This window comes from Providencia sp. PROV268, from assembly GCF_028477805.1.
In the GTDB taxonomy this organism is placed as follows: domain Bacteria; phylum Pseudomonadota; class Gammaproteobacteria; order Enterobacterales; family Enterobacteriaceae; genus Providencia; species Providencia stuartii.
The window spans coordinates 115,343-163,337 of record NZ_JAMPLW010000018.1; the positions used below are offsets into that span (position 1 = coordinate 115,343).

Annotated in this window: 38 protein-coding genes, 2 pseudogenes and 1 riboswitch; of the genes and pseudogenes, 27 read left to right on the forward strand and 13 right to left on the reverse strand. The window is 41.7% G+C overall.

Annotated elements, in window-relative coordinates:
• Window positions 1-289: 289 nt before the first annotated feature.
• Together PR699_RS14105 and PR699_RS14110 are read left to right on the forward strand one after the other, a co-directional pair.
• Window positions 290-2,494 (forward strand): TonB-dependent siderophore receptor, encoded by a 2,205-nt coding sequence (locus PR699_RS14105; protein WP_014657622.1) that lies wholly within the window; start codon window positions 290-292, stop codon window positions 2,492-2,494.
• A gap of 62 nt (window positions 2,495-2,556) precedes the next feature.
• On the forward strand, window positions 2,557-3,657 hold the full coding sequence (locus tag PR699_RS14110; protein ID WP_014657623.1) for an ABC transporter substrate-binding protein: 1,101 nt from the start codon (window positions 2,557-2,559) through the stop codon (window positions 3,655-3,657).
• Window positions 3,658-3,814: 157 nt separating this feature from the next.
• Here PR699_RS14110 and PR699_RS14115 read toward each other — a convergent pair whose 3' ends face one another.
• Entirely contained in the window at window positions 3,815-4,708 is an 894-nt protein-coding gene (locus PR699_RS14115; RefSeq protein ID WP_014657624.1) for a LysR family transcriptional regulator, read from the reverse strand.
• Window positions 4,709-4,806: 98 nt separating this feature from the next.
• On the opposite strand from PR699_RS14115, the gene PR699_RS14120 reads away from it, so the two are divergent.
• From PR699_RS14120 to PR699_RS14150, 7 genes are all read left to right on the forward strand, one after another.
• The gene (locus PR699_RS14120) at window positions 4,807-6,138 is read left to right on the forward strand and encodes an MFS transporter (RefSeq protein WP_014657625.1); all 1,332 of its coding nucleotides are present in this window, start codon (window positions 4,807-4,809) and stop codon (window positions 6,136-6,138) included.
• Window positions 6,139-6,141: 3 nt separating this feature from the next.
• Window positions 6,142-6,534, forward strand: coding sequence for a hypothetical protein (locus tag PR699_RS14125; RefSeq protein WP_181710236.1), 393 nt, complete (start codon window positions 6,142-6,144; stop codon window positions 6,532-6,534).
• 536 nt (window positions 6,535-7,070) lie between these two features.
• On the forward strand, window positions 7,071-7,931 hold the full coding sequence (locus PR699_RS14130) for a YafY family protein (protein ID WP_014657626.1): 861 nt from the start codon (window positions 7,071-7,073) through the stop codon (window positions 7,929-7,931).
• A gap of 37 nt (window positions 7,932-7,968) precedes the next feature.
• Complete coding sequence (locus tag PR699_RS14135) at window positions 7,969-9,045, forward strand: hypothetical protein (RefSeq protein ID WP_004925206.1); 1,077 nt, start codon at window positions 7,969-7,971, stop codon at window positions 9,043-9,045.
• A 55-nt stretch (window positions 9,046-9,100) separates the two neighbouring features.
• Window positions 9,101-10,672, forward strand: a complete 1,572-nt coding sequence (locus PR699_RS14140; RefSeq protein WP_014657627.1) for an ATP--cob(I)alamin adenosyltransferase — start codon at window positions 9,101-9,103, stop codon at window positions 10,670-10,672.
• A complete protein-coding gene (locus PR699_RS14145; protein WP_004925202.1) occupies window positions 10,669-10,941 on the forward strand; it encodes a YkgJ family cysteine cluster protein in 273 nt (90 codons plus the stop codon). Before PR699_RS14140 ends, PR699_RS14145 begins: the two co-directional genes overlap by 4 nt.
• 254 nt (window positions 10,942-11,195) lie before the next feature.
• A complete protein-coding gene (locus PR699_RS14150) occupies window positions 11,196-12,659 on the forward strand; it encodes an MFS transporter (RefSeq protein WP_014657628.1) in 1,464 nt (487 codons plus the stop codon).
• Between the two features lie 56 nt (window positions 12,660-12,715).
• On the opposite strand, the gene rpoD is transcribed toward PR699_RS14150, so the two are convergent.
• From rpoD to rpsU, 3 genes are all read right to left on the reverse strand, one after another.
• Complete coding sequence (gene rpoD / locus PR699_RS14155; RefSeq protein WP_120752680.1) at window positions 12,716-14,623, reverse strand: RNA polymerase sigma factor RpoD; 1,908 nt, start codon at window positions 14,621-14,623, stop codon at window positions 12,716-12,718.
• Between the two features lie 117 nt (window positions 14,624-14,740).
• Complete coding sequence (gene dnaG / locus PR699_RS14160) at window positions 14,741-16,486, reverse strand: DNA primase (protein WP_004925191.1); 1,746 nt, start codon at window positions 16,484-16,486, stop codon at window positions 14,741-14,743.
• 115 nt (window positions 16,487-16,601) lie between these two features.
• Window positions 16,602-16,817, reverse strand: coding sequence for a 30S ribosomal protein S21 (gene rpsU, locus PR699_RS14165; protein WP_001144069.1), 216 nt, complete (start codon window positions 16,815-16,817; stop codon window positions 16,602-16,604).
• A 326-nt stretch (window positions 16,818-17,143) separates the two neighbouring features.
• Between rpsU and tsaD the strand changes: the two genes are divergently transcribed.
• The gene (gene tsaD / locus PR699_RS14170; RefSeq protein ID WP_004925183.1) at window positions 17,144-18,172 is read left to right on the forward strand and encodes a tRNA (adenosine(37)-N6)-threonylcarbamoyltransferase complex transferase subunit TsaD; all 1,029 of its coding nucleotides are present in this window, start codon (window positions 17,144-17,146) and stop codon (window positions 18,170-18,172) included.
• 107 nt (window positions 18,173-18,279) lie between these two features.
• On the opposite strand, the gene PR699_RS14175 is transcribed toward tsaD, so the two are convergent.
• Together PR699_RS14175 and plsY are read right to left on the reverse strand one after the other, a co-directional pair.
• Window positions 18,280-19,812, reverse strand: coding sequence for a PAS domain-containing methyl-accepting chemotaxis protein (locus PR699_RS14175; RefSeq protein WP_014657629.1), 1,533 nt, complete (start codon window positions 19,810-19,812; stop codon window positions 18,280-18,282).
• Between the two features lie 199 nt (window positions 19,813-20,011).
• Window positions 20,012-20,668, reverse strand: coding sequence for a glycerol-3-phosphate 1-O-acyltransferase PlsY (gene plsY, locus PR699_RS14180; RefSeq protein WP_014657630.1), 657 nt, complete (start codon window positions 20,666-20,668; stop codon window positions 20,012-20,014).
• Window positions 20,669-20,782: 114 nt separating this feature from the next.
• Between plsY and folB the strand changes: the two genes are divergently transcribed.
• A complete protein-coding gene (gene folB / locus PR699_RS14185) occupies window positions 20,783-21,142 on the forward strand; it encodes a bifunctional dihydroneopterin aldolase/7,8-dihydroneopterin epimerase (protein ID WP_004925173.1) in 360 nt (119 codons plus the stop codon).
• A gap of 44 nt (window positions 21,143-21,186) precedes the next feature.
• Here the strand turns inward: folB and PR699_RS14190 are convergent, their stop codons facing one another.
• On the reverse strand, window positions 21,187-22,431 hold the full coding sequence (locus PR699_RS14190) for a multifunctional CCA addition/repair protein (protein ID WP_014657631.1): 1,245 nt from the start codon (window positions 22,429-22,431) through the stop codon (window positions 21,187-21,189).
• Window positions 22,432-22,440: 9 nt separating this feature from the next.
• Window positions 22,441-23,058: a TIGR04211 family SH3 domain-containing protein gene (locus tag PR699_RS14195; protein ID WP_014657632.1), complete on the reverse strand. Its 618-nt coding sequence runs from the start codon at window positions 23,056-23,058 to the stop codon at window positions 22,441-22,443.
• Window positions 23,059-23,449: 391 nt separating this feature from the next.
• On the opposite strand from PR699_RS14195, the gene PR699_RS14200 reads away from it, so the two are divergent.
• The 3 genes from PR699_RS14200 (at window position 23,450) to hldE (ending at window position 28,785) form a co-directional block, all read left to right on the forward strand.
• Window positions 23,450-24,412 (forward strand): inorganic triphosphatase, encoded by a 963-nt coding sequence (locus PR699_RS14200; RefSeq protein ID WP_272577854.1) that lies wholly within the window; start codon window positions 23,450-23,452, stop codon window positions 24,410-24,412.
• 9 nt (window positions 24,413-24,421) lie between these two features.
• A complete protein-coding gene (gene glnE / locus PR699_RS14205; protein WP_014657633.1) occupies window positions 24,422-27,283 on the forward strand; it encodes a bifunctional [glutamate--ammonia ligase]-adenylyl-L-tyrosine phosphorylase/[glutamate--ammonia-ligase] adenylyltransferase in 2,862 nt (953 codons plus the stop codon).
• Between the two features lie 71 nt (window positions 27,284-27,354).
• On the forward strand, window positions 27,355-28,785 hold the full coding sequence (gene hldE / locus PR699_RS14210) for a bifunctional D-glycero-beta-D-manno-heptose-7-phosphate kinase/D-glycero-beta-D-manno-heptose 1-phosphate adenylyltransferase HldE (RefSeq protein WP_004925155.1): 1,431 nt from the start codon (window positions 27,355-27,357) through the stop codon (window positions 28,783-28,785).
• A 94-nt stretch (window positions 28,786-28,879) separates the two neighbouring features.
• Here the strand turns inward: hldE and PR699_RS14215 are convergent, their stop codons facing one another.
• Window positions 28,880-29,164 (reverse strand): accessory factor UbiK family protein, encoded by a 285-nt coding sequence (locus PR699_RS14215; RefSeq protein WP_004925153.1) that lies wholly within the window; start codon window positions 29,162-29,164, stop codon window positions 28,880-28,882.
• 282 nt (window positions 29,165-29,446) lie between these two features.
• Window positions 29,447-29,597: riboswitch (FMN riboswitch) on the forward strand.
• A gap of 156 nt (window positions 29,598-29,753) precedes the next feature.
• Between PR699_RS14215 and ribB the strand changes: the two genes are divergently transcribed.
• Window positions 29,754-30,407, forward strand: a complete 654-nt coding sequence (gene ribB / locus PR699_RS14220) for a 3,4-dihydroxy-2-butanone-4-phosphate synthase (protein ID WP_004925150.1) — start codon at window positions 29,754-29,756, stop codon at window positions 30,405-30,407.
• A 165-nt stretch (window positions 30,408-30,572) separates the two neighbouring features.
• Window positions 30,573-31,361, forward strand: a complete 789-nt coding sequence (ygiD, locus tag PR699_RS14225) for a 4,5-DOPA dioxygenase extradiol (protein WP_014657634.1) — start codon at window positions 30,573-30,575, stop codon at window positions 31,359-31,361.
• 106 nt (window positions 31,362-31,467) lie between these two features.
• Here the strand turns inward: ygiD and PR699_RS14230 are convergent, their stop codons facing one another.
• From PR699_RS14230 to tolC, 4 genes are all read right to left on the reverse strand, one after another.
• Window positions 31,468-32,628 carry a glutathionylspermidine synthase family protein gene (locus PR699_RS14230; RefSeq protein WP_004925143.1) on the reverse strand — a complete coding sequence of 387 codons (1,161 nt, stop codon included), beginning with the start codon at window positions 32,626-32,628 and terminating at the stop codon, window positions 31,468-31,470.
• A 6-nt stretch (window positions 32,629-32,634) separates the two neighbouring features.
• Window positions 32,635-33,333 (reverse strand): DUF1190 family protein, encoded by a 699-nt coding sequence (locus PR699_RS14235; RefSeq protein ID WP_004925139.1) that lies wholly within the window; start codon window positions 33,331-33,333, stop codon window positions 32,635-32,637.
• A gap of 489 nt (window positions 33,334-33,822) precedes the next feature.
• Window positions 33,823-34,026: a hypothetical protein gene (locus PR699_RS14240; RefSeq protein ID WP_127891330.1), complete on the reverse strand. Its 204-nt coding sequence runs from the start codon at window positions 34,024-34,026 to the stop codon at window positions 33,823-33,825.
• 319 nt (window positions 34,027-34,345) lie between these two features.
• On the reverse strand, window positions 34,346-35,722 hold the full coding sequence (gene tolC / locus PR699_RS14245; RefSeq protein ID WP_004925132.1) for an outer membrane channel protein TolC: 1,377 nt from the start codon (window positions 35,720-35,722) through the stop codon (window positions 34,346-34,348).
• A 343-nt stretch (window positions 35,723-36,065) separates the two neighbouring features.
• Here tolC and nudF point away from each other — a divergent pair, with 343 nt between their 5' ends.
• The 11 genes and pseudogenes from nudF to PR699_RS14300 all read left to right on the forward strand — a co-directional run.
• Window positions 36,066-36,704: an ADP-ribose diphosphatase gene (gene nudF, locus PR699_RS14250; protein ID WP_014657636.1), complete on the forward strand. Its 639-nt coding sequence runs from the start codon at window positions 36,066-36,068 to the stop codon at window positions 36,702-36,704.
• Between the two features lie 108 nt (window positions 36,705-36,812).
• Window positions 36,813-37,652: a 3',5'-cyclic-AMP phosphodiesterase gene (cpdA, locus tag PR699_RS14255; protein ID WP_014657637.1), complete on the forward strand. Its 840-nt coding sequence runs from the start codon at window positions 36,813-36,815 to the stop codon at window positions 37,650-37,652.
• The gene (gene yqiA / locus PR699_RS14260; protein WP_004925122.1) at window positions 37,652-38,233 is read left to right on the forward strand and encodes an esterase YqiA; all 582 of its coding nucleotides are present in this window, start codon (window positions 37,652-37,654) and stop codon (window positions 38,231-38,233) included. Before cpdA ends, yqiA begins: the two co-directional genes overlap by 1 nt.
• 96 nt (window positions 38,234-38,329) lie before the next feature.
• On the forward strand, window positions 38,330-40,225 hold the full coding sequence (gene parE / locus PR699_RS14265; protein WP_004925119.1) for a DNA topoisomerase IV subunit B: 1,896 nt from the start codon (window positions 38,330-38,332) through the stop codon (window positions 40,223-40,225).
• A 39-nt stretch (window positions 40,226-40,264) separates the two neighbouring features.
• Window positions 40,265-42,523 carry a DNA topoisomerase IV subunit A gene (gene parC / locus PR699_RS14270; protein WP_014657638.1) on the forward strand — a complete coding sequence of 753 codons (2,259 nt, stop codon included), beginning with the start codon at window positions 40,265-40,267 and terminating at the stop codon, window positions 42,521-42,523.
• Window positions 42,524-42,668: 145 nt separating this feature from the next.
• The gene (locus PR699_RS14275; RefSeq protein ID WP_014657639.1) at window positions 42,669-43,403 is read left to right on the forward strand and encodes a 1-acylglycerol-3-phosphate O-acyltransferase; all 735 of its coding nucleotides are present in this window, start codon (window positions 42,669-42,671) and stop codon (window positions 43,401-43,403) included.
• A gap of 337 nt (window positions 43,404-43,740) precedes the next feature.
• Complete coding sequence (gene ftsP, locus PR699_RS14280; protein WP_004925110.1) at window positions 43,741-45,153, forward strand: cell division protein FtsP; 1,413 nt, start codon at window positions 43,741-43,743, stop codon at window positions 45,151-45,153.
• Window positions 45,154-45,318: 165 nt separating this feature from the next.
• On the forward strand, window positions 45,319-45,438 hold the full coding sequence (locus tag PR699_RS14285) for a transposase (RefSeq protein ID WP_113742865.1): 120 nt from the start codon (window positions 45,319-45,321) through the stop codon (window positions 45,436-45,438).
• 457 nt (window positions 45,439-45,895) lie between these two features.
• Entirely contained in the window at window positions 45,896-46,837 is a 942-nt protein-coding gene (locus PR699_RS14290; RefSeq protein WP_072502821.1) for a hypothetical protein, read from the forward strand.
• 223 nt (window positions 46,838-47,060) lie between these two features.
• Window positions 47,061-47,159, forward strand: a pseudogene (locus PR699_RS14295) (PAAR domain-containing protein); the annotation flags it as partial.
• A gap of 236 nt (window positions 47,160-47,395) precedes the next feature.
• Window positions 47,396-47,995: pseudogene (locus PR699_RS14300) on the forward strand (hypothetical protein); the annotation flags it as partial.

Below are 47,995 nucleotides of genomic sequence, written 5' to 3' on the forward strand. Positions count from 1 at the left end.
GACATAGCGACTTAGTCATAACTTGTTATTGATGGTAGCTCAAAATCCGATAAACCTGCTTTTTGTCTGATCTCCTCCAGCATTTCTTTTTCTGATTTATAAATATTTTGCTTCTCCTATCTTCTTATCTGCCGAAAGTGTCTAAAAAAAGACATAATAATGATAATAGTTCTTAATAGTATGTTTGTTATCAGTTAAAATTAGCCGCTAATTTAGCCGGATAAAAAGCCGTAATGTTATCGGCCGCGGCTTTTAAAAAAACACGACAACCTATTAGGATCTTAGGCACATGAAAATTAAGCATCTTTGGATACTCTCTCCATGTTTTGCTTCATTTATTGCACCAGCAACATTCGCAGCAGAAAACAAACAAGATGAAATGACTGTCTCGGCAACGCGTTCTTATCGAAGTGTGTCGGAGATGGCCCAAACCACATGGGTTATTGATAATGTTGAAATTGAACAGCAAGCAGAAGGTGGAAAAGAGTTAAAAGATATTCTGTCACAATTGATCCCCGGTATGAGTGTTAGCGGTCAAGGACGTACTAATTACGGCATGAATATGCGTGGCCGCTCAATGATTGTGATGGTGGATGGCGTACGTTTAAATTCTTCGCGCAGTGACAGCCGCCAATTAGATTCTATCGACCCGTTTAATATTAACCATATTGAGGTGATTTCTGGCGCGACTTCTTTATATGGTGGCGGTAGTAGTGGTGGATTAATTAATATTGTCACCAAAAAAGGCCAAGAAGAAAAACAAGTTGACCTGCAAATTGGCGGAAAAACCGGTTTCAGTAATGGCAAAGATCATGATGAAAATGTTGCTGCGGCAATGAGTGGGGGTAATGAAAACGCCCATGGTCGTTTATCTGTTGCCTATCAACGTTATGGCGGTTGGTATGATGGCAAAGGTAAGGCAATTAATATTGATAATACACAAACAGGCCTACAATTTTCTGACCGCTTAGATGTAATGGGCGCTGGGGTTATTAATATTGATGATAATCAGCAGCTACAAGCCACGGTTCAATATTATAAAAGTGAGTCCGATGGCAAACATGGGCTTTATTTAGGCAAAGATTTTGCGGCGGTGAAAGGCCAAGGCGAAGCCTATAATAGCGGCAAATTAAACTCAGATCGTTTACCGGGTACTGAGCGCCATATGTTGAATTTACAATATTCAAATGGCGACCTTTGGGGGCAAGATTTTGTTGCTCAAGTTTATTATCGTGATGAATCACAAAAATTTTACCCATTCCCCGCTTTAAATAAAGCAAAGGATGTGACCAGCATTAGTGCTTCCGATCAAAAAACCAATTTCTATGGCACTAAGCTGACGTTTAATAGTGAGCCTGTCGATAATCTGACGCTGACTTATGGTGCTGACGCTGAGCACGAACAATTTCGTGCTAATCAAATGTTCTTTAATTTAGATAAAGCGAAAGAATCAGGTGGTATGGATTTGAAAAAAGCCTATCAAGTTGGGCGTTATCCAAGTTATACCACAACCAATATGGCCGCTTTCTTACAAAGCAGCTACGATATTAATCCAATATTCACTTTAAGCGGCGGTGTGCGCTATCAATATACCGAAAACAAAGTGGATGACTTTGTTGGGTATGCTCAACAGCAGCAAATTGCAGAAGGTAAGATAAAATCCGCCGATGCAGTACCTGGGGGGAACACTGATTATAACAATTTACTCTTTAATGCGGGTCTACTAATTAATTTAACGGAAGATCAGCAAACATGGTTTAATTTCTCTCAAGGCTTCGAAATTCCTGATATTGCAAAATATTATGGTACAGGGAAATATGCAGCAGCCCCTGATGCTAATGGGCATTTGGCATTAGAAAATAGTATTAATATTAATGATACTAAAGTTAAAGGCATTAAAGTTGACTCTTATGAGCTGGGCTGGCGTTATACCGGCGAGAACCTACGTACACAGATTGCAGCATATTATTCATTGTCAGACAGAAGTTATGACATTAATAATACGGATATGACGATTTATATGAAGTCAGATAAACGTCGTATTTATGGTGTGGAAGGAGCGATTGATTATTTCTTCGATAATAGTGATTGGAGTGTTGGTAGTAACTTTAACCTGCAAAAATCAGAAACCAAAGTAGATGGTAAATGGGAAAAATGGAGCGTTAAATTTGCTAGCCCATCAAAAGTCACTGCTTATGTGGGATGGGAGCCTAATGATTGGTCTCTACGTTTACAAAGCCAGCAAACCTTTAATGTTTCAGATGCGGATGGTAACAAGCTCGATGGCTATAATACCGTGGATTTCTTAAGCAGTTATTTATTGCCAGTTGGTAAAGTCAGTTTTGCGGTAGAAAATTTACTGGATGAAGATTACACCACCATTTGGGGACAGCGTGCGCCTAAATTATATAGCCCGAGTTATGGGGCAGCAGATCTGTATACCTATAAAGGTAGAGGAAGAACTTTTGCGTTGAATTATAGTGTGACGTTTTAAGTTGAATATTTTATGAGCCATCTTATTGATGGCTCATCTTTATGACTCAATGAGGTTATTGAATGAAATGGCTATTAACCGGATTATTATGCTTAGTCAGTGTAATTGCGTCAGCTAAAACGCCTACATTAATTACGGACTTACAAGGACGTGAAGTGAGTGTTGATCTTCCTGTCGAAAAATTATTTTTGATTGATGGAAGAGATATTTTGTCGGTCGATATTGCCGCGGGGCAAGACGCTTTTTCACGTATTGTTGGCTGGAGTGATTCGTTAGAACAGTACGCGCCTGATTTAAAGCAGGCTTATTTTTCTGCGGTTCCTGAGTTAGTCAAAATACCAACACTAAGAAAAACCCGTGAGACGGGCATTCAAATTGAGAAATTACTTGAGCTGGCGCCAGAAGTGGTATTAATGCATAAATCTAATTATGCAGCGATGCGCGATAGCCAATTTATGCCACAATTGGAAGCAGCAGGGATCAAGGTTATTTTTATTGATTTCCGTATGGATATCGCCAATAACACGCCAAAAAGTATTGTGTTATTAGGTGAATTATTAGGAACTCAGGAACGTGCAAACCGCTTTGCAAAATTGTATCAAGAAAAGCTAGCCGCCATTGAAGAGCAATTGAAAAAACCTTATCCATCGGTATTAGTTGAGGCTAATGCGGGTTTATTCACGGATAGTTGTTGTCAGCTCTACGGTCGGTCAGGTTTTGGGGTTTTAGCAAGCCTTGCGGGTGGTAAAAACTTAGTGGAAGACAAGTTTCCGGCTAAAGGTGCTGAAAGTTCAATTGAAAACATTATTACCCTAAACCCTGACTTTTATTTATTAACCGGTGCAGATTGGCAGAATTTTAATCGCCGTTCAACAGCCGTTAAACTGGGTTATTATGCAGATGCAACGGTTGCTAAAAAGCAATTGGCTAAGCTTGTCGATCGCCAAGGGATTTCATCGCTGACAGCGGTAAAAGATAAGCATGTCATGGCGGTTTACCATAATTTCTATAATAACCCAATGAATATTTTTGCTATTGAAGCCATGGCTAAGTTTATGCATCCGCAGACTTTTGCAACCTTAGAGCCAGAGCAAAATTTGCAGGAATTCTTACAGCAGTTTACGGCTATTAAAGCGAATGGGGTGTTTTGGATAGCCCTTTAATATACTCGTCATACTTTACGCTTTGCTGATGACGCTGACTCACACTCACACAAGTCTGTGCTCTAGCGCCTTAGTCATTTGTTGCCTAGCTGCACCCAGCGTTATTGACAGTCGCGATGCTATTTTAAGGCCGTGTTTCGATGAGACACGGCTTTTTTTATAGGCTAAATTTTTCAACTAAGTAATCAATAAAGACGCGTGTTTTCGCAGGTAGAGTGGTGCTATTGGGATAAAGTAGCTGAATATTCTGTGAAGGTAGATAAAATTCAGGTAATAAACGAATGAGACGCCCTGCATTAATATCATCATTGACTAGCCAATCAGGACAGATAGCGACCCCAAGAGAGGCCAGTACCATTTGCTGGATCACTGCCGCTGAATTCGATTCATATTGGCCTTTTATGATGGGAAGAGGGTATTTTTCCCCTAGAGTATTTTTTAGAACGTATTGTGTATCTTGCCAATTGAGTAATGAATGAGTTATCCAAGGAATTTGTGCTAAATCGTTAATACCTTTAACGGGATAGTGTTTTAATAGTTCAGGGGTCGCCACAATATAGATTTGGTATTCACCTATTTTGCGTATTTTTAGTGATGAGCTTTTTAAATTACCTAAACGTATCGCGAGATCTAATTTTTCGGTGACCAAATCATCTAATGATGAATTAAAGCTGTATTGCAGGCGTAACTTCGGGTAAAGGCGACAAAATTCAGGTAGTAAAGGCAAAATATAACGTTGGCCAAATTCATTCGTGGATGAAAAACGCAGTAAGCCTGTGACGTTTGTTGCTAAATTTTGGCTTCTTTCAAACGCTTCTTCTATCTCTAGTTGAATACGTTTAAAGTCATCATAAAAATGCTTACCCGCCTCGGTGAGGGCAATATTGCGCGTATTACGTATGAGCAGACTGACATTCAGCCGTATCTCTAACTGCTTGATATCAATACTGACCATAGACCGGCTCATGCCTAAAATATCAGCGGCTTTAGTAAAAGAGCCTGAGTCCACGACTTGCAGAAAAGTGGTTATTTGCTTAAGGTTTTTTTGCATAATCAGTCTGATTGTTTGTCATTATTAAACAATGAGTTTAATCCTCTTATATCGACAAAGAAAGGGGGAATACCTACTCTTGTGCGCCGGAGGTAGGTATGTCTTATCGATATAAAATCGCAACTGTTTTTTTAATCGGCTTCTTTATCGACTGTATTAATATTTTTATGTCAGCGATTGCATTGCCTGATATTGCTTCAGCATTTTCTACCAGCCAATCAATGGTGGCTTGGGTCGCTAATAGTTATATCTTAGGTTTAGTCCTGATCATGCCATTGAGTTTGTGGCTCGCTGGGCAATTAGGTAACCAGAAACTGCTCAGTATTTCTATGCTGTTATTCTCAGTCAGTGTTTTATTGTGTGGGCTGAGTCATTCAATTTATAGCTTGGTAGTTTGGCGTTTTATTCAAGGCGTTGCTGGTGGGCTATTGATCCCTGTGGGACAGGCTCTCGTTTTTGAGCTATTTCCAGGTAAAGAGCGCCATCGTATTTCAACTTTAATTATGGTTGTCGCTTTAACGGCCCCTGCATTTTCTCCAGCAGTAGGGGGAATGATTATTGATTCATTATCGTGGCGCTGGGTATTTTATGCTAATTTGCCTTTCTCATTATTTGCGGCAATCTTAGCATGGTGGTGGGTGAATAATGATGGGCGGCAACAAAGAGAAAAACCTGATGTGATAGGGTTGATTATGGTGAGCTTTAGCTTACTGTTCTTATTGTTATCCTTTTCATTTTATAACGACTATCATAGCCTTGTGCTGGCCGTAAGTAGCTTTCTATTTTCCGCTTTTATTCTGGTTTTATATCTTCAATACGCCAAAAAATGTTCGGCGCCCATTTTAAATTTTCAGTTACTCGTAAATAGCAATTTGCGTAATGCTTTTATTGTTTATTACGCAGTACCTGGTGTATTTACAGGTGTCAATTTACTCAATATTTTTAACTTACAAAGCAATTTGCATTTTAGTGCAGCTCAGGCGGGTATGTTTATGCTGCTATATGCCGCGGGGGCACTACTATCAATGCTAAGTGGTGGTTACCTCTATCACCAAGTTGGTAAGAAAACGCTATTTTTTGCAGGAATGACGACTCATAGCTTAGGAATAATGTTGCTGTTTTGGGTATCAAGTTATTCAGATTTGCCTCTACTCATTGCTGCTTATTTATTAATGGGGGCTGGTGGTGGGTTGTGTACTAATACCGCTCAGATCAGTGCATTAATTGATTTTTCAGGGAAGGATTTATTGCAAGGGAGTGTGCTATGGAATATTAATCGCCAAGTTTCGTTCAGTGTGGGAACGGTCGTGTTGGTATCTATTTTTAGTGTCGTCACCGTACAAAATGATTTATTACGCTATCAGTATACCTTCATGATAGCAGCGGTTGTCGGCCTACTATCATTAATCGCAGTATTAAAAGAGAGATAATTTATGAGTCACATGGAAAAAGCGTTGCAGAGTGTTATAGATCTACATATCTTGATTGAAAATGTATTTACTGGCAAAGATACGCATGCATTAACCCCTTTATTAGCTAGCTTTGATGATGCTTTTGCAATGGTGACAATTAAGGGAGAACGTATTGGTTTAGAGCAAGTGAATGAGTTGTTTAGCCAAAATATAGGCACAAGACCTTCACTTACAATTACATTATCAGATATTAAACCAATTTTTGAGCGAGGTGAGTATTGCTGGATACAGTATCAAGAGTTGCATGAAACCCCTGAATCAAGGCTGTTACGAACTGCTACGGTTTGTATTAAGGTACTTGGGGAACATTGTTTTTGGGTATATTTGCATGAAACTCCTATAAATAAAAACTAACTTACTTATTAAAGCGTTAGCGTATTTTGGAACAGTAGGCTAACGTTTTTTCATCTTCATTATCATTTTTAATCGAATTTTCGACATATTGGCTGGGGATAACTAGGATATTCCTTTATACATTAAAATGTTGCTCACATGTGCGAGCGACTATGCTGCCATCATTATCACTATTTCCAACCCAGTTAAAGTCATCACGCTACTTAATCATGGTATCGTTTTCCCTTTATTAAAAGACTAAGATAATAAGAATTAGATAATCACAGTTTGTTTTATGAGCATTTTTAACTTGTCGTTAGAATAAAAATCACCTATTAAGCGTAATTTTGTTATTAATGTTTTTTATTGGCTGTTTACTCTTAAATAGTCTGTGCAGAATTACAGTGGTTTTTAAATAAAAGGTAGCTGAAAAATTGCTATGATATAAAAATGAGAGTTATCTTATACGATAAAAAGTTTTGTACTGACGCTATTTGTCACTGAGTTTGATATTCTTTGTGTAATCAATATTAACCTAAATCATAGTTGGTGATAAAATGGATGACTATAAAAAAAATCAAGGAGTCAGATTAGCAACAATTATTCTCGAAGCATATCTTTATGGTGAAGTAGATAAGTATGAATTAGCCTCTCGTTTTAAAGTCAGCGAGCGGACGATTTATCGAGATTTGAATTCGCTAAACTTAATTTTAGAGCATAAAGGGAATTCAAAGTATGGTTTTTCGACAGTTGTCGAATATTATAAAATGATTTCTTTTTTTGGTATAGATAAGTATTTGCCTGATTTTAGTCAGTCTTTTTTGAAGAGTATTCCTGAGACTATTCAGAACAGAAGTGTTCTCATTAAATTTAATGGCATTGAGCATAAGATCAAGAGCTACTTAAAAACACATTATGAAAGAATTAGGTATGCAATTGATAATAAAAGAGAATGTCATATTTTGTATAAAAGCAAAAATCGGACAATATATCCATATAAGCTCATCTGTCACAATACGATTTGGTACTTGAATGCCATTGAAGAGGGGAAGCTTAAATCATTTTCACTAAATAGGATTGAATGGTTAGATGTCAGCAAAAAAACTTTTTTACCTGATAATAATATTGTCAATATGTTAATGGAGAGTAAAGACCCATGGACTAGCCATAATTATTTTCATGCTCGAGTATTGGTTTCAAAGTCGATAGCTGATTACTTCAAAAGAAGAGATGTTTTACCTAATCAGTGTATTGTTGATGAAAGTAGTGATTCTCTAACTATTTCATGCTCTGCGATGAGTGAAAAACAAATTTTACCTTTAATTCAATATTGGATCCCAAATATTAAAGTTTTAGAGCCGGAATGGTTAAAGATAAAGTTTGAACAAAACCTACGGTATTATATTAGTCAATTGTAACTAGTTATTTTCATTTTATTAAAACTGAGAGGATTGTATGGCAATACCATTTATTATTGCTGGTGCAGCTATTGCGGCCGCCGCGTTTGGTGGAAAGAAAGCTTATGACGGATACCAAACAAAATCAGAAGCTGACGATATTTTAGAGAGCTCTAAACGTCGTTATGATGAAAAAAAAGAAGTGCTAGAGTCAATAAATGTTAGCACGACAACGGAATTAGAAAAGTTAGGTACGCTTGAGTTAAAAATCGGTAAAAGTTTCAATAAATTTAACACTATCGCACAATCAATATTAAAGCAGCTTAATGAATCAGGACAGGATATTTCAATTTCGATTCCACGTCATGAAATCAATAAAATTGAAAACCTCGCTATTTCAGCGACAGAGTATCTTGGAACCTTAGTGGGAGCCGGTGCATCAAGTGCTGCTGCGGGGTTTGCTGTCTATGGTGGTGTTATGGCATTCGCGGCTGCATCTACAGGAACACCAATTGCAGCGCTTTCAGGTGCGGCTGCTTATAATGCGACAATGGCGGCTATCGGTGGCGGTTCTCTAGCTGCTGGTGGTTGGGGGATGGCAGGTGGAGCAATGGTGTTAGGTGGTGCTGTTGTTGCTCCTATCTTAGCGATTGCTGGTTGGGCTTATAATTCTCACGCTGAAAAAGCATTAGATAATGCCCAAAAAATTCGCTCTGAAGTTAATGGTGCCGTTGCAAAAATGACTTTGGCTTATGAAAATTTAACCAAAACCAAAGAGTACGTTGTCGCTATTTATCATGTTTTAGAAGCACAATTTACCGTGTTTAAACCATATCTATTAGCACTCATAGAAGCCGACAAAATGATTCAACGTAATAAAGCATTAGGTCAGGCTAACACCCATGGCATTACGGATGAGTTAAAGCTCACTATTAATAATGGTTATAAACTTGCAGCTATTATGACTAACCTAATTACGACACCATTATTTAAGCCGAAATTAAATCAAAATAATGAGGCTATTATTGTTGATGAGGTTATCGAGATTGAAACAGATAGCCATGGTCTGAAAATATTAAATCAGGAATGTTTAGATAAGCGATTAGATGAAACTAAGCGTTTTACGTTATCTTGATGGCATCATAAATCATAAGTAGCAGTACTTTCACTGCTACTTATAGGTAAGACATATGCAACAGACAAATTATAATTGGCAAAAAGAAGTGAATGATACGATTGTTCAAAGTTTAGTCACTTCCTTTGGTTTGGATTTTTTATTATTAAAAGATAAAAAAGGGGGGGATGTTGATACGGTGCATAATGTCAGAAATGATATTTGGGCAACCGAGGAAGAAAAAAATCGTTATCAGGATCGTGGTGAATATGATTCACATGCATACCACAGCCACGAGAATTACAAAGAGACAAACCGCAAAGGCAAACAAAAAAAGTTAGCGGGTGAGTTAACGGACTCCTATACAGGAGAAACGTTTAGCCAACATGATGTGACTAATCTTGATCATATTATTGCGGCTTATGAAGTGCATAATGACCCTGCACGTGTTCTTGCTGAAATTGACGGTGCGGATTTAGCTAACCGTGACTCAAATTTGACCTTTACGAATGAAACATTAAATAAGTCGAAAAAAGCCAAAAAAATGGCAGACTTTATTTCGAATCTAAAGTCACAGCAAACACTGCTTAAAGCAGAAATTAGTGCATTAGAAAGTAAAGGGCAACTAACCGATATTGAGTTAAAAAAACTCAAAACACTTAAGAATAAGCAGAAAGCCAATTTTGATGCCATGAAGGCTGTCGATGAAAAGGCCAGAAAACAGTATGATGCAGAAATTAGTAGCAAGTACTACAGTAGCAGTAAGTTTTTTGTGAATACGGCATCAGCGGCTATTAACACTGGGTTGAGAATGGGAGCAAGGCAAATGCTAGGGATTGTATTTGCAGAGCTTTGGTTTGAATTAAAAGATTCGATTCCTAAATTGATTGAACAGCATAAAACAAACTTTAAATTTAAACTTTTCTTGGAGGATTTGAAAGGTGTTGTTACGAATATTTGGGAAAGATTAAAAGCTCGTTTTAAAGATTTTTGGACTGAGTTTAATAATGGGTTGTTTGGTGGGTTATTAGCCAGTGTTACAACCACCATGTTGAATATTTTCCTAACATCGACAAAAATGATAGGGAAGTTAATCCGAGAGTCTGCAAATAGCCTATTTTCTGCTGTGAAGCTGCTCTTTTTTAATCCAGAAAATTTAGCATTAGGGGATTTACTAAAATCAGCCATTAAAATTATATCGACCAGTATTTCTGTTGTACTCGGTTCAATGATAACAACATACTTGAATGGAATATTATCATTCCCATTCGGTAATGATGTTGCGCTATTCATTGGGGCTTTAGTCTCTGGTTTATTGACATTGGCGATGTGCTATTATTTAGAGCACAGTAATTTAATGCAAAAGATTTGGCGTTTTTTAAATAAATTCCGCAATAAATATGAGCTAACATTAAAGTACTACCGAGATGTTAATGCTGCTTTAGATAAATACCTAACAGAACTTGCTCAGCTTGAATTTAATTTTAATGTTGCTGAAATGCAGACGTTTACCCATGCATTGCAGGCGACAAATACAGAATATGAGCGAAAAATTATTCTTAATCAGGAAATTAAACGGAGCAATATTGCATTACCCTATGATGTAGATAGTGATGATTCATTCAGTGATTGGCTGGATTCATTATGATTTTAGAAACCGAGCTATTTCCTTGTGATAAATGTGGGGCATGCTGCCGCCATGTTGATCGCGCTAATGAAACTCAATTTCTTGATAGAGGCGATGGTATCTGTAAACATTATAATGAAACTAGCATGTTATGCACTATTTACGAAGAGCGCCCAGATATCTGTCGTGTCGATAAACAGTATTTGCTTCATTATCACGATCAATATACATGGCATGAATTTGTTGAAGTGAACAGAATTGCCTGTGAAATAATACTGGGCAGTGAATAATTTTGACTTATGCTATATCCGTTTACTAAGACCATTACTAAACCTTTTAGTGATGGTCTTATTTTATGAATTGATAAAGTAGGCTTGGTTTATCAACATCCCCCTATAACTTAGTTAATGATCCCTTTTCATTAAACCCACAGGCGTGATCTTATTGATCCCTAACATTAAATGATATTCAATCTCATTTGTTATTGACCGTCGGTCGGTCGATAATTATGATAAAGGTATCATTTGATGGGAAGGTGAGAATAATGAAACGTCTTTTTTTGATCTCTGCCGTTTGTTTAGGCACGTTTATGGCGACATTAGATATCAGCATCGTCAATGTTGCATTACCTGCAATTCAACAGGATCTCAATGCTGATATGGGAATGCTCCAGTGGATCATTGATGCTTATGCGCTTTGTTTATCTGCATTGATTTTGTCTGTGGGGCCGATTAGTGATCGCTATGGGCGCAAAAAAGTGTGGCTAGCAGGGATCGCCATTTTTACATTTGGCTCTGCCCTTTGCGCGATAGCGACGACAACAAATATGCTGATTTGGGGAAGAGTGACCCAAGGCATTGCGGCAGCAGCACTGATCCCCGGAGCTTTATCTATTATTACCCAAGCATTTTTGAATGATATTGAGCGAGTGAAGATAATTGGGATCTGGTCTGCTGTGAGTGCATTGTCATTGATAATTGGTCCTATTTTAGGCGGGTTATTAGTTGAACTGTTTGATTGGCCAACGATCTTTTTAATTAATCTTCCTCTTGGAATAGTCACTTTGTTGTTGGGTTGGATAGGCATTGATGAAAGTGCAGATGCCGAGAAAGCCGCCTTTGATCCATTAGGCCAATGCTTGAGTATTGTTGCGCTTGCGGGTGTGACATATGGCTTAATTGAAGCAGGAGCGCAAGGGTGGGGAAGCGTTATGACGATAGGGGGATTAACTGTAGGTTTTCTCGCTTTGATCAGTTTTGTGATAGTCGAAATGAAAGTCGCAAAGCCTTTATTTCCCATCTTTTTGTTTAAAACTAATCAATACTTTTTTCAATATAACGTGGCCTCTTTTACGCTTGGTTTTGCGACCTACAGCAATGTATTTTTTATCGCCTTATTTCTACAAAAAGGGCAGGGCTGGGGAGCCTTTGAGGCTGGATTGCGTATGGCTCCTGAATTTGTTGCCATGGCACTATTTTCTTTCTCTTTCGGTCACTTGACTCGATTGACGAGTGTCAGAAATTTAATGATTTTAGGGTTTGTGCTTATTGCACTAACATCTACTGCGCTTGGTTTGGTGAATGCAGATACGGCTTATACGGTTATTGCTTTGCTTTTATTTGTGCTGGGGGCTGGGATGGGAATGGCGACACCGGCGATAGGAGCTTTGATTATGGGGAGTGTTGATAAAGCCTATTCAGGGGTTGCCTCCGCAGTGATGAATGCGTTACGGCAAACAGGCATGACATTGGGGATCGCACTATTAGGGACATTAATGACGCATCAAGCACTCAATCAATTACGGCATGATGAAATGTTAATGGCAACCGTACCTGCTCAAGAAGTCAGTTTACTTATTAATAATACTTCATCAGTTACCTTACCTTATGTTGCTCAAGCTGTTCGAGCGGCAATGACATCAGGGTTTAATGTGGCGATGATAGGTGGGGCGGGTGTTGTGGTTTTCACACTATGGTTGATTGTTAAACGTCGAAAAGTGAACATTTAGTGTATTAATTAGGCGAATAAAAAAACACCTGCCGAAGCAGGTGTTTAAAGACTGAATTATTCGTCAAGGAAGCTACGTAGAACTTCTGAGCGGCTTGGATGACGCAATTTACGCAGTGCTTTTGCTTCGATCTGACGGATACGCTCACGGGTAACATCGAACTGTTTACCCACTTCTTCTAGCGTGTGGTCAGTGTTCATATCGATACCAAAACGCATACGCAGTACTTTTGCTTCACGTGCAGTCAAGCCAGCTAATACTTCATGAGTTGCCGAACGTAGACTTTCTGAAGTTGCTGAGTCTAATGGCAGTTCTAAAGTATTATCTTCAATGAAATCGCCGAGATGTGAATCTTCATCATCACCAATTGGCGTCTCCATAGAGATAGGCTCTTTAGCTATTTTCAGTACCTTACGGATCTTATCTTCCGGCATCATCATGCGTTCCGCTAACTCTTCTGGTGAAGGTTCACGGCCCATTTCCTGTAGCATCTGACGAGAGATACGGTTCAATTTATTGATGGTTTCAATCATGTGAACAGGAATACGGATGGTACGAGCCTGATCCGCGATAGAACGCGTAATTGCCTGACGGATCCACCAAGTTGCATAGGTCGAGAATTTATAACCACGGCGATATTCAAACTTATCAACCGCTTTCATCAGACCGATATTCCCTTCTTGGATCAAGTCAAGGAACTGCAAACCACGGTTGGTATATTTTTTCGCGATCGAAATAACCAGACGCAAGTTCGCTTCAACCATCTCTTTTTTCGCACGGCGAGCTTTGGCTTCACCAATAGACATGCGACGGTTGATATCTTTCACCTGCTCAATAGTCAGGCCTGTTTCTTCTTCAATTTGACGTAATCTTTGCAGACAACGCAAAATCTCTTCTTCAACTTCAACCAGCTTTTCACACCAAGGCTTGTTCATCGCTTTGGCGGCTGTTAGCCAAGTTTCACTGGTTTCATTACCGCTAAATAGCGTGATGAAGTTTTTCTTAGGCATTTTGCACTGTTCAACACACAGTTTCATGATGGTACGCTCTTGAAGGCGAACGCGATCCATCATTTCACGCATGTTATTGACCAGATAGTCAAATTGTTTTGGCACTAAGCGGAACTGTTTGAAGACTTCAGAAAGCTCTTCAATCGCTTGTGCGGTTTGTGCATTGTTACGACCAAATTGCTTAATGTGCTGACGTGTTTTTTCGTATTGCGCGCGCAATTCGCTGAATTTTTCACGGGCTAGTTCAGGATCGATGCTGTTATCATCATCGCTATCGCTGTCATCGCCGTCTTCATCATCTTCGTCTTCATCGTCGTCTTTATCTAACTCTTCTTGTGGAAGTTCAGAGCCAACGTGTGTTGCAGTTGGTGCGAGATCTTCCTCAGCGTTAGGGTCGACGAAACCGGTGATCAGGTCGGATAAACGGCTTTCGCCTGCCTCGACGTGATCATACTGTTCAAGGAGATAAGTGATGGCTTCAGGGTACTCTGCAACAGAGCATTGAACTTGGTTTATGCCATCTTCAATACGTTTTGCGATGTCGATCTCACCCTCACGGGTTAAGAGTTCGACTGTTCCCATTTCACGCATATACATGCGCACAGGGTCTGTAGTACGACCAATTTCACTTTCAACACTGGATAGAACTTGTGCTGCAGCTTCTGCCGCATCTTCATCCGTGTCGGATGTGGTTTCAGCCAGTATCAAATCATCGGCGTCAGGTGCTTCTTCCATGACCTGGATGCCCATGTCATTAATCATCTGGATGATATCTTCAATCTGATCTGAATCGACGATATCTTCCGGCAGATGGTCGTTGACCTCAGCATAGGTTAAGTAACCTTGCTCTTTACCCTTGGTTACGAGTAGCTTAAGCTGCGACTGCGGGTTTTGCTCCATAAGACGGTATCCACACTTCTGAGTATTTAGATTGGTGTCGGTCGGCGAAACAATCGGCCAACAAGAACATTCAAAGGGGATTTTTATTATTACGCTACGCCCCTTTAAAATCGTAGCATTTTACAGGCATTTGCCTTTAGTAAATCGGCACTTAAGCCGTTTGGTATTCAGTTATGTCTTCACACGTGAAAGCGTGATTAGGCGGACTTCTGCGCGCTCTTCTGGGGTCAGCCCTTCAGTTCGTTCTTTGGCTATCAAGTAGTCAAAACGCTCGTCAAGCGCGCTATTAAATAGATGGTTTAAAGCATCTTTAAATGTCTTTTCCGCTATCTCCTCTATTTCTATATCGTTCCAAGTTGCCAGTTTTTCAAGTTGACTCGCGAATTTATTGTCACGATACAGCTCAAGCAACTGCCCAGTCGTCATACCAGGGGTGGAACGGCAAACATCAACCAATTCCTGAAATAGAGAAAGCCCCGGCATTTGGATATGGGCTATCCCCTCTAGCGAGGGAACGAATTCCGAAAAACTCGGATTCTGTACCAACAACGCGATTAAAATACGCATTGTGGTTGGTTTTAATTTCGGTGCTTGGTAATTTACCGGTTCTGCATTCTCTCTATCAATCATAGCAAGAACCTGAGAAATATCCGGTATACCAATAAAATTTCCTAGCTCTTGAGCCATATATAGGCGCAATGTTTCACCAGGTATTTGTTTTATCAAAGGGATGGCGAGCTTACTAAATTTTGCTCGTCCTTCCTGTGTTTTTAAGTCAACTTGTGGCACGAGTGAATCAAATAGAAATGACGATAATGTTTGTGCGTCATTCATTCGTAATTCAAATGCTTCTTTACCTTCTTTGCGAACTAAAGAATCAGGGTCTTCGCCATCAGGTAAAAACATAAACCGTAATTGACGACCGTCGGTCAAATAGGGCAATGCATTTTCAAGGGCTCGCCAAGCTGCCTCTCTCCCAGCACGGTCGCCGTCATAACAGCAAATAACCGTATCTGTTGAACGATAGAGCAACTGAATATGTTCAGAGGTTGTTGAGGTTCCAAGTGAGGCAACCGCATAACGGATACCGTATTGTGCCAATGCAACAACGTCCATATAGCCTTCAACAACCAGTAATTTATCAAGTTCACTGTTGTGTTGCGTTGCTTCATAGAGGCCAAATAGCTGCCGGCCTTTATGGAAAATATCGGTTTCCGGTGAGTTTAGGTATTTCGGTAATGCGTCACCTAAAACACGCCCACCAAAAGCGATAACACGCCCACGACGATCTCGAATGGGGAACATTACCCGTTCCCTGAAACGGTCATAGGTACGGCCACTATCATTCGTCACTAACATACCTGCATCATCAAGCTGTTTGCGACTTTCTGGGTTTACGGCAAATTTTTTGAGCAGGTTGTCCCATCCGACAGGGGCAAAACCTATCGAGAAATGCTCAATAACGTCAGCCGATAAACCACGTTGGCTTAAATAATCTTTGGCTTTACTTGCCGATGGATGATTTAAGGCAGCGTGGTAAAAATGGTTTATTTTCTCCATCAACTGATACAGATTTTGCCGTTGATGAAGTTCAATTTGGCTTGTGCCAGTTCCCGTTTCATAAGGAACATCAAGGCCATGTAAGGCGGATAATTCTTCGATGGCTTCAACAAAATCGAGTTTGTCGTAATTCATCAAGAAATCGATCGCATTACCATGTGCACCACAGCCAAAGCAGTAATAAAACTGCCTTTCACTGTTCACCGTGAAAGATGGTGTTTTTTCGTTATGGAACGGACAGCACGCGTGATGATTTTTACCCTGTTTCTTTAACGGGACTTTTGCATCGACTAAATCGATGATGTCGGTTCTCGCTAACAAATCATTGATAAATGAACGCGGGATTCGTCCAGCCATAAGCCTCTTTTCGCCTGTTGATGAACGATAATAAGCCGCGCTTCCCTCAGGAAAGCACGGCCTTTAACTGCTTACTAATACTGCCTGTGATGATTGCGGTGGTTACCGCGACCAATTAGTACAGGCGAGTACGGCGTGCGTTTTCGCGAGCCAGTTTCTTAGCGTGACGCTTAACAGCAGATGCTTTAGCGCGTTTACGCTCAGTCGTTGGTTTTTCATAGAATTCACGACGACGAACTTCAGCTAAGACTCCTGCTTTTTCGCAGGAACGTTTGAAACGACGTAATGCAACGTCGAATGGCTCGTTTTCACGTACTTTAATTACCGGCATGTGCCTCTCACCTCAATAGAAATCGGGTTGTTGCTGGCTTTATTCCACCAGCCGTCATTTAAAATGGTGCGGAATTTTACTTCAATGAGTACGGGTTTGTAAAGTGCCGTATAAAATTGAAACACACAAGATTACCATTTCGTTGTTTTTTTGATGAAAAAAACAGCGAGTTTAGGTAATAATGAAAATTAGCCACACGAAATTTATTACAGGGCACTGATTATAGACTATACAACAGGAAAAGTCAGCCTTTTGGCATCATAAATTATACGATAGCCTGAATTTAATGATAGACTTTGGCTCATGCAACAAACAAGGGTAGTGCAATGCGCGTTTTAGGTATCGAAACATCCTGCGATGAAACCGGGATCGCAATCTACGATGATAAGGCCGGTCTATTAGCTAATCAATTATATAGCCAAATAAAAGTTCATGCTGACTACGGTGGCGTGGTTCCTGAATTGGCCTCTCGCGATCATATTCGCAAAACGGTTCCACTCATTCAGGCCGCGCTTAAACAAGCCAATCTTACGAGTGCCGATATTGATGCGGTCGCTTATACAGCGGGGCCGGGGCTTGTAGGCGCTTTAATGGTTGGTGCCACCGTGGGACGTTCGCTAGCCTTTGCATGGGGCGTTCCTGCTGTTGCTGTTCATCATATGGAAGGGCACTTACTAGCACCGATGCTGGAGGAAAAAAGCCCTGAGTTTCCATTCGTTGCTTTATTAGTGTCAGGGGGGCATACCCAGCTAATTAGTGTGACTGGTATTGGTGAATATGAATTACTCGGTGAGTCTATTGATGATGCCGCGGGTGAAGCATTTGATAAAACAGCAAAACTACTCGGGTTAGATTATCCGGGGGGGCCAGTGTTATCGCGTATGGCACAACAAGGCACAGAAGGTCGTTTTGTTTTCCCTCGACCAATGACCGACCGACCAGGGCTTGATTTTAGCTTTTCAGGGCTGAAAACCTTTGCCGCTAATACCATTCGGGAAAATGCGGATGATGAGCAAACTCGTGCAGATATTGCACGCGCTTTCGAAGATGCCGTAGTGGATACATTAGCCATAAAATGCAAGCGTGCACTTGAACAAACCGGTTTTAAACGCCTAGTTATGGCGGGGGGAGTGAGTGCCAATCGTACACTACGCGCTAAAATGGAAGAGGTGCTAAAGCAGCGTGGGGGGGAGGTGTTTTATGCACGCCCAGAGTTCTGTACTGATAATGGTGCGATGATTGCATTAGCGGGGCTGATCCGCTTAAAAGGCGGCGCGACAACAGGCTTAGGCGTTACAGTGCGCCCGCGTTGGCCATTAGCGGAGCTTCCACCATTAGTCGAAACTCGCGAATAGTATCGAAAGTGTGATTAGCGCGGCGGCCCATTTATTGTCAATTGAGTCGCCGCTAATTTATTGTCTCCCGATATCTCGTTTTCTTTTTTAGATCCAGAAACGGTGATTTAGTGCAAAATAGTTATCGCATCATCCAATCTTATCGCATGTTTTTTGACGACCTCAGAGGCATTAGCACTTTGTTCGACTAACACGGTATTTTTCTGGGCGATGGATTCGAGTTCAAAGACGGCCTGTGTGATTTCAGTGAGTCCGGCTGCTTGTTCGGAAGTTGCGTTGCTGATATGGCTGATCAGTTGGGTGACATCCTGTACTTGCTTGACCACTTCTTGCAATGTATCTCCCGTGGTGTGTACGTGCAATTTGCCTGAATGTACTTTGTTTTCACAGTCATCAATAAGGTCACGAATATCGTTTACGGCGCTCGCACTTCGGCTGGCAAGGCTACGCACTTCATCTGCAACAACCGCAAAACCTTTTCCTTGCTCTCCTGCTCGAGCTGCTTCAACAGCGGCATTAAGGGCCAATATATTGGTTTGAAAAGCGATCGTTTTAATCACATCGGTAATAGCGTTGATTTTATTCGTACTGTGAACAATTTCATCCATGGTTTGGACAACATTTTTCATGGCTTCCGCGGCATGAATTGCGGTTTCACTTGTCTGACTAGAGAGTTTATCCGCCTGTATCGTATTATCTGCGTTCATTTGTACGGACACTGACATTTGATTCATCGCCGCTACCGTTTGTTGCACATAGCCCACTGTTTTTTGGGTATGCTGTTCTAGTTCATCACAATCGTTAACTAATAGTTCACTCTCGTTGTGCACATTACTGATTTGGTAAGACACGTCGTTGGTTAACCACCGGCACACTAATCCGAGTTGACCAATAGATCGTAATATCATCCCAATTTCATCAACACGATGAAGATGGCTGATACTGTGGCACTCGCCTCTTGCCACATCAAGGGCTTGTCTAGCAACATTTTCGATAGGCTTCGCCACCATACGTTCAAGTAAAACGTTGCTAGCGGATAAGGTGATTAAGGTGAGAACGGTTGCGTGAAGAAAAGACAAGCCTTGTAGGCCCGAGAGTGCAGCAACGCTTATCCAACCCGTAAATAACAGGATCATCAGTAATCGAATACGCCAACGTATCGACAGCGCAGGGTATTGTCCAAACCAGTGCTTTGCTAACACGAGGCCTTTATGTAATTTATGAGGGGGGCGCCCTTGGTTTAATGCCCGATAGAGCGGCTCAGCACTGGCGATTTCTTCTCGTGAGGCTTTTGTTCGAATCGACATATAACCCGTGATAACACCTTCTCTCATCATTGGGCAAATATTGGCTCTAACCCAATAGTGATCACCGTTTTTACGGCGATTTTTTACAATACCAGTCCATGGCTCCCCCTTTTTTAAGGTACTCCACATGTCCGCAAAGGCTGCTTTAGGCATATCAGGGTGGCGAATGATGTTATGAGGTCGGTTCATCAGTTCCAAGAGTGAATAACCACTTACTTTAATAAAGTCATCGTTTGCGTGAGTGATATTGCCATCTAAATCACTCGTGGTCATCAGTGTGGTATCGTCTTCTAATTGATATTCGTTTTGTGTAATAAAGGGAATGCTCGTCATAAATACACCATTATAATTGTTGAGTTTCTCAATGGTATATTTCGACTTATTTCAAATTATCATTAGGCATTATTTATAATAATTTGATGTTTATCTGATTTTTACCCGCAATATCACTTAAGTTTGGTACAGAGTTTGGATAGGAGTAGGTCAATTATGTTGAAAGCATAAAAAAGGCTGTTATGACAGCCTCTTAATATTAATCTTCTTGTTCTTGCTCTTTTGCTTCTTGAGCGATTTCTTTCGGGGTTTTTTGTTTCTTATTTTTGAGCTTTTGCCAAATACGGCTTTCTTGCCCGCGCCATAAACGTTGAATATTACCATGATGGCGGACTAAGACGAGGCAGGAGAGCATCGCCACAGGGAAGGTGAACTCGGGCTTAAACCACCAAACATAGAATGGGGCAAGTAGTGCACCGATAATGGCACCTAATGAAGAGTAGCCGCTAAGAAGTACCGTGAGTAACCAAGTGCCCGCAATTAAGCCAGAAAGATCCCAGCCGATAGCGGCGATAGAGCCAAATGCCGTTGCGACACCTTTCCCGCCTTTAAAACGGAAGAAAACGGGGTAAATATGTCCCAGACAAGCTGCAATCGCGACAAAGCCAAGATAGAATGGAGGAACTTTTAGATAATAAGCCAACCAAACCGGGATCATCCCCTTTAGGACGTCACAAATGAGCACTGCGGCTGCGGCTAATTTACCGCCGACGCGCAAGACGTTGGTTGCTCCAGGGTTACCTGAGCCGTGTTGACGAGGGTCGGGCAATCTTGCCAATCGGCAGATCAGTATAGCACTTGAAACTGAGCCACAAAGGTAGGCAAAGATTATCATGCCAAGCGCGGTTGCACTCATAGCAAACTCCAAAACAGTTGGGGTATATATACACAATTTATTTCACTCATTGGATAATACGCATATTTTCCATGAAGTGGTATCAATTCAGCACATAAACGAGAAAATGACGTGATGGATATCGTATTTATTGAACAATTATCAGTCATCACCACCATTGGTGTATATGACTGGGAACAAAAAATTGAGCAGAAACTCGTGCTCGATATCGAAATGGGATGGGATAACAAACGAGCATCAAGGAGCGATAATGTCACCGATTGTCTCGATTACGCGCAAATTAGCCAAGCCATTATGGATCATGTCAGTAAAAACAAATTTGGCTTAGTAGAACGTGTCGCGGAAGAAGTCGCTCAACTTCTATTAGGTCATTTTTGTTGCCCTTGGGTACGCATTAAAGTTGCTAAGCCAGGCGCAGTTGTGCGGGCGAAAAGTGTGGGTGTTATTATTGAAAGAGGCACTAGACCCGCTTAAAACTGAAAAGAAAGATAGGGCGGTGTATCGCCGCCAACTATCGGTTAGGCATTAATAGGTAACAGTGTTTGCTGTTGCCGCCACTGTTCAATCTGTTCAATGCGTTGGCGAGTCAGCTCTTCTCGGATTTTGGGACCTTGAAACCCTTGCTCAACAATAGGCTTAACGCTAACCGTTTGGGCAACATGAAAAGCTTGGCGAAAAAACTCCGCTTGTGGATACGCTTGCTGTTCAAAGCCAGCGCGACCACGCGCATCAGCTTCACTAATCACCCCCAATTGGGCTATTCGCTCAGGTTTACGCCAACTGTCTAATCCATCAAATAATTGAACCAGCTCTTGGGCTGTTAATCGATTTATGACATGAATTTTATCATGGAAACGAGCGGTTAGGCGTGCAAGCTCCCTCGCGCTATTAGGAATTTTTAAGCGATCACACAAGTTATCGATTAGGGCAACACCAGCTTCGCCATGATGAGGATGGCTAGGCCAGATAGTTTTGGGAGTGAGTGCCTTACCGACATCGTGGCACAGTGCAGAGAAGCGAATATCAACATCAGTGGAAAGTTGGGCGGCCATACGTAACACCATTAGGGTGTGTATCCCCGTATCAATTTCTGGGTGCCATTTGGCAGGAGCTGGCACGCCAAACAAATTATCGATTTCGGGAAATAGCACGGCAAGGGCCCCACATTGACGGAGTACCTCAAAGTAGACCTGCGGTGATTTGGACTTCAAGGCTTTTTCGGTTTCTGCCCAAACACGTTCAGCGGTTAGATGAGTAAGTTCACCAGATGCCGTCATGGTTTGCATTAACGATAGGGTTTCGGGGGCAATATGAAAACCTTGTTCAGCGTAACGAGCGGCAAAACGCGCTACGCGTAAAACGCGTAGTGGATCCTCAGCAAATGCCTCAGACACATGACGTAAGACTCTCGCCTTTAAGTCATCGACCCCATTATAGGGATCGGTCAACTGTCCTTGGTCATCTTTAGCGATGGCATTGATAGTGAGATCACGGCGTAGAAGATCATCTTCAATGGTCACGTCTGGGGCGGAATAGCAACTGAATCCAGTATACCCTGCGCCTGTTTTGCGCTCAGTTCTTGCTAGAGCGTACTCTTCATGGGTTTGAGGGTGAAGAAATACCGGGAAGTCTTTCCCCACTTGCTGGAAACCTTGGGCCAACATCGTTTCAGGTGTTGACCCTACCACCACATAGTCTCTATCTGAGACCGGAAGGCCAAGCAGTTCATCTCGTACCGCTCCACCGACCAGATATACTTTCATCATTAATTTTTAGCTCATCCAACGATCATTACGTTTTTTACGGCGCGGAATAATATGCGGCAGGATCAGACCAAAAATAAGCCCAGCCCCCGCAACGCCACCACCATACATAAACCATTGTAATATGAGTTCACGACGACGGTCATCAAGGTTAACTTCCGCAATTTCTAATTTCTTGCCAGACTTAATAAGCTCATTTTTCAATTTTTCATTTTCGGCTTTCAATTGGTTGACGATTTTATCGTTATCGGCAACGCGCTGTTGCATATCCGCCGTGCGTGTATTCCACGTATTATCAATATTTTCGAGTTGCTGACGTAATTTTTGATTTTCGGCTTCTAACTCAGGAATACGTATTTTCATACTCGGTGTGTCGCTGAGTTGGTTTTCTGGAAGCCATACTGTACGCCCACGTTCGTCTTTGACTTGAGCGAAATTACCATCCGTTGAGATAAGCTCAACACTTTCACCCGCATTGAGTGTGCCAACAATCCGATATTTTGTTCCTGGCCCACTATGCACATAAGTTGATAAGTCATCAGAAATATAACGTTTTTCAGCGGCAACGGTGCTGACTGATAGGCTTAGCCCCATGATTGAAAGGAGTAGTAATGGTATTTTTCGCATAGTATTTACTTTCTATTATTTATGGTGAATGAATGCGGCATATGTGTAGACATACTCTAGATCATTCGAGTTGCGGCTAGACGGTGAGTGAGCGAAATAGATAGCGATGCCATTCGCGCGGATGACTTAGTCAACAAAAACTCAGCGTGTTGCGACAACTTGAAGTACGACGAGTACAAATACTAAAGAGTTAAGTGTGCGTGTGCAAATGTAAAACCAGAATGGGAACTATCCTAACTCACTATATAGCGTATAATTCCTTGCATTTCTTGACATAAACACCTGAAATAAATTGAGAGCATAGAATTTTTGGTTTCTTTGCGCTTTGTTTTCTCACTCGGCGCTGATTGGGGTAATATAATTGCAGAGAAATTATCAATTAAGGAAATGTATGAGCCACCTAGAAGTTGAACTGAAATTGGCTGCTCAAACCACGGCAATTGAGCCAGTACGCCAATTTTTATCGACACTTTCCCACCAACATACTGAACCAAAGAAACTGACTAATATCTATTTCGACACTGAAACACGCCAACTGCGCCAATGGGATATGGGATTGCGTATTCGCGGTTGTGATGGTCGTTATGAAATGACCATTAAAACGGCAGGACAAGTGATTGGCGGATTGCATCAACGTCCTGAATATAATGTTGATATTGATGCACCAGAGCTCAATTTACCCGCTTTTCCCGTCGAAATTTGGCCAGAAGGCATCGATGTCCAGCAATTACAGTCACAATTACAGATCCTTTTTAGTACTAATTTTACCCGTGAAAAATGGCTAGTGACATTTGAAGACAGTGAAATCGAAATTGTTTTCGATCAGGGGGAAATTTCTGCTGGCTCCCGAGATCTTCCTATTCAAGAATTTGAATTAGAACTTAAAAAAGGTTTCGTTGCAGATGTACTGAATTTAGCGAAAAAGCTAGCCGACATTGATGGTTTGCGCCTCTCTTCCACCAGTAAAGCTGCGAGAGGCTATTCATTGATGCAAACAGAGCGCGCACCATTGCAACAGCCAGAAACGGTGTTTGATTATGAGCAACAGCCCATAGAACAAGCATTGATGCATATGCAGCAGCTAAGCCAACAGCATGAAGCCTATTGGCTAGCCGATGAGGCGGGTGCCCGTGAAGGGCTTGATGTCTTTTTACGCTTTGTCCAAGCGTTTTTGGTGCATTATCGCAACTCTGCCCCCCAGTTTGTGCAGGATATTCCTTTAGAGCAGCTTCGCGCGGATCTTGCCGATGATAAACTGAGTGCAGAAACCTTTTGCTACAGCAGCCGCTGGTTAAAATGTAAATTGGCCTTCACGCAGTGGTTAATTGCCTTGAAATATACTGATATTCATTAAGGTGTTGATATGCATCCTTTTCCTGAGTTGCTACACAGCCAACGAGAGCGGGTTATCGCACGTTTGGCCGATCATGGAAGTGAATTACTGCCTCTGAGTGATGAAGAAGCCATCGTACTAAGTTTTAGTGACTTTGTGTTAAAGCAGGTTTTAGCGCATTCACGTTTTTTGCAGCAGATCCGTGAGCAACGACCTAGCCCTAGCGAATGGCAATATTATGAGCAGTGGCTTGGAAAGGATTTGGAATCGGTGGTAGATGAAGATCATTTGATGCGAGTATTGCGGACATTTCGCCATCAAATGCTAGTCAGAGCCGCTTGGATGCAAGCCTTAAAGATCAGTTCGGAAAAAGAAACTTTACAGCAACTGAGTCATTTAGCGGAAACTGTGATCGTTGCCGCAAGAGATTGGTTATATCAGCAATATAGTCAATCGTGGGGAACGCCTTGTGATAGCGAAGGTAACCCACAGCCATTACTGGTTCTCGGAATGGGGAAACTGGGTGGTGGAGAGCTTAATTTTTCTTCTGATATCGATTTGATTTTTGCCTATCCCGAAAATGGCGTAACACGCGGTGGACGCAAAGAGCTAGATAACGCGCAATTTTTTACCCGTCTAGGACAAAAGTTGATCCGCGTCCTCGATCAAGTCACGGTTGAGGGCTTTGTGTATCGTGTCGATATGCGTTTACGCCCATTTGGTGACAGTGGACCTTTGGTGTTCAGTTTTTCTGCTTTAGAGGATTATTATCAAGAGCAAGGGCGTGATTGGGAACGCTATGCAATGGTTAAAGCACGTATTATGGGGCCAGATAGCCTACATTATGCAGATACATTGCGTCAGTTACTACGTCCCTTCGTCTATCGCCGTTATATCGATTTTAGTGTGATTCAATCGCTACGTAATATGAAAAATATGATTGAGCGAGAGGTTCGCCGTCGGGGGCTGGTCGATAATATTAAACTTGGGGCTGGTGGCATTCGAGAAATTGAATTTATCACTCAAGTTTTTCAGTTGATCCGTGGCGGCCGCGAACCGGCACTGCAATCACAATCATTACTGCTAGCCATGAAAGGTATTAGAGAGCTTGAACTGCTTCCTGCCGAGCAAGTCGAACTGCTACAAGAGAATTATCTCTTTTTACGGCGGGTGGAAAATTTATTGCAAAGTATTGATGACCAGCAAACCCAGACTCTACCGGATGATGCTCTCAATCAAGCCCGTTTAGCTTGGGGGATGGGCTTTGAACACTGGCAGGCTTTTTATCAAGAACTCATGCAGAAAATGGCGATGGTTCATCATATTTTTACTGAACAAATTGGTCAGGATGATGAAGAAGAGCGTCAAGATAGCTTCGATGAAATCTATATCACCTTGTGGCAAGGGGAGCTTACTAAAGAGGAGTTAGCCCCTTACTTGCCTTCTCAGGACGAGGAAGTTGCCCAGAAAATCATTCATGGCATTTTGATGTTTCGTCACGACCTCAATAAACGCACGATAGGGCCGCGTGGGCGAGATGTTCTTGATGAATTAATGCCTAAATTATTGGCAAAAGTGGGAGAGAGGGCGGATGCAGGGCAAGTTGTCGAACGTCTAACACCACTTTTATTAAGCATAGTTAGCCGAACAACCTATTTAGAGTTGATGCTTGAATTTGATGAAGTATTGACTCACGTTATTCGCTTATGTGCCGCATCCCCAATGATTGCGGAGCAGCTTGCCCGCCACCCATTATTGCTTGATGAGCTACTCGATCCGAAATCCCTTTACCAACCTCTACCTTTAACCGCATATCGTGATGAATTGCGTCAATATTTAATGCGAGTGCCTGAAGAAGATGAAGAGCAACAGCTAGAGGCATTAAGGCAATTTAAACAAGCACAATTATTGCGTATTGCTGCGGAAGATATTACGGGCGTCTTGCCAGTGATGAAAGTCAGTGATCATTTAACCTATTTGGCTGAAGCGATCATTGATGCTGTTGTTCATCAAGCATGGCAAAAAATGGTGAAACGCTACGGTGAGCCAGCACATCTTGCTCAATTAGATGAAAAACAATATGGTTTTGCGGTATTGGGATATGGGAAATTAGGCGGCTGGGAGCTTGGCTACAGTTCCGATTTGGATTTGGTGTTTCTATTCGATTGCCCTATCGGGGTTGTCACGAATGGTGAGCGTTCAATAGACGCAAGGCAATTTTATTTACGTGTTGCACAGCGTATTATTCATCTATTTAGTACCCGTACAGCCTCTGGGGTACTGTATGAAGTGGATGCCCGTTTAAGGCCATCAGGGGAGTCTGGTATGTTAGTCAGTACCATTGAAGCCTTTGATGATTATCAAAAAAATGAAGCATGGACATGGGAACATCAGGCATTGATCCGAGCTAGAATGGTATTTGGCGATGCTAGATTACAACAAGAGTTTAATCGTATTCGCCATGAAACCTTATGTACTCCACAAGATGCAGAAACATTACGTCAGCAAGTACGTGATATGCGGTTGAAAATGCATCAACACTTAGGGAGCCATCAAAGTAACCTATTTGATTTGAAAGCTGATCCGGGTGGCATTACCGATATTGAATTTATCGCACAATACCTTGTTTTACGCTACGCACCTGAAAACCCATCATTAACTCGTTGGTCTGATAATGTCCGTATCTTTGAACTTATGGCTCAACATGCGTTGATGCCTGAAAATGAAGCCAATGCTTTAACTCAGGCGTATGTGACTATGCGTGATGAATTACATCATCTTGCTTTGCAATCATTGCCAAGTAGAGTGAATATCAGCCAGTTTGTCGTTGAGCGTGAACAGGTTTTAGCGAGTTGGAAAAAATGGCTAGGGGCGGTCGAATCGCATCATTAACGCGGCCTATTGCTTTGTGATAATATCGCGTTAATTAATTACAGCTTCCTTTTGAAAACTGGAGTTTTGGGATGAAAGTAACACTCCCTGATTATAAACAAGCAGGTGTACTTGTTGTTGGTGATGTCATGTTAGACCGCTATTGGCATGGCCCAGCGAGTCGTATCTCACCAGAAGCACCGGTGCCGGTGGTTAAAGTCAATATGGTTGAAGAGCGTCCTGGTGGTGCTGCTAACGTAGCCATGAATATTGCTTCATTAGGCGCCAACTCTCGCCTTGTTGGCTTGACGGGAATTGACGATGCGGCAAAAGCACTCACTGAAAGTTTGAATGCTGTAAAAGTACGTTGTGACTTTGTGGCAATCCCAACTCATCCCACGATTACGAAATTACGGGTGTTGTCACGTAATCAACAACTGATCCGCCTTGATTTTGAAGAAGGCTTTGAAAATATTGATGTTCAACCTTTGCTAGAACGTATTGAACAAGCCTTGCCACATATTGGTGCATTGGTATTGTCAGATTATGCTAAAGGGGCATTATCGCAAGTACAAAAAATGATTGCCTTGGCAAACAAAGCCGGCGTGCCTGTTCTGATTGATCCGAAAGGGAGTGATTTTGAACGCTACCGTGGTGCGACGTTGCTGACACCAAATATGTCTGAGTTTGAAGCCATTGTCGGTCGTTGCCGTGATAACCAAGATGTTGAAGAGAAGGGGATGAATTTATTGAAATCCCTCGATTTAACAGCGTTATTGATCACACGATCTGAGCAAGGGATGAGCCTGATCCGCCGTGATGAGCCACCGCTACATTTACCGACAGAAGCGCAAGAAGTTTATGATGTAACAGGGGCGGGGGATACGGTTATTGGCGTATTGGCGGCCTCTATTGCTTCAGGTCGCCCTCTGCATGAGGCATGTGCGTTAGCTAATGCTGCGGCAGGTGTGGTCGTTGGAAAATTGGGGACTTCAACCGTTTCCCCTATCGAGTTAGAGAATGCGATCCGCGGCCGTGCCGATAACGGTTTTGGTGTGATGGATGAAAAGCAGCTAAAACAGGCTGTGGCAAACGCGAGGTTGCGTGGCGAACGTGTGGTGATGACAAATGGTTGTTTTGATATTCTGCATGCAGGCCATGTTTCGTACCTTGCTAATGCTCGTAAGCTAGGGGATAGGCTAATCGTCGCCGTAAATAGTGATGCTTCGACGCGCCGCCTTAAAGGGGAAACTCGCCCCGTCAATCCGCTGGAGCAGCGTATGATTGTGCTAGGAGCGTTGGAATCTGTCGATTGGGTCGTTCCTTTTGAAGAAGACACGCCACAACGTTTAATTAGTGAAGTGCTACCTGATGTTCTGGTGAAAGGGGGAGATTATCGCCCTGAAGAGATAGCTGGGAGCGAGGAAGTTTGGGCTGCGGGTGGTGAGGTTAAAGTACTGAACTTTGAAGATGGTATTTCAACGACGAATATCATTAAAAATATTATGAAAACCAGCAAATAAGCTACAAACATACCGTTGATAAGGCCTGTGATAGATGTGGCACAGGTCTTATCAAAATTCGTCGTATAGCGCTACCGCCTAGGGGAGCAAGAAATTATTCTTGTTCAGATGGCTTCTCTTCAAGCGCTTTTGGTTCACCAAAACGCTCTTCTAATGCTTTCACTCGTTGTTCCATTTGCGCTAACTTTTCGCGTGTACGCAATAACACTTGGGTTTGAATATCAAACTCTTCGCGGCTTACAAGGTCAAGTTTACTGAGTTGTGACTGAAGCAGTGAACGTAGTTTCTTATCAAAATCTTCACCCAAATCACGGACGCCTTTTGGTAAAGCACCTTGAATTTGGCGGGCTACTTGTTCAATTTTTTTCGGATCGAGCATTCGCGGGTCCTTAAGTTTTAAAAGATCAATTTGCCGATAGTGTAATACTAGAATGCTTTGTAATAAAGCCCATATGCACCTTGTGCAGCAAGTTGAGGTAAAGGTGTGCAAGATAGGCCTGTCTTCCTCAATTGCTGATCCTCACTTAAGCGTATCTAATGTGTGACTTGAATGAATAACGCTTCGTTTTTTTATTGATTTTTTTTGACAGAAAATGTGAGTTAGCCGTTAATTTTGGGTTTGCCCGTTGCACGTTGTAATTATTGGCGTTATATTGAATGCGCTTATCTCAGGGCGGGGTGGAAGTCCCCACCGGCGGTAACATGCCTAGGCATGAAGCCCGCGAGCGCTTTATCATTTGTTAGGGTAAAGGTCAGCAGATCCAGTGTGAATCTGGAGCCGACGGTTATAGTCCGGATGGGAGAGAATAACGGTATTAGCATCATTGTGCTATCGAAGCACTGTATTGCTTTTCATATCTGAATTGGCAGAGCGCACACTCGTGGCTGTTTTGTTTATTCAGTTCTCATACTCCTAAGACTGCCCTGATTCTGGTAACTAATAAATTATTACTTAAGAGGTTTTTACCATGAATCAGACGCTACTTTCCGAATTCGGTAATCCAATCGAACGTGTTGAACGTGCCATTGCAGCATTGCGCCAAGGCCAAGGTGTGCTTGTGCTCGATGATGAAGATCGTGAAAATGAAGGCGACCTTGTTTTTGCCGCAGAAACAATGACGCCAGAACAAATGGCTATGACGATCCGCTATAGTAGCGGGATTGTGTGCCTGTGCATTACGGAAGAACGCCGTAAACAGCTTGAATTGCCTATGATGGTGCAAAATAATACCAGCCAAAACAATACTGCTTTTACGGTAACGATTGAGGCAGCTAAAGGGGTAACGACGGGCGTTTCAGCAGCAGACCGCATCACAACAATCCGTGCTGCCATTGCTGATAATGCAACGCCGGCAGATCTACATCATCCAGGGCATGTGTTCCCGCTGCGTGGTCGTGATGGCGGGGTTCTGACTCGTCGTGGTCATACAGAGGCGAGCATTGATTTAGCGACACTAGCTGGGTTTAAACCCGCGGGAGTGTTGTGCGAATTGACTAACGATGATGGCACAATGGCTCGCGCACCGGACGTCGTTGCTTTTGCTAAAGAACATGGTATGACCGTTTTAACAATTGAAGATCTGGTTGCATACCGTTTGCAGATGGAAAAGAAAGCGAGCTAAGCAAACAGAGAGTTAGACATTTAGCATCGAATTTTAAGCCACAAAGTTGCACACCTTTGTGGCTTATTCAATTTATTTGACGAAGATGCTCAGCACCATCTACTGTGATTTATTATTAAACTGCGTATGCTGAGATAATAATGTGTAAGATGGAGCATGAAACTCATGTCAGCGAACAAAATGCCAGCGGTTTTTATTGGCCATGGCAGCCCAATGAATGCGATATCAGATAACCAATATACTCAGGCATGGGCAGCTCTTGGGCAGTCGCTGCCTAAACCCAAAGCTATCTTGATGATCTCGGCACATTGGTATACTCGAGGAACCGCGGTCACCGCGATGGCTCAGCCAAGAACCATTCATGATTTTGGCGGCTTTCCTGAACCTTTGTATCAAATGCAATATCCAGCATCAGGCTCCCCTGAACTAGCTCAGCAAGTCGCCGATTTATTAGCGCCATTACCAGTCTATTTAGATAAAAGTGAATGGGGGCTAGATCACGGTGCATGGGAGATCCTCGTTCGTATGTATCCTCAAGCAGATATTCCAGTCGTTCAATTGAGTATTGATGGAACAAAACCTGCGGCTTGGCACTTAGAAGTGGGGCGTAAGCTGGCCTCATTAAGAGAGCAGGGAGTGATGATTATGGCTAGTGGGAATGTGGTGCATAATCTGAGGGAAATGAATTGGCAAAATGCGAATGTTGAGGCGTACCCTTGGGCGCGTTCGTTTGAGCAATTTGTGATTGAGCACCTAACAAGCAAGCAGTTACCTCACCCTTTGACAGAGGCTCTTATACGGGAAGATGGGAGGCGTTCTAACCCTTCACCGGAGCATTTTTTACCTTTGTTGTATGTGATTGGTAGCTGGGATGGTAAAGAAGCAATATCTACCCCGACAGAAGGGATTGTATCAGGCTCTTTGAGCATGCTATCGGTGCAAGTAGGTGAATAACAGGCTAGGAAAGGTAAACAAAAATGACTTTCCCGCGTTGAAGGTAAATTTACTGCCTTGTGTTTTTAGTGGAAGAAAACGGCATGGTTAGCATGCCGTTTGTCTATCAGTCAATAATGACATGAGGATAGAAGCGAGAGAGGTCTTGAGTGATAAGCTCTTTGTCTTCGCGAATACAGATACCCGCAGGTTGATCATTCACTAACCAACTTCCTACTAATGTATAGTTACCTTCAAATTGAGGTAGCGGATGGAACTGCTGGATGATCATGCCTTCTTCGCCATATGGACCATCTGCTGAGGCAATCTCTTGGCCTTTTTCAATCACACGAATATTCGCCCCTTCGCGAGAAAATAGTGGTTTGATCACATAACTTTCAAGCTCTGGTTTTTCGCCATCAGCAAAGTAAGCTGGCAACAAATTAGGATGATTTGGGAACATTTCCCATAACATTGGTAGCAGTGCTTTATTCGAAATAATGCTCTTCCAAGCTGGCTCTAACCAACGTACACCGGCATCTTCCAATTTGGTAGAAAAAATTTCTCTGAGCATAAATTCCCACGGATACAGTTTAAACAGATTACTAATGATCTGATCTTGTGTATCTGTGAATTCACCTCTTTCACCTAAGCCAATTTCATCCATATAAAGGAATTCAGTTGCGACACCTGCTTCATGAGCACAATCTTGTAGGTACTGAACAGTGCCACGATCTTCATCGGTATCACGGCAGCACGCCATATGCAGCAGACGGAAACCATGTTGATCTTTAAGCTGAGTGAAACGTTCGATCAACTGCTCTTGAATACTGTTAAATTGATCGGCGTTTTCTGGTAGTTTCCCTGCATTGATCTGATCTTCCAACCAAATCCACTGGAAAAAGGCTGACTCATAGAGCGATGTCGGTGTATCAGCATTATTCTCTAGTAGCTTAGGAGGGTTAACTCCATCGTAGGCCAGATCAAGGCGTGAATAGAGCGAAGGTTGGCTCGTCTTCCACGATTGGCGTACAAACTCCCAACAGTGTTTTGGGATTTGAAAGCGCGCAAGTAACTCATCACTTTCAACAACCCGTTCAACCACTTTTAAACACATTTGGTGTAATTCAGCAGTGGCATCTTCAATTTCTTCAATTTGCGCCATTGAGAATTGATAGTAAGCGTCTTCAGACCAGTATGGCTCGCCATACATGGTATGAAAACCGAAGCCAAATTCAGCTGCTTTTTCGCGCCAATCAGGGCGCTCAATAATTGGTACTCGTTTCATTACTTATCAACCACCCATTGAACGGGAAGATGAAGAAGATTTAGACGAGGAAGATTTCTGTGCCATCGCTTGCTTATTCACCGTGTCGCCAAAGCCACCACGAGTGATGGTGGAAGTGGTTGGTGGCTTAGGTGCCATTGCTGTTTTTGGTACGCTGATTGAACGTCCACCTGCAACAGCGGGACCATAGCTTTTACCTGTAGCATCGACAAATTTGCCATTAGCTGGGCTAGCTGGGTTTTTAGAGCTAAAAAGTGGTTGTGAAGGTGCACTACCGCCCATCATTCGACCCATCATGTAACCCATCATCAATGGCATCCACATGCTACCAGAGCTACTTTGTGCTTGAGCAGTTTGTTCACCATTACCTGCGGTACTTGAGAAACTAGCCTGTGCAGGTGCTTGAGTACACATTGCTTCGCCAAATTCGGCGATACAATCTTCTTTCGTTGCATATTTAGGGGCTGTTTTTGCCGCTTCTTGTAATGCATTGTTGTAGGCTAAAGTACATTGTTCAGCTTGAGAAGGATTAGCTTGGCTACAATCCTGCGCATTGGTATACAGAGAAACAGTCTCATCGCTTTCTTCACAAGCGGAGAGCATAAATACAGCACTAACGGCAATAGCAACGGGTGCTAAGCGATATGAACGCCAAGACTTACGAAATGCGTCTTGATTAATATGCTTGGTACGCTTCATGGTCATGGTAATTACCCTGAATTAAGAGTGAGTAAGTGGTTAGTTTTGTTGACTCTAGGATAGGGGAAATACGTTGAAAATTAAAGCAGAAATGCCAATGAAATGCGATTAAATAATAAATTTTGCAAATTCCTCGTCAGAATTAATACGCAAGAGAAGTTATTTTAGAAAAAGTATAACTATTTTTGTTTTATTTCAATAAATTATATTTTGTTGGTTTTTTGATTTATTACTTAATGTTTCTCATCAGAGTTGGCTGATTTTGCACAAAGAAATAATCAATAAAGTCTGGTTGCACTCTTTTAGATAGCAAAAACGATATTTATACGAATTTCTACTATTACTACATGATGTTTTAGGCTTTTTATAAAATCAAAAACCCTGTTTTATGGTGATTATTCACTAAATAAAAGGGCTTTATCAGTTAAAGATACTTTGCTTACTAAATAATGGGTGGTTTAAATTCATAAACACACCCATGCACATTAGTCCCAATTATGGTCTTGGTGGAATTTTAGATTTATGTTTTCTTGGGGCTTTTTTCTTTTTTGGCGGTGGTGTTGGCTTTTTATTTTTATGTGCTTTAACTGGTGATGCTGAAATTTTTGCCTCAGTATGATGAGAGCGTGGGGATGCTTGTGCACCCATAGTTGGCAGTATAAGCGTCGTGCATAATGCAAGAAGAATAAATCTCTTCATAATATTTCCATCTGTTATCTATCAATTAAGGAGCCCGTTTTATATCACTCCCTAATTATTGAGAAAAATAGCTTTGCATTCACTGACGCAAACTCCATAATTTATGCTAGATTTCATTGTAACCTATTGAATTTATTTTATATTAATAGATTTTGTTAATTTATTGATGGAGGAGAAAACACAAATTTTTCACTGATGACAGCGTGCAATTTAGGCCGTGGTGATCATCAATGTGTTTAAGAAAGGAAAGTTAAAAAAGGAGGGCGGTTGGCGCGAATAAAAAGGGGCCGACTTATCGACCCCTTTAAAGAAGATGTTATTACCTAATTTGTGGTGTTTCAATATTGCGAATAATGCTGCTAGGTGAGGTTGAAACCTCTTTGCCTAGGCTTGCATTAAGGCGAGCAATATCTTCTTCATTGAGTGTGCCACGAGCAAACTCAATGTTTAATTGGTTAATCATGTAATCATAACGTGCATTAGACAGGTTTTGTTTTGCTTGATACAGCGCGGTAGTTGCGGTTAACACGTCAACAATCGTACGAGTTCCCACTTGGTAACCGGCTTCCATCGCATCTAATGAACTTTGCGCAGAGACAACGACTTGTTTGTACGCATTGATGCTACTGATAGAAGATGACACGTTGTTATATGAAGAACGTACCAACTGAATTACGTTACGATAAACACTCTCAAGTTGCTCACTGGCACCTTGGAAACCATATTGTGCTTGTTCAACTTGTGAACTCACCGCACCACCACTATAAAGTGGTAAGCTTAAGGTTAAGCCAATGCTGTTTTGACCAGTATAGCTATTGCGATCTAACCCGTTGAAGTTGCTGCCATGGTTATGTGTATTGGCAACGCTGGTAGCCGCATCAAGATTGATGGTTGGCATATGCCCAGTTTCCGCTAAACGAATGTTTTCACGTGAAACATCTTGTGCTAAACGAGCGCTCAATAAGCTTAGGTTACGCTCTTCCGCTTCTTTTAAAATTGCATCAACCTGATCAGGAGTCACGGTTTTAAAACGATCGATATTCAGTGAAGCCAGTTGATTGTAGTAAACACCGCTGACCTGACGCAGTTTTTCAACCGCATTTTCTAAGTCATTACGGCCTGAAACTTCTTGTGCTAACACGCTATCGTAGTTTGCACGGGCGTTTTGTACGTCAGTGATAGCCACTAAGCCCACGTTAAAGCGTTGGGTCGTTTGATCGAGTTGACGGTAAACGGCTTCTTTATTTGCTTCGATATAGGATAGCGCGTCAATCGCTTTTAATACGTTAAAGTAAGCTGTTGCAGTATCCAAAATCAGTTGCTGTTGGCTGGTTTGATACGAAACATCCGTGATACCCGCGGTTTTTTCTTGGACGCTGAGTTGACGCCATTTTGACATATCAAAAACGACTTGGGTCAATTTCAAAGAAGCATTGAGACCGTTGCTTTCAGTATTTCTCGTATCGCGATAACCACTGCCATATGTTATACCGGCCCCTAAACCTAATTGTGGTAATAATGGGCTACGGGATTCATTAATCTTTTCAAAAGCTTGGTTACGTTCCGCTAATGATTTTCTTAGATCAGGGTTACTTTCTTTGGATTTTTGGTAAACCTGAAGTAGATCTTCTGCGTAGCTATTCGTACTGAGACCCACAAAACTTAATGCAATAAAAAGGGGAAGCAGTTTCTTCATTTGGATTCCTTGATTAAACAGCAAATAAGTTCAGCCTGTTACCTGTGCCCCACTGGCATAAGTGAGGAGAGAGCCGAGATAAATAGGACAAACTGGAACCTATATGTAAATAAATCATCATCACTAGAAATACTTGTCAAAAACAGACCTTGTTGTTGCCTATATATTTCAGTTCATATTGACGCTTATTGTAACAGAGTATCGCATAGGTTAACGGTAGCGTTTTGTGCCATTTTGTCTCAATTTGTTTAAACATTAACTCATATAAAGGGAAAAAGCCCTAAAAACTGTTTTATTCCATAATTTTTCCTTAATATGGAAAACATCAGCTTAGGAGATTGTTATGACAAAAAATGTAGAGCAGCCAATTAAATATAATAAAAATGATGTTGAAATTATATCTAAGCGTAAATTATTTAATGGTTTTTTTCAAATGATTGAATACCGCTTTCGCCATCGATTATTTGAGGGGGGTTGGAGCGAAGAAATTACTCTTGAGGTCTTTGAACGCGGGCACGCCGGCGTTATCTTACCCTATGATCCTGAAGCCGATAAGGTTGTGCTTATTGAGCAGATTAGGTTGCCTGCCATAGAAACCAGTCAAACGCCATGGTTACTTGAAGCGGTTGCAGGAATGATAGAAACCGATGAAACTGCAGAGCAAGTAGTACGTCGTGAAGCTGACGAAGAAGCCGGATTGGTCATTGGCCGCACTGAAAAAGCATTAAGCTATTTATCGAGTCCTGGGGGCACCTCTGAACGTATGTATGTGTATGTTGGTGAGGTTGACAGTTCCCATGCTTCTGGTATCCATGGTTTAAAATCAGAAAATGAAGATATCCGTGTCCATGTGGTTAGCCGTGAGCAGGCTTATCAATGGGTTGAGGAGGGGATTATTGATAATGCGGCAACGGTCATTGTGCTCCAGTGGCTACAGCTTAATTACAAAAAATTGCAACAAAAATGGGTGAAACTGTCTTAAATAACAATTAATCTAATGAAGTGTGTGCTATTTAGCAGATATTAACCTACTGTTAACGGTAGAATAGCAAAATAACGGTGACATTTTTTATTGGAACAAGGAAAACTTTTGGACAGCCAGCTCGAAGTGACTGCTCGTAATGCGAAGGTAGTCAGGATTTTACAAGTTACTGATACGCATCTCTTTGCTGATACAGCGAATACCCTATTGGGGATTAACACGCACAAGAGCTATCATGCCGTCCTTGATGCTATTTTAGAACAAAATCTGCCTATCGATCTGATCGTTGCAACCGGTGATTTAGTCCAAGATCAATCACCAGAAGCTTACCAACATTTTGCAAAAGGGATTGAGCGTCTACCGGCTCCCTGTGTTTGGCTCCCAGGTAATCATGATTACCAACCTGCAATGGTCAGCTCTTTAAAGTTAGCGGGGATTTCAAGCGCAAAAGAAATTTTGATTGGTGATGAATGGCAAATTTTGATGCTGGATAGCCAATTGCAAGACGTTCCACATGGCGAATTGTCAGAGCAGCAACTTGAGTGGATGAAAAGCTGTTTGGATAAGCGCCCTCAGCGTACCACTTTAGTGATGCTTCATCATCATCCTTTACCTTCGGGCTGTACTTGGCTTGATCAGCACAGCTTGCGTAACTCCCATATTCTTGCGGATTACCTAAAAGGGTATCCACAAGTTAAAGTGATGCTTTGTGGGCATATTCATCAAGAAATGGATGAATACTGGCATGGTATTCGTTTATTAGCGACGCCTTCGACATGCGTGCAGTTTAAGCCTCATTGTACCAACTTTGCACTAGATACCGTCGCTCCAGGCTGGCGCTATCTCGAACTCTCCATCAATGAGAAAGGGGAAAGGCATATTAGTACGCAAGTGTGTCGTTTAAATACCAAAGAATTCAGTCCTGACTTTGATTCGGACGGCTACTAATGTCGACGCTTCTTTATATCCATGGCTTTAATAGTTCGCCACAGTCGGCGAAAGCCAATGGCTTAAAACAGTGGGTGAATGAGCACTACCCGCACATCAACATGATTGTGCCGCAATTGCCTAACTATCCAAAGCAAGCCGCTTCTATGTTAGAAGAGATTGTGCTACAGCATAAAGACGCGCCGATGGGGCTCGTTGGCTCATCATTAGGCGGCTATTTTTCGATTTGGTTTTCACAGCGTTTTCAGATCCCAGCCGTTGTGGTGAATCCCGCAGTGCGTCCTTTTGATCTTTTGCAGGATTATCTTGGCGAAAATATCAATCCTTATACGCATGAAAAGTATTTTCTTGAGCCTAAGCATATGCATGAACTGAAAGCATTGCATCTGCCACAAGTTGATCATCCCGATTTGATCTGGTTGTTACAACAAATGGGGGATGAAGTGCTCGATTATCGCCAAGCGGTTTCCTATCTTGCAAAATGCAAACAAACTGTTGAACCACAAGGTAATCATGCCTTTGTTGGTTTTGAGAATCACTTTCCGCAAATCATCCATTTTCTGAGATTGGCAGAGAAATAATGCCAAAACATCTGTACACTGTTATTATCAACAGTAAATCACTGATTGAACGCTTTGAGTTGTTCAATTAATCACCTATTACCGCAGAATGACAACATGACTCAATCTAGTTATAACGCAGAGGCCATTGAAGTCCTCAGTGGTTTGGAACCTGTTCGCCGTCGCCCTGGGATGTATACAGACACCAGCCGACCGAACCATTTAGCACAAGAAGTAATTGATAACAGTGTTGACGAAGCACTGGCAGGGCATGCAGGGCATATTGAAGTAATTTTATATCCTGATCAGTCACTTGAAGTGATTGACGATGGGCGAGGTATGCCCGTTGATATCCATCCTGAAATGAAAGTCTCCGCTGTGGAACTGATTTTAGGGCAGTTACACGCTGGTGGTAAATTTTCCAATAAAAACTATCAATTCTCAGGTGGCTTGCACGGTGTAGGTATTTCCGTTGTTAATGCTTTGTCTAAGCGTATTGAAGTCACAGTGCGCCGTGATGGTCAAATTTATCAAATTGCCTTTGAAAATGGCGATAAAGTCGAAGAATTGCATGTTATCGGTACGTGCGCTAAGCGCAATACTGGCACTAGCGTGCATTTTTGGCCGGATGAAAGCTATTTCGATAATCCGCGTTTTTCCGTTTCTCGTTTAGCTCATAATTTAAAAGCAAAAGCGGTTTTATGCCCTGGCGTGAAAATCACGTTTAAGGATCAGCTCAACAATACAGAGCAAAGCTGGTGCTATACGGATGGGCTAACAGACTATTTAATGGAAGCCGTTAATGGATTAGAGCTGTTACCGGATCAACCATTTACTGGAGAGTTTTCGGGGGAGAGCGAAGCGGCTGAATGGGCGCTTTTATGGCTACCAGAAGGCGGAGAACTGCTCACGGAGAGCTATGTTAACTTGATCCCAACCGCACAAGGGGGAACCCATGTGAATGGGTTGCGCCAAGGGTTACTTGATGCAATGAGGGAGTTCTGTGAGTTCCGTAATATCTTACCTCGTGGCGTAAAACTGTCTGCTGATGATATCTGGGAGCGCTGTGCGTATGTGCTTTCGGTTAAGATGCAAGATCCGCAATTTGCTGGGCAAACGAAAGAGCGTCTCTCTTCTCGCCAATGTGCGGCATTTGTTGCTGGCGTCGTAAAAGATGCCTTTAGCCTATGGTTAAACCAAAACGTTCAAGTTGCCGAACAGTTAGCGGAAATGGCAATTGCTAGCGCTCAGCGGCGTATGCGTGCGGCTAAAAAGGTGGTGCGTAAGAAGTTAACCAGTGGCCCCGCTTTACCCGGTAAGTTAGCAGATTGTAGCTCCCAAGATTTAAGTATGACAGAGCTGTTCTTGGTGGAAGGGGATTCTGCGGGAGGTTCAGCAAAGCAAGCCCGCGACCGTGAATATCAAGCTATTATGCCTTTACGTGGGAAGATCCTAAACACATGGGAAGTCTCTTCCGATGAAGTGCTGGCGTCGCAAGAAGTTCATGATATTTCTGTTGCCATCGGTATGGATCCTGATAGTGAGGATTTAAGCCAATTGCGTTACGGGAAAGTGTGTATTCTTGCGGATGCTGACTCTGATGGGTTACATATTGCGACGCTGTTATGTGCATTGTTTGTGCGTCATTTCCCTAAGCTTGTCAAAGAAGGGCATGTATACATGGCAATGCCGCCACTGTATCGTATCGATTTAGGGAAAGAGACGTTTTATGCATTGGATGAAAGCGAAAAGAATGCCGTGCTTGATAGGCTGAGTCGTAAGAGAGGCAAACCCAATGTACAGCGCTTTAAAGGGTTGGGGGAAATGAACCCAATTCAATTGCGTGAAACGACATTAGATCCCAACACTCGCCGTCTTGTTCAATTAACCATTGATGATGAGAACTACAAAGAAACAGTGGCCGTCATGGATATGCTGTTAGCAAAAAAACGTTCAGAAGATCGTCGTAACTGGTTACAAGAAAAAGGCGATATGGCTGAAATTGAAGTCTAACATTCATCACGCTATCAAAAAGAGTAAGGAAAGTATTGAATGAGTGAAATTACTCATGACGGCGTAGAGCGTTTACCCCTCCACGCCTTTACTGAGAACGCCTATCTGAACTATTCGATGTATGTGATCATGGATAGGGCGTTACCTTTTATTGGCGATGGGCTAAAGCCCGTCCAGCGCCGTATCGTTTATGCAATGTCCGAGTTAGGACTTAATAATACGGCGAAATATAAAAAATCAGCGAGGACGGTCGGTGACGTACTAGGTAAATATCACCCTCATGGTGATATTGCCTGTTATGAAGCGATGGTGCTAATGGCTCAACCGTTTTCTTACCGCTATCCATTGGTTGATGGTCAAGGAAACTGGGGGGCGCCTGATGATCCTAAATCTTTCGCCGCGATGCGTTATACCGAATCACGGCTATCAAAATACGCAGAAGTATTATTGAGCGAGCTTGCGCATGGCACAGTGGACTGGATCCCTAACTTTGATGGCACTTTGAATGAGCCAAAAATGTTGCCAGCGCGTTTACCGAATATTTTGCTCAATGGTACAACGGGGATCGCCGTTGGGATGGCGACAGATATCCCACCTCATAATGCACGGGAAGTGGCTCAAGCCTTGGTTGCTCTACTGGATAAGCCAACGCTGTCGCTGGATGACATTATGTCGTATGTTCCTGGTCCAGATTTCCCAACCGAAGCAGAAATTATCTCTTCCCGAGAGGATATTCGTAAGATCTATCAAAATGGTCGCGGCTCAGTTCGTATGCGTGCTGTTTGGGAAAAAGAGGATGGCAATGCGGTTATTACTGCTCTGCCTCATCAAGTTTCTGGGGCGAAAGTGCTTGAGCAGATTGCAAGCCAGATGCGCGCGAAGAAATTACCGATGGTGGATGATTTACGTGATGAGTCCGATCACGAAAATCCTACACGCCTAGTCATTGTGCCGCGTAGTAATCGTGTTGACCTCGAACAAGTGATGAATCACCTGTTTGCGACGACAGATCTCGAGAAAAGCTATCGCGTTAACCTCAACATGATAGGTCTTGATAATCGTCCAGCAGTTAAAGGGTTGGTAGATATACTCAATGAATGGATTGTTTACCGCCGTCAAACGGTACGTAATCGCCTTAATCATCGTTTAGAAAAGGTTCTTAGACGCTTACATATTTTAGACGGTTTATTAATTGCTTATCTTAACATTGATGAAGTTATTGAGATCATCCGTACGGAAGATGAGCCAAAACCTGTCTTAATGTCGCGCTTTAATCTCTCTGATACGCAAGCAGAAGCTATCTTAGAATTAAAATTACGTCATTTGGCTAAACTCGAGGAGATGAAAATTCGAGGCGAGCAAGATGAATTAATTAAAGAGCGTGATGAATTACAAAGTATTTTAGGCTCCGAGCGTAAGCTAAATACGCTGATTAAAAAAGAAATTCAGGCTGACGCCAAAGCTTATGGGGATGAGCGTCGCTCGCCACTGCGTGAACGTGAAGAAGCAAAAGCATTGAGCGAACATGAAATTCTACCTTCAGAGCCGATTACCGTTGTATTGTCAGAAATGGGCTGGGTACGCAGTGCGAAAGGGCATGATATTGAGCCTTCTAATCTGAATTATAAGGCTGGAGATAGTTTCAAAGGTGCCGCTCGAGGTAAAACCAATCAGCCTGTTGTTTTCCTAGATACGACAGGGCGTAGTTATTCGGTTGACCCATTAGAGCTACCTTCCGCACGCAGTCAAGGGGAGCCATTAACCGGGCGTTTATCACTACCGCCGGGGGCGACCGTCGAACATGTTCTGATGGCCCAAGATGAGCAAAAATATTTAATGGCATCGGATGCGGGTTATGGTTTTATTTGTACCTTTAATGATCTTGTCACCAAGAACAAAACAGGTAAGGCTCTGATTAATCTGCCGGATAACGCCAAGATCCTCACACCAATTGAGATCAATAATGAGCAAGAAGATGTACTGTTAGCCATTACTAAGGCTGGTCGTATGTTAATGTTCCCTGTTGCTGATTTGCCTCAATTGTCGAAAGGGAAAGGTAATAAGATCATCAATATTACCGGTGCTCAAGCGGCAAGTGGTGAAGACCTTCTTGTTTGGTTATTAGTGCTGCCAGCACAGGCTTCAATTACGCTCTATTTCGGTAAACGGAAACTGAGATTGAAATCGGAAGAGTTGCAAAAATATCGTGCAGAAAGAGGGCGTCGTGGTACATCACTACCTCGTGGCTTGCATAATATTGAGCGAATTGAAGTTGAAACTGCGGATGCAGACAAATAATAATAGTGCAATTTTATTATGGGATTGATTATGCTCTAAATACGTAAAGGTCAGCCAGCCGATAGCGGAATCAATCGTGCTGACAATGCTGCACTTGAAGTATGGCGAGGATAATCAAGTTCTGATTATTTAGACAGAGGTCTCTATGCTAGCGCTGATTAGGGCCATTATTGTGATTATTTATACAATATTGGTGTGTGTATTTGGGGGAATTTATTGTTTATTTAGCCCTCGTGATCCAAAACATGTGATGGTTTTTGGCCATATGTTTGGGCGGTTATCAACATTATTTGGCATAAAAATTATTAACCGCGTTCCAGAAAAAGCGAAAAAATATGGCCCGAGCATTTATATTGGTAACCACCAAAATAACTATGACATGGTCACAATGTCGAATGGTGTTCAACCAAGAACGGTGACAGTAGGGAAAAAAAGTTTAGTGTTGATCCCGTTTTTTGGTTTTCTGTACTGGATCACGGGGAATATTTTGATCGACCGTTCGAATCGTTCAAAAGCGCATAACACAATTTCGCAAGTGGCTGAACAAATCAAAAAACATCAAATTTCAATTTGGATGTTTCCAGAGGGAACTCGTAGCCGTGGTCGTGGGTTGCTACCTTTTAAAACAGGGGCATTTCATGCGGCGATTGCTGCGGGTGTACCAATTGTACCGGTTTGTGTTTCTACCACTCAAGGAAGGATCAAACTCAACCGTTGGAATAATGGTCATGTGATCGTTGAAATGTTAGAGCCAATAGAGACAAAAAACTATTCCAAGGAGCAAGTCAGGGAGCTCGCTGAATATTGCCATGATTTGATGGAAGCTAAAATTAAGCAGCTCGATGAAGAGATTGCTGAAATAGACAAGCAAAATAAATAAGTTGTTCGGCACGATGACTTAACATGACGCCCTTTTCTGAATAGGTTATCTCATCAGAAAAGGGCGTTTTTATTTAATGAATCACATGATCCTGTTTACACGTCTAATTACATTTTATCTTGTCATTTTTGACTATTAAATTTTATTTATCGTTATAGATATTTTTAGAGTTTCATCTATTTTCGCGATATCATTACAACCCATTTGTATCAAGTTTAAGATTATGGCCCAATGATGGGTTATGCTAGCGCGAACCTAAAATTAACGATTAAATTGGCTTATATTGCGAATATCTAACAATAATTAGCGCTGCTATTTTTAGTTTAGTGGAGAATTTATGTCATTCAGTCGGCGTCAGTTTCTGCTTATTGCAGGGCTGGCTTTGTGTTTGGTCAATACATCAAACTATGCTTTTGCGAGCGGTAATGGCAAAAACCCGCTCCCTGTTCCTCCATTATTAGAATCCAAATCAGGACAGCCGTTATTTTTGACATTACAAAAAATACATTGGTCGTTTGATGGGAAATACTCTGCGGATATATGGGGGGTTAATGGTTCTTATCCAGGTCCAACGGTAAAAGTAAAAAATGGCGATGATATTAAGCTGATTTATAGTAATCGCTTACCTGAGTCTGTTTCCATGACAGTTAGTGGCCTGCAAGTTCCTGGTACTCAAATAGGTGGAGCGGCAAGGTTAATCTCTTCAGGAGCCGATTGGTCTCCTGTGATCCCTATTCGTCAACCCGCAGCGACCCTTTGGTATCACGCGAATACAGAAGGCAAAATGGGGCCTCAAATTTATAATGGTCTATTAGGGATGTGGATCATTGAAGATGATTCAACGAAGAATCTGCGACTACCAAAACATTATGGCGTCGATGATTTTCCTATTATTATCCAAGATAAGCGCTTAGATAATTTTGGGGTTCCTGAATACCAAGCCAATGAGGACGGTTTTCTTGGGGATACGTTATTAGTTAACGGTGTTCAAGACCCTTATATTGAAGTTTCCCGTGGCTGGATCCGTTTACGCTTATTAAATGCCTCTAATTCGAGGCGCTATGTCATGAAAATTAGCGATGGGCGTCCTTTTGTGATGATAGCCTCCGATCAAGGATTATTGACATCACCAGTCAAAGTGCCTGAACTGTCGTTGGCACCGGGTGAACGTCGAGAAGTCTTGATTGATATGGCAAAAACAGAAGAGCTTACCATTACAGCGGGTGAATCAGCGAGCTTTATGGATAGAGTGAAGAGTTTATTTGAACCTTCAACAACACTCATATCGACCAATGTGTTGACTATCAAAGCAACAGGGTTAATGTCTTTGGTGACTGATGATGTTCCTACTCAGTTAGTTGAAGATAAAACTCAGATCACTTCATCTATTCGTAATCGTGATATTCACCTTAATGAACCTTATGGCATCAATAATACGACAAAAGATACTCGTCGTATTGATCTATCAAGCCAACAAGGTGGGTGGGAGCGCTGGGCCGTAACCAGTAATGTTCCTCAACCTTTTCATATTGAAGGGGTTCGTTTTAAAGTGATTAACCGTAATGGACAACCGACACCACCGGAGGATTTCGGCTGGAAAGATACAGTTTGGGTTGATGGTAAAACAGAACTATTGGTACAAATGATGCAGCCATCCTATGAGCACTTTCCATTTTTATTCTACAGCAACAATTTAGAAAAAGCGGATTTAGGCTCAGTGGGGCAACTGGTCGTGGCACCCGAAAATTAATGTTAAATCGGGAGTGTTAGAAATTCTGTGTCATCCTAGTAAACGACCTCAAAAAGGAAGGGCTGATGACACAACCTTTCGATTTTGATAAAACCTTAAAATTACTTCAAGAGGGGCAGGTATTGATCGGCAAAGGCGGTATCCTGACCCCATTGAGACTCTTATTTGGCGAATGATATCAATGCCAATCGCCGAAATGGTATCACTAAGAAAACCATCAAAATATCAACGGGTAACGTTGAACTGGCAACGAGACCTGATCGTAATGGTTCTTTCGAACCGTAACGGGTGAAAAAGCACCAAGCGACATTATCGAATGAGGTCGAGCATAAAATAATACGTTTTTTGCTCTGAGTATGAGTTACTCGGGTATTAGCCGAGAATTGAAGAGCTGTATGCTTTTAGTCTCTCACCTGCCGCGATTAGCGCAGTGACTGGCAAAGTTATTCTGAACTCAAACTATGGCAACAGCAACCACCGGATATGGTGGGTTGGAAACAAAATATGCTAGCTATCTATAACCAAATAATTGAAGACCTCATGACGATCAATCCAGAGCTGCAAGTGATTCATAAGCTATTTTAACCACGGCGATTAGACGGTCGTTGATCGTCTTTGAATATTTACGTGCTAATATTGATAATGTAAAGAGTATCAAAATAACAGTTGGAATAGATGAGATGTTTTCTGTTAGTAAAACTTCTCGATTTGATAACAGGTTTCTTATGGAAAGAATAAAATAATGAATAGAATGGAGCTAATCAATAAATATATAGAAACTGAATTGAAAGACATAGAAGTTAGTACTATAGATTTGAAAAAAAAGATAGATAGTCGGTTTTATAAAGATATAGAAATAGATATTACAAGAAAGCCTGTTGATAAGTATATAAATTATCTTGTAGCTCTTGATTCTGCAATGGGAATTACTGGGTTGCTTTATACGAAAGAAATCTACTCAAATGTGAATGAAAAATCTTATGCTTTTGAGAAATTCTTTTGGCATAGAAATGTTTCTTTTTTAGCTAGTTATTATAACCTATTTAAGGATAAAAATTTATCTTTAGATTTTTCTGAACAAGGCGAAATTTTACTGATGGATTTTGCTTGTGATGACTTTAGAATTGGGCACCTTTGCTACGATAGAATTATTGAGAATATTCAATCGGGTAAAATGGCAAAATCACTCCCTATGTATACTCGCCCACAGAAGCTAGGCGTATTTGCCGTTGAAATGTTGGCAAGCGAAAAAAATCAAACCATAGATTGGGAGAGTGCAGGTATTCCTATCGATCCGTTTTATCAACGTTTTTGCCAAGAAGCGTTATATAATGAAAATCACGATGTTGTCGCCCAATGGCTTATTGCACTGTGTGATCGTCATGTCGAATGGTCCGCTTTATTTGACTGGGATGAAAATGAACAAAGTGCGACAGGCTATGAAATAGATATGGAAATATTATTAGCGTGGCCGTTTGAATATCAAGCCGTCAAAAATTTCCGCGCCAAACATGGCTTAACTACTCCTATCATCGATCACCCATTACTTAAAACCCCGATGGCAATTGAACATCGCCCTGATATGGTGGGTTGGAAGCAAAATAGGCCCGCTATTTATGATCAGATGATTGAAGACTTGATCACGATTAATACAGAGCTGCAAGTGATTCATAAACTATTTTAATCACGGTAAATCACCGATGGTTTACCATCTTTAGATACAGGTAATATTATGAAGCAGACGGCAGAAAGAAAACAAATTATTTGTGATAATAAGCTGTAAGCCTTTTATCTTGATGCAGTTCACTATTTTGAAGAGGAATATCAAGCTGTCTTAGAACACAATGAAATTAAGCGAGAGGCCTTGTTTAATCAATTAAAGAAAAATTATTTGCACTTTGAATCCATTGGTCGAGCAAGTCAACTTGATGAAAATTAATGGGGGCTCAGTAGCATTAGAAGGACACAAGGTGGTTTGTGGGTGTGTGCTTGTCGCAGTGGATTAAGCAAGTAGTAAAAAAGTATCTTGAGCGGGGTGTTTTAATCATAGGGGTTAAAACAATAAAGAATGAGTGAATACTATTATTAGTCAGTATGTTAGCTTTAAAGAATCGAATGATTATAAGGATGATTTCATTTGCAGAATTGAGTCACCTCTACCACCGATGCGGTATATCGACAGTGAAAAAGCGTTAGATGAGGCTAATTGCACTCTGGGTTTTATTAATGAGGAAAAGATATAATGGGAATAGTTGCCTTTGTCAAAAAACACATGACATTAAAATCCAATTTTGATCGTGCCAAGAAACAACGCTTTGTATCTAATCACGAACGTTACCAAAATAATGTTGAGCTTGAAGAGTTAACCTTTATTGATGAAATTAATGCTAAACAATTTGCCATTGCGAATATTAATCGAGGAAAACGTGATGTTGGGGCAATGAGCTTTTTTCTGGTTATTTTAGTTTTTTTTATAGTAATTTTGAGTGTACTAATAAAGTCAAATATAGATAACTACAATAGTTTTGTTAGCACCATCTCAATGTATGAGAAAAAGTATAATCTTTATAAAGAAAAAAATATAACATTGACTAAAAAAATTAAGGAGCTTAGACCATTTTATGGTGAAGGCAATAAAAGCTTTGGGGTTTTCTTTGTCGATTACTATTTATGGGGAGGGCATGTCGATAAAGTTGGAGGTAAGGACGTTACTCTTATAATTTTCACGTTAATTTTTGGTATTTTTACCAGTATTGTGGGTTATATAATCTTTTTAAAGCCGCTACCAGTCCTGATTTTTGATCGAGAGAAAAAATATGTCTATAGCTATTTAAAAGGGAAA

What these genes read in the sequence shown, in the direction of transcription:
- nudF (WP_014657636.1), top strand. Translation starts at nt 36,066, where the DNA reads ATGACAAAAAATGTAGAGCAGCCAATTAAATATAATAAAAATGATGTT.
- PR699_RS14130 (WP_014657626.1), top strand. Translation starts at nt 7,071, where the DNA reads ATGGATGACTATAAAAAAAATCAAGGAGTCAGATTAGCAACAATTATT.
- parC (WP_014657638.1), top strand. Translation starts at nt 40,265, where the DNA reads ATGAGTGAAATTACTCATGACGGCGTAGAGCGTTTACCCCTCCACGCC.
- PR699_RS14190 (WP_014657631.1), bottom strand. Translation starts at nt 22,431, where the DNA reads ATGAAAGTATATCTGGTCGGTGGAGCGGTACGAGATGAACTGCTTGGC.
- PR699_RS14110 (WP_014657623.1), top strand. Translation starts at nt 2,557, where the DNA reads ATGAAATGGCTATTAACCGGATTATTATGCTTAGTCAGTGTAATTGCG.
- PR699_RS14290 (WP_072502821.1), top strand. Translation starts at nt 45,896, where the DNA reads ATGAATAGAATGGAGCTAATCAATAAATATATAGAAACTGAATTGAAA.
- PR699_RS14275 (WP_014657639.1), top strand. Translation starts at nt 42,669, where the DNA reads ATGCTAGCGCTGATTAGGGCCATTATTGTGATTATTTATACAATATTG.
- PR699_RS14195 (WP_014657632.1), bottom strand. Translation starts at nt 23,058, where the DNA reads ATGCGAAAAATACCATTACTACTCCTTTCAATCATGGGGCTAAGCCTA.
- plsY (WP_014657630.1), bottom strand. Translation starts at nt 20,668, where the DNA reads ATGAGTGCAACCGCGCTTGGCATGATAATCTTTGCCTACCTTTGTGGC.
- glnE (WP_014657633.1), top strand. Translation starts at nt 24,422, where the DNA reads ATGCATCCTTTTCCTGAGTTGCTACACAGCCAACGAGAGCGGGTTATC.
- PR699_RS14150 (WP_014657628.1), top strand. Translation starts at nt 11,196, where the DNA reads ATGAAACGTCTTTTTTTGATCTCTGCCGTTTGTTTAGGCACGTTTATG.
- PR699_RS14140 (WP_014657627.1), top strand. Translation starts at nt 9,101, where the DNA reads ATGCAACAGACAAATTATAATTGGCAAAAAGAAGTGAATGATACGATT.
- PR699_RS14230 (WP_004925143.1), bottom strand. Translation starts at nt 32,628, where the DNA reads ATGAAACGAGTACCAATTATTGAGCGCCCTGATTGGCGCGAAAAAGCA.
- hldE (WP_004925155.1), top strand. Translation starts at nt 27,355, where the DNA reads ATGAAAGTAACACTCCCTGATTATAAACAAGCAGGTGTACTTGTTGTT.
- ribB (WP_004925150.1), top strand. Translation starts at nt 29,754, where the DNA reads ATGAATCAGACGCTACTTTCCGAATTCGGTAATCCAATCGAACGTGTT.
- PR699_RS14125 (WP_181710236.1), top strand. Translation starts at nt 6,142, where the DNA reads ATGAGTCACATGGAAAAAGCGTTGCAGAGTGTTATAGATCTACATATC.
- ygiD (WP_014657634.1), top strand. Translation starts at nt 30,573, where the DNA reads ATGTCAGCGAACAAAATGCCAGCGGTTTTTATTGGCCATGGCAGCCCA.
- PR699_RS14120 (WP_014657625.1), top strand. Translation starts at nt 4,807, where the DNA reads ATGTCTTATCGATATAAAATCGCAACTGTTTTTTTAATCGGCTTCTTT.
- PR699_RS14215 (WP_004925153.1), bottom strand. Translation starts at nt 29,164, where the DNA reads ATGCTCGATCCGAAAAAAATTGAACAAGTAGCCCGCCAAATTCAAGGT.
- tolC (WP_004925132.1), bottom strand. Translation starts at nt 35,722, where the DNA reads ATGAAGAAACTGCTTCCCCTTTTTATTGCATTAAGTTTTGTGGGTCTC.
- PR699_RS14200 (WP_272577854.1), top strand. Translation starts at nt 23,450, where the DNA reads ATGAGCCACCTAGAAGTTGAACTGAAATTGGCTGCTCAAACCACGGCA.
- ftsP (WP_004925110.1), top strand. Translation starts at nt 43,741, where the DNA reads ATGTCATTCAGTCGGCGTCAGTTTCTGCTTATTGCAGGGCTGGCTTTG.
- PR699_RS14105 (WP_014657622.1), top strand. Translation starts at nt 290, where the DNA reads ATGAAAATTAAGCATCTTTGGATACTCTCTCCATGTTTTGCTTCATTT.
- PR699_RS14135 (WP_004925206.1), top strand. Translation starts at nt 7,969, where the DNA reads ATGGCAATACCATTTATTATTGCTGGTGCAGCTATTGCGGCCGCCGCG.
- PR699_RS14145 (WP_004925202.1), top strand. Translation starts at nt 10,669, where the DNA reads ATGATTTTAGAAACCGAGCTATTTCCTTGTGATAAATGTGGGGCATGC.
- PR699_RS14175 (WP_014657629.1), bottom strand. Translation starts at nt 19,812, where the DNA reads ATGACGAGCATTCCCTTTATTACACAAAACGAATATCAATTAGAAGAC.
- rpsU (WP_001144069.1), bottom strand. Translation starts at nt 16,817, where the DNA reads ATGCCGGTAATTAAAGTACGTGAAAACGAGCCATTCGACGTTGCATTA.
- PR699_RS14235 (WP_004925139.1), bottom strand. Translation starts at nt 33,333, where the DNA reads ATGACCATGAAGCGTACCAAGCATATTAATCAAGACGCATTTCGTAAG.
- dnaG (WP_004925191.1), bottom strand. Translation starts at nt 16,486, where the DNA reads ATGGCTGGACGAATCCCGCGTTCATTTATCAATGATTTGTTAGCGAGA.
- parE (WP_004925119.1), top strand. Translation starts at nt 38,330, where the DNA reads ATGACTCAATCTAGTTATAACGCAGAGGCCATTGAAGTCCTCAGTGGT.
- tsaD (WP_004925183.1), top strand. Translation starts at nt 17,144, where the DNA reads ATGCGCGTTTTAGGTATCGAAACATCCTGCGATGAAACCGGGATCGCA.
- folB (WP_004925173.1), top strand. Translation starts at nt 20,783, where the DNA reads ATGGATATCGTATTTATTGAACAATTATCAGTCATCACCACCATTGGT.
- PR699_RS14115 (WP_014657624.1), bottom strand. Translation starts at nt 4,708, where the DNA reads ATGCAAAAAAACCTTAAGCAAATAACCACTTTTCTGCAAGTCGTGGAC.
- PR699_RS14240 (WP_127891330.1), bottom strand. Translation starts at nt 34,026, where the DNA reads ATGAAGAGATTTATTCTTCTTGCATTATGCACGACGCTTATACTGCCA.
- yqiA (WP_004925122.1), top strand. Translation starts at nt 37,652, where the DNA reads ATGTCGACGCTTCTTTATATCCATGGCTTTAATAGTTCGCCACAGTCG.